The organism is Dyadobacter pollutisoli, assembly GCF_026625565.1.
Classification (GTDB): Bacteria; Bacteroidota; Bacteroidia; order Cytophagales; family Spirosomataceae; genus Dyadobacter; species Dyadobacter pollutisoli.
This window is the reverse complement of the sequence record NZ_CP112998.1, coordinates 5,077,590-5,135,260: the sequence shown is the minus strand read 5'-3', so window position 1 is coordinate 5,135,260 and position 57,671 is coordinate 5,077,590. Positions and strand designations below refer to the sequence as shown.

At 45.7% G+C, this 57,671-nt stretch carries 53 protein-coding genes (2 of these 53 cut by a window edge); 38 read left to right on the top strand and 15 right to left on the bottom strand.

Annotation, left to right across the window (positions count from 1 at the left end):
* Together ON006_RS20910 and ON006_RS20905 are read left to right on the top strand one after the other, a co-directional pair.
* On the top strand, positions 1–87 hold the end of the coding sequence (locus ON006_RS20910) for a hypothetical protein (protein ID WP_244823802.1). 789 nt of this gene lie to the left of the window's left edge; only the last 87 of its 876 coding nucleotides appear in the window; the start codon falls outside the window, past its left edge; it ends in the stop codon at positions 85–87.
* Between the two features lie 162 nt (positions 88–249).
* Positions 250–1,869 (top strand): sodium:solute symporter family transporter, encoded by a 1,620-nt coding sequence (locus tag ON006_RS20905; RefSeq protein WP_244823801.1) that lies wholly within the window; start codon positions 250–252, stop codon positions 1,867–1,869.
* A 75-nt stretch (positions 1,870–1,944) separates the two neighbouring features.
* On the opposite strand, the gene ON006_RS20900 is transcribed toward ON006_RS20905, so the two are convergent.
* Entirely contained in the window at positions 1,945–2,388 is a 444-nt protein-coding gene (locus ON006_RS20900) for a peptidylprolyl isomerase (RefSeq protein ID WP_244823800.1), read from the bottom strand.
* 130 nt (positions 2,389–2,518) lie between these two features.
* Entirely contained in the window at positions 2,519–3,301 is a 783-nt protein-coding gene (locus tag ON006_RS20895; protein ID WP_244823799.1) for a lytic transglycosylase domain-containing protein, read from the bottom strand.
* 441 nt (positions 3,302–3,742) lie between these two features.
* Between ON006_RS20895 and ON006_RS20890 the strand changes: the two genes are divergently transcribed.
* From ON006_RS20890 to moaA, 5 genes are all read left to right on the top strand, one after another.
* Positions 3,743–4,957: a molybdopterin molybdotransferase MoeA gene (locus ON006_RS20890; RefSeq protein WP_244823798.1), complete on the top strand. Its 1,215-nt coding sequence runs from the start codon at positions 3,743–3,745 to the stop codon at positions 4,955–4,957.
* Positions 4,958–5,012: 55 nt separating this feature from the next.
* A complete protein-coding gene (locus ON006_RS20885; protein ID WP_244823797.1) occupies positions 5,013–5,252 on the top strand; it encodes a MoaD/ThiS family protein in 240 nt (79 codons plus the stop codon).
* 36 nt (positions 5,253–5,288) lie between these two features.
* On the top strand, positions 5,289–5,738 hold the full coding sequence (locus ON006_RS20880; RefSeq protein WP_244823796.1) for a molybdenum cofactor biosynthesis protein MoaE: 450 nt from the start codon (positions 5,289–5,291) through the stop codon (positions 5,736–5,738).
* Between the two features lie 123 nt (positions 5,739–5,861).
* A complete protein-coding gene (moaCB, locus tag ON006_RS20875) occupies positions 5,862–6,770 on the top strand; it encodes a bifunctional molybdenum cofactor biosynthesis protein MoaC/MoaB (RefSeq protein WP_244823795.1) in 909 nt (302 codons plus the stop codon).
* A 28-nt stretch (positions 6,771–6,798) separates the two neighbouring features.
* Complete coding sequence (moaA, locus tag ON006_RS20870) at positions 6,799–7,791, top strand: GTP 3',8-cyclase MoaA (RefSeq protein WP_244823794.1); 993 nt, start codon at positions 6,799–6,801, stop codon at positions 7,789–7,791.
* A 63-nt stretch (positions 7,792–7,854) separates the two neighbouring features.
* Here the strand turns inward: moaA and ON006_RS20865 are convergent, their stop codons facing one another.
* On the bottom strand, positions 7,855–8,100 hold the full coding sequence (locus ON006_RS20865) for an immunoglobulin domain-containing protein (protein WP_244823793.1): 246 nt from the start codon (positions 8,098–8,100) through the stop codon (positions 7,855–7,857).
* A 223-nt stretch (positions 8,101–8,323) separates the two neighbouring features.
* On the opposite strand from ON006_RS20865, the gene ON006_RS20860 reads away from it, so the two are divergent.
* Positions 8,324–8,740: a hypothetical protein gene (locus ON006_RS20860; protein WP_244823792.1), complete on the top strand. Its 417-nt coding sequence runs from the start codon at positions 8,324–8,326 to the stop codon at positions 8,738–8,740.
* 56 nt (positions 8,741–8,796) lie between these two features.
* Here the strand turns inward: ON006_RS20860 and ON006_RS20855 are convergent, their stop codons facing one another.
* The 5 genes from ON006_RS20855 to ON006_RS20835 all read right to left on the bottom strand — a co-directional run bounded on the left by ON006_RS20855 (position 8,797) and on the right by ON006_RS20835 (position 15,635).
* The gene (locus ON006_RS20855; RefSeq protein WP_244823791.1) at positions 8,797–9,987 is read right to left on the bottom strand and encodes a glycosyltransferase family 87 protein; all 1,191 of its coding nucleotides are present in this window, start codon (positions 9,985–9,987) and stop codon (positions 8,797–8,799) included.
* 66 nt (positions 9,988–10,053) lie between these two features.
* Complete coding sequence (locus ON006_RS20850) at positions 10,054–10,983, bottom strand: alpha/beta hydrolase (RefSeq protein WP_244823790.1); 930 nt, start codon at positions 10,981–10,983, stop codon at positions 10,054–10,056.
* Positions 10,984–11,029: 46 nt separating this feature from the next.
* The gene (gene xrtN, locus ON006_RS20845) at positions 11,030–12,334 is read right to left on the bottom strand and encodes an exosortase N (protein ID WP_244823789.1); all 1,305 of its coding nucleotides are present in this window, start codon (positions 12,332–12,334) and stop codon (positions 11,030–11,032) included.
* A complete protein-coding gene (locus tag ON006_RS20840) occupies positions 12,321–14,915 on the bottom strand; it encodes an XrtN-dependent VIT domain-containing protein (RefSeq protein WP_244823788.1) in 2,595 nt (864 codons plus the stop codon). The genes xrtN and ON006_RS20840 overlap by 14 nt, the downstream gene beginning before the upstream one ends.
* 141 nt (positions 14,916–15,056) lie before the next feature.
* Positions 15,057–15,635, bottom strand: a complete 579-nt coding sequence (locus ON006_RS20835) for a hypothetical protein (protein ID WP_244823787.1) — start codon at positions 15,633–15,635, stop codon at positions 15,057–15,059.
* Between the two features lie 122 nt (positions 15,636–15,757).
* Between ON006_RS20835 and ON006_RS20830 the strand changes: the two genes are divergently transcribed.
* The 3 genes from ON006_RS20830 (at position 15,758) to ON006_RS20820 (ending at position 19,510) form a co-directional block, all read left to right on the top strand.
* Positions 15,758–18,841: a PVC-type heme-binding CxxCH protein gene (locus tag ON006_RS20830; RefSeq protein ID WP_244823786.1), complete on the top strand. Its 3,084-nt coding sequence runs from the start codon at positions 15,758–15,760 to the stop codon at positions 18,839–18,841.
* A gap of 125 nt (positions 18,842–18,966) precedes the next feature.
* A complete protein-coding gene (locus tag ON006_RS20825) occupies positions 18,967–19,221 on the top strand; it encodes a hypothetical protein (RefSeq protein ID WP_244823785.1) in 255 nt (84 codons plus the stop codon).
* On the top strand, positions 19,208–19,510 hold the full coding sequence (locus ON006_RS20820) for a type II toxin-antitoxin system RelE/ParE family toxin (RefSeq protein WP_244823784.1): 303 nt from the start codon (positions 19,208–19,210) through the stop codon (positions 19,508–19,510). Before ON006_RS20825 ends, ON006_RS20820 begins: the two co-directional genes overlap by 14 nt.
* 3 nt (positions 19,511–19,513) lie before the next feature.
* Here the strand turns inward: ON006_RS20820 and ON006_RS20815 are convergent, their stop codons facing one another.
* Both ON006_RS20815 and ON006_RS20810 read right to left on the bottom strand, forming a co-directional pair.
* Positions 19,514–19,930, bottom strand: a complete 417-nt coding sequence (locus tag ON006_RS20815; RefSeq protein ID WP_244823783.1) for a hypothetical protein — start codon at positions 19,928–19,930, stop codon at positions 19,514–19,516.
* Positions 19,931–19,953: 23 nt separating this feature from the next.
* Positions 19,954–20,121, bottom strand: a complete 168-nt coding sequence (locus ON006_RS20810) for a hypothetical protein (protein ID WP_244823782.1) — start codon at positions 20,119–20,121, stop codon at positions 19,954–19,956.
* Positions 20,122–20,316: 195 nt separating this feature from the next.
* Here ON006_RS20810 and ON006_RS20805 point away from each other — a divergent pair, with 195 nt between their 5' ends.
* Complete coding sequence (locus tag ON006_RS20805; RefSeq protein WP_244823781.1) at positions 20,317–23,016, top strand: PVC-type heme-binding CxxCH protein; 2,700 nt, start codon at positions 20,317–20,319, stop codon at positions 23,014–23,016.
* An 81-nt stretch (positions 23,017–23,097) separates the two neighbouring features.
* A complete protein-coding gene (locus tag ON006_RS20800; RefSeq protein ID WP_244823780.1) occupies positions 23,098–24,018 on the top strand; it encodes a hydroxypyruvate isomerase family protein in 921 nt (306 codons plus the stop codon).
* A gap of 145 nt (positions 24,019–24,163) precedes the next feature.
* Here the strand turns inward: ON006_RS20800 and ON006_RS20795 are convergent, their stop codons facing one another.
* Both ON006_RS20795 and ON006_RS20790 read right to left on the bottom strand, forming a co-directional pair.
* Positions 24,164–24,472 carry an isoamylase early set domain-containing protein gene (locus ON006_RS20795; RefSeq protein ID WP_244823779.1) on the bottom strand — a complete coding sequence of 103 codons (309 nt, stop codon included), beginning with the start codon at positions 24,470–24,472 and terminating at the stop codon, positions 24,164–24,166.
* 149 nt (positions 24,473–24,621) lie between these two features.
* A complete protein-coding gene (locus tag ON006_RS20790) occupies positions 24,622–26,883 on the bottom strand; it encodes a TonB-dependent receptor (protein WP_244823778.1) in 2,262 nt (753 codons plus the stop codon).
* Between the two features lie 212 nt (positions 26,884–27,095).
* On the opposite strand from ON006_RS20790, the gene ON006_RS20785 reads away from it, so the two are divergent.
* The 5 genes from ON006_RS20785 (at position 27,096) to ON006_RS32440 (ending at position 28,880) form a co-directional block, all read left to right on the top strand.
* On the top strand, positions 27,096–27,506 hold the full coding sequence (locus tag ON006_RS20785; RefSeq protein WP_244823777.1) for a DoxX family protein: 411 nt from the start codon (positions 27,096–27,098) through the stop codon (positions 27,504–27,506).
* A 111-nt stretch (positions 27,507–27,617) separates the two neighbouring features.
* On the top strand, positions 27,618–28,034 hold the full coding sequence (locus ON006_RS20780) for an XRE family transcriptional regulator (RefSeq protein ID WP_244823776.1): 417 nt from the start codon (positions 27,618–27,620) through the stop codon (positions 28,032–28,034).
* A 10-nt stretch (positions 28,035–28,044) separates the two neighbouring features.
* The gene (locus ON006_RS20775) at positions 28,045–28,212 is read left to right on the top strand and encodes a hypothetical protein (protein WP_244823775.1); all 168 of its coding nucleotides are present in this window, start codon (positions 28,045–28,047) and stop codon (positions 28,210–28,212) included.
* Positions 28,213–28,227: 15 nt separating this feature from the next.
* Entirely contained in the window at positions 28,228–28,533 is a 306-nt protein-coding gene (locus ON006_RS20770; RefSeq protein WP_244823774.1) for a nucleotidyltransferase family protein, read from the top strand.
* Between the two features lie 17 nt (positions 28,534–28,550).
* The gene (locus ON006_RS32440; RefSeq protein WP_267609895.1) at positions 28,551–28,880 is read left to right on the top strand and encodes a hypothetical protein; all 330 of its coding nucleotides are present in this window, start codon (positions 28,551–28,553) and stop codon (positions 28,878–28,880) included.
* A gap of 153 nt (positions 28,881–29,033) precedes the next feature.
* Here ON006_RS32440 and ON006_RS20760 read toward each other — a convergent pair whose 3' ends face one another.
* Entirely contained in the window at positions 29,034–30,005 is a 972-nt protein-coding gene (locus ON006_RS20760; RefSeq protein WP_244823773.1) for an aldo/keto reductase, read from the bottom strand.
* Between the two features lie 121 nt (positions 30,006–30,126).
* On the opposite strand from ON006_RS20760, the gene ON006_RS20755 reads away from it, so the two are divergent.
* From ON006_RS20755 to ON006_RS20730, 6 genes are all read left to right on the top strand, one after another.
* On the top strand, positions 30,127–30,927 hold the full coding sequence (locus ON006_RS20755; protein WP_310590218.1) for a M23 family metallopeptidase: 801 nt from the start codon (positions 30,127–30,129) through the stop codon (positions 30,925–30,927).
* A gap of 67 nt (positions 30,928–30,994) precedes the next feature.
* A complete protein-coding gene (locus ON006_RS20750) occupies positions 30,995–32,281 on the top strand; it encodes an aminotransferase class V-fold PLP-dependent enzyme (protein ID WP_244823772.1) in 1,287 nt (428 codons plus the stop codon).
* A 209-nt stretch (positions 32,282–32,490) separates the two neighbouring features.
* Entirely contained in the window at positions 32,491–33,105 is a 615-nt protein-coding gene (locus tag ON006_RS20745) for a Cj0371 family chemotaxis-regulating polar lipoprotein (RefSeq protein ID WP_244823771.1), read from the top strand.
* Positions 33,106–33,119: 14 nt separating this feature from the next.
* Positions 33,120–34,292: a glutathionylspermidine synthase family protein gene (locus ON006_RS20740; RefSeq protein WP_244823770.1), complete on the top strand. Its 1,173-nt coding sequence runs from the start codon at positions 33,120–33,122 to the stop codon at positions 34,290–34,292.
* 244 nt (positions 34,293–34,536) lie between these two features.
* Entirely contained in the window at positions 34,537–34,869 is a 333-nt protein-coding gene (locus tag ON006_RS20735) for a hypothetical protein (protein ID WP_244823769.1), read from the top strand.
* Positions 34,870–35,073: 204 nt separating this feature from the next.
* The gene (locus ON006_RS20730) at positions 35,074–36,759 is read left to right on the top strand and encodes a glycoside hydrolase family 26 protein (RefSeq protein WP_244823768.1); all 1,686 of its coding nucleotides are present in this window, start codon (positions 35,074–35,076) and stop codon (positions 36,757–36,759) included.
* A gap of 14 nt (positions 36,760–36,773) precedes the next feature.
* On the opposite strand, the gene ON006_RS20725 is transcribed toward ON006_RS20730, so the two are convergent.
* Positions 36,774–39,713 carry a glycosyltransferase family 2 protein gene (locus tag ON006_RS20725; protein ID WP_244823767.1) on the bottom strand — a complete coding sequence of 980 codons (2,940 nt, stop codon included), beginning with the start codon at positions 39,711–39,713 and terminating at the stop codon, positions 36,774–36,776.
* Positions 39,710–41,032 carry a glycoside hydrolase family 2 TIM barrel-domain containing protein gene (locus ON006_RS20720; RefSeq protein WP_244823766.1) on the bottom strand — a complete coding sequence of 441 codons (1,323 nt, stop codon included), beginning with the start codon at positions 41,030–41,032 and terminating at the stop codon, positions 39,710–39,712. Before ON006_RS20720 ends, ON006_RS20725 begins: the two co-directional genes overlap by 4 nt.
* Before the next feature lie 150 nt (positions 41,033–41,182).
* Here ON006_RS20720 and ON006_RS20715 point away from each other — a divergent pair, with 150 nt between their 5' ends.
* The 14 genes from ON006_RS20715 to ON006_RS20650 all read left to right on the top strand — a co-directional run.
* Positions 41,183–41,821, top strand: coding sequence for a GntR family transcriptional regulator (locus ON006_RS20715; RefSeq protein WP_244823765.1), 639 nt, complete (start codon positions 41,183–41,185; stop codon positions 41,819–41,821).
* A gap of 392 nt (positions 41,822–42,213) precedes the next feature.
* Positions 42,214–45,402 (top strand): SusC/RagA family TonB-linked outer membrane protein, encoded by a 3,189-nt coding sequence (locus ON006_RS20710; protein WP_244823764.1) that lies wholly within the window; start codon positions 42,214–42,216, stop codon positions 45,400–45,402.
* Positions 45,403–45,419: 17 nt separating this feature from the next.
* Entirely contained in the window at positions 45,420–47,006 is a 1,587-nt protein-coding gene (locus tag ON006_RS20705) for a SusD/RagB family nutrient-binding outer membrane lipoprotein (RefSeq protein WP_244823763.1), read from the top strand.
* Positions 47,007–47,201: 195 nt separating this feature from the next.
* Entirely contained in the window at positions 47,202–48,425 is a 1,224-nt protein-coding gene (locus tag ON006_RS20700) for a glycoside hydrolase family 20 zincin-like fold domain-containing protein (RefSeq protein ID WP_267609894.1), read from the top strand.
* Positions 48,426–48,465: 40 nt separating this feature from the next.
* On the top strand, positions 48,466–49,275 hold the full coding sequence (locus ON006_RS20695; RefSeq protein WP_267609893.1) for a hypothetical protein: 810 nt from the start codon (positions 48,466–48,468) through the stop codon (positions 49,273–49,275).
* A gap of 136 nt (positions 49,276–49,411) precedes the next feature.
* Complete coding sequence (locus ON006_RS20690) at positions 49,412–50,224, top strand: creatininase family protein (protein ID WP_244823761.1); 813 nt, start codon at positions 49,412–49,414, stop codon at positions 50,222–50,224.
* 242 nt (positions 50,225–50,466) lie between these two features.
* The gene (locus ON006_RS20685) at positions 50,467–50,844 is read left to right on the top strand and encodes a RidA family protein (RefSeq protein WP_244823760.1); all 378 of its coding nucleotides are present in this window, start codon (positions 50,467–50,469) and stop codon (positions 50,842–50,844) included.
* Positions 50,845–50,877: 33 nt separating this feature from the next.
* Positions 50,878–51,831, top strand: coding sequence for a 3-hydroxyacyl-CoA dehydrogenase family protein (locus ON006_RS20680; RefSeq protein WP_244823759.1), 954 nt, complete (start codon positions 50,878–50,880; stop codon positions 51,829–51,831).
* Position 51,832: 1 nt separating this feature from the next.
* Positions 51,833–52,966, top strand: coding sequence for a mandelate racemase/muconate lactonizing enzyme family protein (locus tag ON006_RS20675; RefSeq protein WP_244823758.1), 1,134 nt, complete (start codon positions 51,833–51,835; stop codon positions 52,964–52,966).
* On the top strand, positions 52,963–53,889 hold the full coding sequence (locus tag ON006_RS20670; protein ID WP_244823757.1) for a DMT family transporter: 927 nt from the start codon (positions 52,963–52,965) through the stop codon (positions 53,887–53,889). The genes ON006_RS20675 and ON006_RS20670 overlap by 4 nt, the downstream gene beginning before the upstream one ends.
* Positions 53,890–53,898: 9 nt before the next feature.
* Complete coding sequence (locus tag ON006_RS20665) at positions 53,899–54,864, top strand: dihydrodipicolinate synthase family protein (protein ID WP_244823756.1); 966 nt, start codon at positions 53,899–53,901, stop codon at positions 54,862–54,864.
* Positions 54,865–54,932: 68 nt separating this feature from the next.
* Complete coding sequence (locus ON006_RS20660; protein ID WP_244823876.1) at positions 54,933–55,676, top strand: SDR family NAD(P)-dependent oxidoreductase; 744 nt, start codon at positions 54,933–54,935, stop codon at positions 55,674–55,676.
* 28 nt (positions 55,677–55,704) lie between these two features.
* Positions 55,705–56,808 (top strand): hypothetical protein, encoded by a 1,104-nt coding sequence (locus tag ON006_RS20655; protein WP_244823755.1) that lies wholly within the window; start codon positions 55,705–55,707, stop codon positions 56,806–56,808.
* Position 56,809: 1 nt separating this feature from the next.
* Positions 56,810–57,671, top strand: partial view of a Gfo/Idh/MocA family protein gene (locus tag ON006_RS20650; RefSeq protein ID WP_244823754.1) — the 5' portion only. Its footprint extends 539 nt past the window's final position; only the first 862 of its 1,401 coding nucleotides appear in the window; the start codon lies at positions 56,810–56,812; its stop codon lies off the right edge, out of view.

The window sequence follows — 57,671 nt, the reverse complement described above, 5'->3', positions numbered from 1 at the left end:
ACTGAAAAACAGAGGCTAAAAGCTTACTTCGAAAGACTTCCGGCCAATCCGCTCCGGTTGAGGGATTCAAAGAAAATATCAGAATAAAGCTTTACGAATATATCCTTGTAGCTATATTTATGAGCTTCTTTAAAAAATAATGGATAAACGTCTCTGTGACATTTATAATTTTGCACTATTTTCGGAAAATAATGTACCTTTCGGGCTCAACCAATCAACCTCATTCATTCATCTATTTTATTATTTGAAATGCAACAATTACAAACCCTGGATTATGTCGTTTTCTTCTTCTATTTCATTGTAGTCTCCGGTTACGGTTATTGGATTTATCAGCGGAAAAAGTCAAAAACGGAATCTACCAAGGATTTCTTTTTGGCGGAAGGTTCTCTTACCTGGTGGGCGATCGGCGCATCCCTGATTGCTTCCAACATTTCGGCGGAGCAGTTTATCGGGATGTCTGGAAATGGTTTTTCGATGGGTTTGGGTATCTCAACCTACGAATGGATGGCGGCAGCGACTTTGGTGATCGTGGCCGTTTTTTTTATGCCCATTTATCTGAAGAACAAAATTTACACCATGCCTCAGTTTCTGAGCCAGCGATATAATCCGACGGTAAGTTTGATTATGGCTGTTTTCTGGCTGGCACTGTATATTCTGGTTAACCTTACTTCCATTCTTTATCTGGGAGCGTTGGCGGTTTCAGGTATTTCAGGGCTTGATTTTCAGTTTTGTATGATCGCGCTGGCGGTTTTTGCCATCATCATTACCATTGGTGGTATGAAAGTGATCGGTTTTACCGACGTAATTCAGGTGTTCTTCCTGGTAATCGGTGGTTTGGCTACAACCTATCTGGCGATCAACCTGGTGTCAGGTGACGCTGGTATCGATGGAGTAATGAGCGGTATTAAAATGATGCGTGACAATCATGACGATCACTTTCACATGATTTTCCCCAAAACCAGTCCTTTTTATATGCAGTTGCCAGGGTTAGCTGTATTGCTAGGTGGTATGTGGATCGTGAACCTGAACTACTGGGGATGTAATCAGTATATTACCCAGCGTGCGTTGGGCGCGGACTTGAAAACAGCCAGAAACGGTATTCTGTTCGCAGCGTTTTTGAAATTGTTAATGCCTGTGATCGTGGTTTTGCCGGGTATCGCCGCATATGCATTGTATAGCAAAGGAATGTTCCAGGCTGAAATGCTGGACGCCGATGGAGCACTCAATGCAGATAAGGCTTATCCTGTGTTGTTGAATTTATTGCCAGCTGGTTTGAAAGGGCTTTCTTTTGCAGCATTGACCGCAGCAGTAGTTGCTTCGCTGGCAGGTAAAGCAAACAGTATCTCTACCATTTTTACCCTGGATATTTTCAAAAATTACATTGGTAAAAATTCAGACGAAAAGACACTCGTAAGAATCGGTCGGATCGTAGTGGTAGTTTCAATGATCCTAGCGATCATCGTTTCTCCATACATGGGTATCGATAAAAAAGGAGGTTTTCAGTTCATTCAGGAAATGACCGGGCTTTTATCTCCGGGTATTTTCGCTTCCTTCATTATGGGTTTCTTCTGGAAGCGTACCAATTCAGCCGGAGCATTGTTTGCGATCGTAGGTGGGTTTTTGATCGCATTAGCAATGCACAACAATTATTTCCCCTTCGCAGACTGGACGCAGGTTCCGTTCCTGGACCGTATGGGGCTGGTATTCCTGATATGTGTAGTGGTGATGGTGGTTCTGGGGCTGGTTATGCCGGACGAGAAGAAAGGGCTGGCTATCGACTCTTCGATGTTTGTACCGCACCGCACTTTTATCATAGGAGCAGTTGTTGTACTGGCGATTATCACCTTCTTGTACTCACATTTCTGGTAAGAATTATTATTACAAAAATAAAAAGCGAAAGGCCCGGAATTTTCCGGGCCTTTCGCTTTTTGGGAGAATGCAGGATTAAGCTTCTTCCTCAATAATTGTAATCTTCTGGATTTTATCACCCTGGCGGATCAGATCAACTGTGTCCACACCTTCCACTACTTTTCCAAAGCAAGTATGGTTTCCGTCCAAATGTGCCGTGTTTTTACGGCTATGGCAGATAAAGAACTGAGAACCACCGGTATCACGTCCTGCATGTGCCATCGACAGCACGCCACGGTCGTGGTATTGGTTTCCTCCGCTCAGTTCACATTTAATTTTATAACCAGGACCTCCACGACCAGTTCCCGTAGGATCGCCACCCTGAACCATAAAGTCAGGAATGACACGGTGAAAAATCAATCCGTCATAAAATCCTTTTTTCGAAAGGTCAACAAAGTTTTTCACTGCTATTGGCGCATCCTCATCGTAAAATTCGATCAGCATGGTCCCTTTGTCGGTGATCATTTCCGCTTTTGTCATATTAATAATAGAGTATTTGAATAAAATTGAAAGCTGTTACAGGAGGCTTTTTACTGCCTTCTATAACAACACAAAGAAAAGGATAATGTATCCTTTTCTTCTACTTTGCTAGCAAATAAAATGATTTTACTCAGGAATCGGTTGTTGCTTTTACCAGCTGCTTTGCCAGTTGCGTAGCGGCCTTTTTTTGCTCGATCTTGAAATCTGCAAGACGCTCAACCACGTCGCCGCTTCCCCATTCTTTGCTTCTTTCGGGATTGGAGAACCATTCTTTAACGGCAAGTAATTTGTAGATATACCTGGTGGTTTCTGAATTTAAACGAAGTTTGAAATAATCATCCTTGTTCTGCGAATCCATTCTGCTTTGAATGTGCGTGGGGCCTGCATTGTATGCAGCTGCTACCAATGTCCACGAACCCAGCTGGCGGTGCAGCTCTCTGAGGTATTTGCCTGCGGCGTGCGTTGATTTGACTAGATGTTTGCGGTCGTCCCTGGTTTCATTTACAACCAGCCCGAGAGATTTTGCTGTTGACGGCATTAGCTGCCAGTAGCCCCCTGCGCCGCGCCGTGACATTGCGTCATCGTTCATTGCACTCTCAATTAGGGGAAGATATTTAAAATCGGCTGGTACTCCGTACTTCTTAAGAATGGGTTCAATGATCCGCATTCTTTTTTGGGTCTTTGTCATCAGCTTACGAAAATTGGGATTGTCGTAATTTCTGATCATGTTTTGATATCGCTCGGCGATTCGAAGCTCTGATAATGGGATAGCTTCGCCACAGAAGTCAATAGCAAGAAGATCTGAATTAATAATGTTTGCTTCTTTCAGGTCCTTCTTTTCCACCTCCACCTCGCTTGTCGGCGTCTTGCCCCAGATAGCGATTGAGAAGGCCATAAAGATAAGTCTAATCATGCATTTTGTATTTCGTGAAACATAATTTTTGGCGTCAGCCAGGGTGCAAAGATAACGATATTGAATAAATAATATTTCATTTCTCGGTAAAAAACTGATTTATAGGCTTTTATGTAATATGATTGTAGTACTAATTCAAGATCGTAGAATTTGGCATCTTTTCAATGTTTCACGACAAAAACTTCCTTTACTTTTCTTAAACTGGAATTTTAATTGGTAAAACTGCCTAATTGCCAAATGCACTTTTTTTTAATTAATATGAATATACCGTTGTTGAATTATTTTTGACTCTTATTATATACTGATAGTCAAGTGGTTACAAAATGTCATAGTATTAGTTCGATGTATTATGGGCGTATTTTTGGGCTATTTTCTGATTTTGGTAAAAAAAACTGATTCGATTTTCAACTGTATTTTTAAGTGGCGGAAGTGCTAAATTGCATGTCCGCATCCCTTTTAACCAATATGGTCACTGTCAACGAGGCGAAACAAAAAATTATTGCAAACACGCTGTTTTTACCTACTGAAAGGCGTCAGCTACGTGATGCTTTAGGGCAAGTTTTAGCAGAAGACATCCTTTCACCAATCTCCTTACCATCGTTTCGCCAGTCGTCCATGGACGGATACGCTATTGTGCATTCGGACATCACTTTTGGCGGGATTGCTTTGCCGATCGCAGGAGAATCCAAAGCAGGACAGACCGGGATTCAGACATTGGCACCAGGTACTGCCTTCAGGATATTTACAGGAGCGCCGGTTCCCGATGGCGCTACTGCGGTTGTGATGCAGGAGCATACGATATTGGAAAACGGACATGTGACCATTCAGGAGTTTCCGGTGAATGAGGGTAAAAACGTCCGGAACATCGGTCAGCAAATACAAGCCGGCGTGGTTGCTTTGCCCAAAGGCACCTATATCACACCGGGGAGCATTGGGTTTTTGCAAGGTATGGGCGTCGAAAACGTGAGTGTTTACCGAAAGCCAAAGATTGGCTTGCTGGTAACCGGCGACGAACTGTTGAAAACCGGCGAACCCCTTGTACACGGCAAAATTTATGAGTCCAATTCTGCGATGCTCATTGCAGCATTGAAACAGGAGCATATTACAGACATTGAAGTCAGGTATGCAGCTGATGATCTGGATTCGACCATTGCGGCTTTAACAGAACTTTCAGTTGATAATGACGTTATCCTTGCGACAGGCGGTGTTTCGGTGGGGGATTACGACTTTGTAGGGGTAGCTTTGCAATCAATTCAGGCTGAGACGGTCTTTTATAAGGTAAGGCAGAAGCCGGGCAAACCGTTATTATTTGCAAAAAAGAGGGGGAAGCTATTTTTCGCGTTGCCGGGTAATCCGGCCTCGTCACTGGTATGTTACTACGAGTATGTACTTCCGGCGCTGCGTTTGATTACGGGGAGGCGGGATGCTTTTTTGAAAACATTGAAATTGCCAGCGAAGTATGCGTATTCATTCAATGGCGAAAGGGATGAATTTTTGAAGGCGCTGGTCGAAGGGGGGGCTGTGATCCCGCTGGACGGGCAGGAATCATTTGCTTTGCGTTCTTTTGCGTTGGCCAATGCGATCATTTACCTTCCCATGACGCAGAATGTGGTAGCCGAGGGAGATTTGGTAGAGGTTCATTTGTTACCTTTCTGAATCAGAATTTGAGATTCATTGTTATGAGAATGATCATTAAATAAATTGCAGATAAATGAGCCTTCATGTGATGTACTACGGAATGCTGGCCGAAATCACAGGTCTGGCCGAGGAAGTTTGGGTAGCAGATGCCCAGCTTACCGTTGGCGGATTCCGTAACCAGATATTGGAAAAGTATCCTGCTATGCGTGAAAAGAAATTCAAAATAGCTGTAAATCAAAAGATTTCGGAGGATTTTGCGCCCATTGATACCCAGTCAGAAATCGCATTGTTGCCGCCTTTTGCTGGTGGTTAATGAATTTCAATCAATAATCATGTAAATGTCAGTTTGATGGAGAAGATACATAAGCCCAAAAAAGTGTTTGTTCAGGGACCGATCAGCCCGGATTTTGTTTCAAAATCCATCGCCAGTCATCAATCCAAAACGAACATTGGCGCACATGCTATTTTTTTGGGGCAAATCAGGGCGGATAAAAAGGAAACTGGTGTTGTAAGCGGCATTGAATATACTGCTTACGAGGAAATGGCGGAACAGGCGTTCCATGAGATTCGTGAGGCTGCATTTGCAAAGTTTGAACTGAGCTGCATGCACATTTACCACAGCCTGGGCATAGTTCCCACGGGCGAAATCAGCCTGTTTGTGTTCGTGTCTTCACCGCACCGCCGTGCCGCTTTTGAGGCATCTGAATATATTGTGGAAGAAATAAAGGCAAATGTCCCGATCTTCGGCAAAGAGCTGGTTGGGGAAGGCGGGGAGTTTGTCTGGAAGGAGAATACTTAGGAACTTCGGCTTTCGGCCGTCGGCAATCAAGGACATTCACTCCCGTTCCACGGGGGCCGTCCCACGGGGGCCGTCCCACGGCGGATTCACTCATTCAAAACTCACTCATTCACTCATTATTTAATGGTTGACATTACCCATAAGACTAATACATTAAGAGTTGCAACCGCGCAGGCTACTGTTCAGGTGAGTAAGCCGGAGACTATTGAGGCCATTGAAAACAGAATGGTTCCGAAAGGTGATGTGTTTGAAATGGCCAAGGCGGCTGGTTTTCTGGCCGTTAAAAAAACACCGGATTTGCTACCAGACTGTCACCCGATTCCTGTCGAATATACCGGCGTGCAATATCGTATTGATGGATTAAGTATTTTTATTGAATTGACTGTCAAGACGATTTACAAAACGGGCGTCGAGGTTGAAGCCATGCATGGTGCTTCGGTAGTTGCGCTTACGATGTATGACATGCTGAAACCCATTGATAAAGGTGTGGAGATCAGAAATATCAGGTTATTGGAGAAAAAAGGAGGGAAAAGCGACAGGAAAGCAATTCCTGAAAATCTGAAAACAGCGGTAGTCGTTTGTTCCGATAGTATTTCAAAAGGACTTGGAGAGGATAAATCCGGTAAAAAAATCATTGAAAAACTGGAAGCTATGAAGCTCAGCATTCAGGATTATAGCATCATTCCGGACGATAAATCAGTAATTCAGGATAAAATCAAAAGCCTCTGCGCCGCTCAGTATCAATTGATTTTGATAACCGGCGGAACCGGTTTGTCGCGCCGGGATGTTACACCGGAAGCGGTATCTGAGCTTTTGGACCGTGAAATTCCGGGAATTGCTGAAACGGCGAGGCAATACGGACAGGAGCGCATCCCTACTTCAATGCTTTCCCGCTCAGTCGGCGGTCTGGTAGGTGATACTTTGGTGGTGACGATGCCCGGCAGTACTGGCGGTGTTACCGAATATATAGACGCTCTATTTCCACATGTTTTGCACGTTTTCAGCGTTTTGGAAGGCAGTAAGCATGAATAAAAGCATTAAGTCAATTACTTATAAATAAATGTCACTACCCATTACAGATACATTCGGTCGCAAGCATACCTATCTGCGCATTTCGCTGACGGATAAGTGTAATCTGCGTTGTACCTATTGTATGCCGCAGGAGGATATGCAGTTTATGCCTTCCAAATGGTTGATGCAGGCTGATGAAATTCAGGCGCTTGCGGAGATTTTTGTCGAAATGGGTGTGGAAAAGATACGTTTAACCGGCGGCGAGCCGCTGGTTAGGAAGGATGTAGGGCAAATTGTTTCCGGCTTGGGGAAATTGTCTGCGTCTCTCACATTGACGACCAATGCAGTTTTTATTGATCAGTTTATCGGTGATCTGAAAGAAGCTGGTGTTGGCTCTTTGAATGTCAGTCTGGATACCTTAAAAGAAGAGCGTTTCAAAAACATTACCAAACGCGATCATTTTACCAAAACACTGGACAACATTCAGCTGCTTCTGGCTGAGAATTTTGTAGTGAAACTGAATATGGTGGTGATGCGCGGTGTGAATGATGATGAGGTAAATGACTTTGTTAGGTTAACAGTCGATCAGCCTAATTTGCATGTCCGCTTTATTGAATTTATGCCTTTCAATGGCAATCAATGGGATATGTCCAAAATCGTATCCTACGCAGACCTGATCTCAGATATTAATACTGAATTCGATTTTCAAAAGCTATCGGGAGAGTTGCAGGATACTGCCCAGCGGTTTCAGGTAACGGGCGGCGCGGGGACATTCGGGATCATAGGAACGGTGACGCATCCTTTCTGCGCGGGCTGCAACCGGATAAGGCTCACCGCGGACGGCAAACTTAAAAACTGCCTTTTTGATACTTCGGAAATGGATTTGCTTACTCCATTACGTCAGGGACAAGATGTACGGGATCTTATTTACTCCCACTTTCACAAAAAGCACTTCGCACACGGCGGCCACGTCGATTTTTCTGAAAAACAAGCGAAGTCAGAATATGAGACAAATCGCAAAATGATCGCTATTGGGGGTTAATGCCTGCTATTCCTTCTCTTACCAGAATTTCCTCTGGTGTAAACTTTAGTGTGTAAAAAGTCATTATTCAGCGTCTAGCATTTTAAAGACCGGGTCTTCATCAATGAGTAAGTCAGGCTGGTCTTTATATTTCTTGATCCTCTGATTTACTTCCTCTTTTTGCCACGCGGGTACATTTTCATCATCCAACTCCTTGACGAGTTCAATTGCGTCCATTTTTTGCAAATCTTCTATTAATGAAGCAGCATAGTCCTTCTTAATCCTGATATGATAAGTTAGCGCCATATTAGTGCCTGATTGATGTTGCATTCATCTTTACCCGTTTATCAAAGTTAAATAAACAAGAGCATATTTCAGTTTTGTTGACCCTGATAACTATCATAGTAAGGTAACCTATTTTGCCTAATTTTATACTTATCGCCATTCAACCTCAATTTCTGCCGTTCAAATAATGCGTGCAACATGGCCGTCGAAGGTGCCATCATTGGTAAAAATCATTAACAATTTTTACTCAAAGTAACCTTCATAAGCCATGAAAAACGTGATGAAAACAGTCGCCGCAGCTGCATTCGGACTCTTCTTAGTTGGCAGTAATGTCATCGCAGACCCTATCGTTGAACCCAAAGCGGAATGTAAAAATAACACTTGCGAGAAGTTCCGTGTCGGCATGTACCGTGTCAGAGATACCATGTCGATGAATGTGTTAATGGAAAAGCAAAAAGGGGAACGCGTTGAAATCAGGTTGCTCGATAGTAATAAAAAAGTGCTGCACGAAGAGATCGTACCTAAGTACCTGACCAAATTCGGTCGCAAACTGAATTTTGATGAGATCAAAGACGGCGATTACACGCTGGAAATTTCCGACGCTTCCGAAAAAATCGTTAAGCACATTCACTTGGAAACCAACAGTGTAAGAGAAACAAGCCGAACACTGGTAGGCATGAATTGAGGTTCAAAAGTGTGCGTTGCAGGTTTGAAGCCGCAACATTCCTGTAACGCCACTTTTTATTGGTCAGCCAGTTTTTCCGGAGCGGGACGAGGACGTAGCTTCACAGCCAGCAAGTCATAAGTAATTTTCCCCCAGATCAAAATGCAGGGTACTGCTTTAACTACATAAGGCTTCATCCATTCATTTCTTACAAAGGGAGGAAAAACATCGGTCGGGGACAATGCGGTGAAAACAAATGCGAGAACCAGCAAAATGTAGTTCTCCTTCTCAGGATATTGCGAATAATACCAAAGCGCCACGCCGCTGATTGCAATGATAAATGTCGGCGATTCGGCCCTGTGATTGAAAATAACAACCCAGATCAGAATGGATGCGAGCATGAGTATCCGGAAATGGAAATTGCCATACTCCCTTATCCTCAGCAATGGAATGCAAAAAAGGATAGCGCCTGCCACACTCACATAAGTTTTATTGACCTGCCACCCAAACCAGGTTTTCAGCCAGCCGATCACAGACAGCCCGTCGGAAATAGAATGATCATTGGCCAGCAAATTAGCCCAGCTTTTATACAAAAACACAAATTGGTCTGTATCGACGACCAGCAATGGAAATATGGTGAAAACAATCACCCAAAACGCAGTTGTGTAAGTCAGCTTGAACTTGTCCGGATACAAGAGGTAAAGTGCAAGGCCTACGATGCCGAATAATTTGATGTAAATCGTGGAAACCAGGCAGAGTGACGCCATCCAGTACTTTCCTCTCTCCAAAAAGCCGAAGGTAAAAAGGAGTAATCCCGCGATCAATGCATTGCTTTGCTCGTTCTGAACCGAGGTAAGAAGCTCTACCAGCATGAAAACGAGTATCAATCCTTTGGTACGGGTATCAATTTTGGGCAGATAATAAACCGAGAAAAATAGTACTGCCGCATTCAGTATATTCCACAAAGAGAGGCCGAGTACATCGGGAAGTACGGCCAGTAAGCCGAACAGCAACGCGAAAGTAGGGCTGTATTTGAACAGATCACCCTGCTCTTCGACAAACTGTGCATACAAATCCTGCCCATGGATCAAATGGAAGAAGGATTGCTTGAAAATGATATAGTTATTGTAGGTAGTATAAAGCCTTCCGCCCTCGACAAAAGTTTTCAGTCCGCCGAAATAGGATTGGAGGCTGGCAAAGAGGGCAACACCAATAAATACAATTAATATGGATCTCTGATTAACTAAAAAGCGGTTTATTGCAGTCATGAGGCGTTATTATCTCCTTCGAATTGAAATTTTGTCCAAATTTAGAGATAAAAATCACACCTCATTTCAATTCTTCATGTAGCCAAGAGATTTAAGCCACCCTTCCATTGCGGCCGGCCAGTTTGCCAATGATCCTTTTCCCTCCGTACGCATGCCGTAGCCGTGCCCGCCTTTTGGGTACAAATGCATTTCAGCAGGTATTTTTTTGTTTTTTAAAGCGAGATAATATTGGATACTGTTCTCCACAGGAACGCCGGTGTCGTCCATCGCGTGCACCAGAAATGCCGGCGGTGTCTGGTCGCTTACCTGCAATTCATTGGAGTAATATTTGATCAGCTCCTCGGATTTGTCAGGGCCGAGCAAATTGTCGCGTGACCCTCCATGAGCGATACTTGGTTGGAGAGAAATGACAGGATATAGCAAAATGGAAAAGTCCGGCTTGGCATCCTTAGAGGCTTTTTCGCCCATATTGTAATGTGTCGACAATGTAGCTGCCAGGTGTCCGCCTGCGGAGAAGCCCATTACGCCGATTTTATTGAGGTCAATGTTCCATTTGGCGGCATTCTGGCGAATCAGCTTCATGCCTTGCATGGCATCCATCAACGGAACTTCGTGCTGATGTGTCATTGCTTTTTCATTCGGCAACCGGTACTTCAATACAAATGCAGAAATTCCACGATCATTGAACCATTTGGCAAAGTCGCTGCCTTCGTGCGAAGCGGCCAGAATTCCGTAGCCGCCACCCGGGCAGATCATCACGGCTGCGCCTGTCGCGGTTTCTTTTGGTGCAATGTATGCAGCGATCGTTGGTACGGTAACCCCGCTGATCCGCAATATTCCGCTCGCATCGGTAACCGATTTCTCCTCGACGGAACTGCTTTTGAAATTAGGGATTTTGCCGTCCGGCCAGAGATTTATGACTTCGGTTTGTGCCATGGATTGATAGGATAAAGCGGAAAGGCTCAAAGCGATAAGGAGTCCTGATATTTTGCTCATGGAATGTCTTTTTCATCAATAAGACGTTTCAAGGCACAATTTACCCTCAAATCCGGGGCATCCATTCGGAAATGGCCTGTTTTAAATCTTTTTGATCACCGGCGGTGACATTAACTAGTTGAAAGCCAGGTTCTCCGCGAATCACTTTCCACCGCCAATCTATTTGACTGATAGTGATGTGGTTGTTATTGGAAAACCACCACGCAGTGTGTAAAACATCATTTCCCTTCTTTAAAGTCCCAAAGTAGATGCGCCGTCCCGCGAAATTTTCCTCCCGGATATTTGCGAATTCATAACCTGAGCCCTTCCAGCAGGTATACGGGCTGTGATCAGTGGAATAGAAAGCTGGAATTGGTTTGAGATATACGAGCGATTTTTCACTTTTAAATCTGCTGGCCCCATTTGAAAGCTGGCTGGAATCGTATTTTTCGCTGTGCCCAAAAGCATTGATTTTGGTCTCTCCAATGTTAATTTTTTTGTTTTGAAAAATTACAAAACAGCAGCCGGCAAGAATGATAAAATTGAACGCCAGCGTAGTGGGTTTACCTGGCTGTTTTACAAAAATTTGTTCCATAACCGGTTGCGCGAAAAACCGAAAAAAATATTTCACGAAAAACGAAGCCGGTAGCCACACATAAAGCACTAGACAAAGTATTCCCACGACGTCGTGCAATATGTTTTCGGGACCAATGCTGAAAACGACCAGGACAACGATACGCAGCAAATTACTCACGATATTGAAGCCAAACAGGATAGCAATCACTAGTGTGCTAAGATACCAGGGTAGTTCTTTGCCCGTCGATTTTTGAAAATGGACAAGCAAGAATATTCCTGCGAGCAGGGAGAACCCGGTCATTTGCAAACCCATACATGCCGGGTCCACACTGAAATCCGAACCATTGACCTGAATGATATTACCTGTGACCGTGGCGGGAAAATGGGCGGTCTGCAGTAACAAACCAGCCCATTTGCTAAGCTGTAACCGGATTGGAAAGGTAAATATCTCAGACAAATATTTGAACAAAGGCGATATGATCAGCAATAGCCAGAAGACCAGCGGGCTTACTTTCCCGCTCAGACTTTCCATCGCAAACAGCGTTGCAAATAACAGCGTCAGGTACCGGAATGAAACTTCACGGACATAAAATGAGCCAGCAAAAAACACCAGGACTATCGGTAAGAAACGCATGCTTTTTTCATGCCGGGGCAATGCATACATGATAAAGGGCAGCAGGCATATGCCAATCATGAATGTAGCGTCCGGGATTAAATAACTGTTTGCTATCAGGCTGGCAAACAGCGCGATGTATCCCAAAATGCAGACTATATGTTCCTTTCTATAACCGTACATAGTTGCGGAAAGTGTAGTAGGAGACCAGCAATGCAAAAATGATGATCAATGCCCATTCGTGAGGCTCAGGTACTGCTCCGGAATTTTTCAGAGTAGCATTGTCAAGGCTGTTTTTGCTTTTTTGAATGTCAAAGCGTTGGTAATCCTGGGCCGTTTCTAACACAATCAGGCTTGAAATGGGCGTAACAATGTTGGCTTGCTCAGCTTCTTTTAGCAGGCCGGAAGTGGCCGCGGAATCTTTCAGATATTCTTTACTGAGATACTTTGTGCCAATCTGCTGCATCATGTGATTGTAGGCATACAACCTCGCTATATGATCGGGCGCGCCCGTAGGTAAGGAATCCGTGCTTTCAGAAATCGTCATTTTCGCATTGTCAATGCGTACCAGATGATGGGAAGCGTCCCTTTCCTGATCCGCCGGGAACTGGTTTCTTGTAAGCATTTCTCCAACTTGTCTGATATCGGCCTTTTCACAACGGACAATCCTTAGTTCATGAAGCGTTTTGAAATAGGGCGACAATTCATTTCCAATGTTGAATGTCTTCAATGGGGTCGTCAGCGAGTCTTTTCTGAGTGCGTCGCCGAACGGGCTCTGCTGCAGATCCTTCACATTCGGGGATATGGAGGTTTCTTTGGTGATCAGCAATGCATTGTTGTCGCGGCGCACGGCGTGAACCGGGAACAGGGAGTAATTCCAGGACGAAAGTCTATCGAAAATTGCGTTTTTGTTTTCGGTTGATAGTTGTATCATTCCATTGTCGTATACAAATACAGCTCTATCTTTTACCATATTGAAGACCGAATCAAATTCAGTTTTTGTCCAGGCATTGTTAATGTCCAGGTAAATTTTCCTGGCAGAAAATGGCTCTGAAATTTCGCGGAATGGTTTGATCTGATACGTTTTTGAATTGAAAATAAAACCTTTGTCGGAAAGTGGAATGGCGTCAAAACTCAGGTCCCAGGAGGGAATGTAAGTTCTATTCAGGGTCATTTGATTTGCGCCCGATTCTTCCATTTCAAAAGGAATTTTTAACCCGCTGACATTTTTGGCAAAATCCAGCCGGATACCTTCTGAGGCGCCATCACTTGCTGGTCCTTTGAAATAAATGTTCTCGTAGGTCAGGCGGTTACCATTCAATTGCAGCGGCGAAGTAATGCCAATCTTGAATTTTCTTCTTTCGCTACTTGTGCAGGGAAATACTCTCACTTTTACCGCATTGCCTTCCTGCCAGTGAATAACTGACGGATCGCGGCTTTCTACTCCCACAATGGTTTTGTAAGCTGAATCCGCCTTGGTTTGAGTAGTCAGATATCCTTTTTCCTCCCTACCATTGATCCAAAGTGAAAGGGAGCTGACGACCGATCCTTCTGGTAAGTAGAAAGTGTACAACGCTTCTTCCTGCCGCCATCTTGATCGGCTATGGTTGCCGATACTGAGCGTTTTTTCGGTGTAAGCAGTTCGGAAATCGGGATAGATGCGTATTTGGGTAACTACGTTCTCAGTCCTTAGATTATCTCCTGACCACAATCTTTCCTGTGTGTAATGTCGGGCATCGTACAAAACTTCGAGCAACTTCACTCTTTCTGATTGGCTCAGGTCAGTTTTTTTGGCAAATAATGCAGCGATCAGTACCAACGGATCGTGTCTTACACTTGAACCCAAATTGAGTGTTTCAGGAACAAAGCTCGGGTCCTTTCGAGGCATTTGATAAGCCAGGTAATTGGCAATTACCTGCCTGGTAATCCAGTTATCGTCGATTTTTTGGCCTATCTGCACCCATGCAGGAAAGTCGTCACGGTCCTGGGTGGCAACTGAATTGGTAATGGTCTGGATCTTTTTACTAATGAGCCTCCATTGAACCACGTAGCCAGCCGCAAACAACATAGGAAGTAAAATACCTGCCAATATCGGCGCTTTGTACATTTCCCATCTTTGAAATAAGATCCGGAAATGTGTAATGCAAAGGAAGAGCGGAATAAAACTGTGAATTGAAAACCCGAGAATGATGAGACCAAAAATGCTTGCGGGATATATCCAAGACAGGTAAACGGCATAATACGTCCACAAAACGGCCGAGATCCCAAAAAAAAGAAATAGTATCTTCTTGAAAACTCTGGGAAGCGATTCTTCCCAGTTGAAAAGAATGCAAACGCCCGCGGAAACGACGATAGCCACAGACAACCAGGGAGCTGATTCATTAAAAATAGGCATAGGGATATTGAATGAAAAGCAGCTTACCAGCCAGATAAGCCAAAGTAGCAGCCGATGTGGCTGATACGTTTTGTTCTTTGCTTTCCAGAAAGACAGCCACGTTTCGCCTCTGGTTGACATCCTTAGCGTGTAGAAAATCGCTATCATGTAACAAAACAGGAAGGAAGTTTCGGAGAGAGGGCCGGAAGTGTTGCTGGTTTTGGTGCTCACTATGAATAGTCCGAAACTCAGGGCGAGGCAGATCAGGCCTATGAGGTAATCCGTGTCCATGGCGAACGGTTTCCGCGCTTCCGCGGGACTGCCCGGGTAATTACTTGAATGATGATCGGCGGCAGGATCCGCTTCGGTAGATTGGAGCAATGTTTTCATAAGAGTCTTTCTGGTTTTAAAAAGTACTTTGAATTACAAAGTAAAATTTCAAACGTCAATAATCCTATGATTTTGCGATTATTTATTTTGCCAGGAAGAGGTTAATGATCAGCCGTCTGGAAATGGTTATCGAATGGTTGGTTACGGTTTGGCAGGGTTGATCATAATATGTGCGCGGTGTGTTCCCGGGTCCATGATCCAGGGCATGTCTGGTTTGAGCGGTAATCCGGTACTTTCGGCGGTGGCAAAAGGAATGTAGATCACGTAGCGCAGATAGCTGTTTTTCAATGCCCCCGTAGCGACGTCATAATTGTCTTTTGATCCCGATAGCACATATAAAGTAGATGGCTGTTTGGGCATTAGTAGCGAACCGTCTTTCACTTCTTTCTCACGCGTGTCGAAAATGGCTTTTGCATTTTTCCCCTCCTTACTCAGCACACGGCCTCGTTCCATGAAGGCATCCAGGTCTTTTTGATAACAGGAAACACTGATATCCTCTTTTTTGGGGTCGTCGGCTAGGCAGACAAAATCATTTGTACCGTTTCTGATGATTGTAAAAGCGCCGTCAGCGGCGTACCCGTAAACTTGGGCACCGGCTTGTTTATCAGACGGAGCAGCAAGAACCGCTGTCTTGATTTGCACGTCTGCCGAAGGAATATTTTGTGCCGACACTTCCAGCGTCAGGCTCAGGGCGATCAGGGAAAAAAAAGTCTTCTTCATAATAGTAAATGTTTATCTGTAAGCCCTTATACCGTAAGTTAAAATTTTTATTGTAAAATTGACACGTTTAAGCCAGAGAGGAAATATTTACTTAATTTCTGGAAAAATTTCAATAATTCACTATGAACCTAAAAAAATCGTTACTCCTCTTTCCGGCAGGGTGCTTATTGGCAGGCTTGATGGTCGCTGCCTACCAGCGTTCCAACCCAAGTACATTCCATAGTTCAACCCTGGACAGCCTTTACAAAGATCTTACTGATGCCCAAAAAAGATCGCCAAAGTATGCGGTCGCAGGCTTGTCGGTTACCGATGGTCTGGAAGCAACATTGTTTGCTTCTGAGCCTACGCTTACCAATCCTACTAACATTGATGTGGACCATTTGGGAAGGGTTTGGGTGTGCGAAGCATATAATTATCGCCCGGCGATCACTGGCAACCCTATCAAAAATGAAGGCGACAGGATACTGGTTCTGGAAGATACGAATGGTGATGGTAAGTCAGACAAGACAACCGTTTTTTATCAGGGTAAAGAAATCAATGCGCCGCTAGGAATTTGGGTAATGGGTAACAAAGTGATCGTTTCCCAGAGTCCTTATGTGTGGCTTTTCACGGATGAGGATGGTGATTTGAAAGCAGATAAGAAAGAGGTTCTTTTTGAAGGAGTAGGAGGCGAGCAGCACGATCACGGCATGCATGCATTCACATTCGGGCCGGACGGCAAGCTGTATTTCAATTTTGGAAACGAGGGCGGACATTTATTGGATGGAAAAGGAAATCCGGTGATAGGAAAAGACGGTCAGGCGATTGATTTTAAAAAACTGAGACAGGGAATGGTTTTTCGCTGCGATCCTGATTTCAAGAACATTGAGGTACTGGGCAACAATTTCAGAAATAATTACGAAGTGGCCGTTGACAGCTACGGAACCATGTGGCAGTCGGATAATGATGATGATGGTAACAAAGGTGTGCGCATCAATTATGTAATGCAATATGGTAACTACGGCTACACCGACGAACTGACCGGCGCTGGCTGGCGTGCAAACCGTACCAATATAGAAGACTCCATTCCGTATCGTCACTGGCACTTGAATGACCCGGGCGTGGTACCGAACTTGCTACAAACTGGTTCAGGCTCACCTACTGGTATGGTGGTGTATGAGGGAAGACTTTTACCCAAAGAATTCTGGGATCAAATGATCCACTGCGAGCCAGGACACAATGTGGTAAGGTCGTATCCGGTACAAAAGGCTGGGGCAGGATATTCAGCCAAGATTGTAAATGTAGTTGATGGTAAAAGGGACCAATGGTTCAGGCCGTCGGACGTGTGCGTGGCACCGGATGGCTCACTCATCGTATCCGACTGGTATGATCCGGGCGTGGGAGGTCACCAGGCCGGCGATCAGAACCGTGGCCGTTTGTATCGCATTGCTCCATCGAATGCTGCTTATCGCAGTCCAAAAGTAGATTTTACGACTGCTGCTGGTGCTGTTGAAGCATTGCAAAGTCCCAACGTTTCGGTTCGTTACCTGGCGTGGACTGCATTGAGTAAGATGGGGACACAAGCGGTACCTGCCCTTGAAAAACTGTTTAATGATAAAAAAGCAAATTACAGAATGCGTGCCCGCGCCATGTGGCTGTTGAGCAAATGGCCTTCGACCAGTAAAAAGACTATTGACCTAGCGATTAAAGATACCAACCCGGACATGCGCATTGCTGCGTTGCGTGCCGCTGGTGAACTGAAAGACGTTGATATTACGAGTTATATCAAATTGTTGGTAAAGGACGCAGAGCCACAGGTTCGCAGGGAATGTGCATTGATATTGCATCACAATAAATCGGCCGAGGCACCCGCACTTTGGGCAGAGCTGGCAAAACAATATGACGGCAAAGACCGCTGGTACCTGGAAGCATTGGGGATAGGCGCTGACGGACAATGGGATACATTCTTCAAAGCGTGGTTAGCAAAAGCAGGAGCGAATCCGCTGGGTACTCAGGCAGGCAAAGACATTGTTTGGCGTTCGCGTGGCAAAGAGTCGGTTACATTGCTTGCGTCATTGGCTGGCGATCCTAATGTTGACTTGAAAAGCCGCCTGCGCTATTTCCGTGCATTTGACTTCAATACCGCTGCGAATGAAAAGTCATTGGCGCTTTTGAAACTCATGAAAGGAACTGCTGCAGATCAGGATAAGGTGAATGAGCTGGCATTGCGTCATTTGGATCCGGGGTTTGTTAAACAAAATCAGGAAGCATTGGCCGCTCTTAAAAAGCTGCTTGATTCCTCATTCGGCACGCCGGTTTATCTTGAACTGGTTTCCAAATACGAATTGACGTCTGAAAATGAGCGGTTACTAGATATGTCCATCAATCAATCATCCAACAGAAATGGGTCTGCGGCGGCTTCGCAATTGATGAAGCAAGGCGGCGGCGAGCTGGTGAAAGCGGTTATCAGGAGTAGAGATCCGGAGAAAAGCGAAGGCATACTAACTGCATTGAGAGGAGTGGGTAGCAAAGAATCACTTGAAATCCTGAAAACAGTTGTATTGGATGCTGATTATCCAATTGGCCTGCGAACTGTGGCTGCCAAGTCGCTGGGCGGAACAATGAGCGGTGAAGATCAGGTACTGGTTTTATTAAAAGAGGATAAACTTACCGGTGACCTCAAAACCGCTGCGGTAAAAGGGCTGGCAGGGGCTTGGAGAAAGTCAGTGAAAATGGAAGCCGCCAAATACCTGGATGGAGCAACCGCGACGACCAGCAAACATCCCGAGGTGAAAGTTTTGATTGGAATGAAAGGTGATGCTGCGAAAGGAAAACAAATTTTTACGTCCTATTGCTCGGTTTGTCACCAGGTGAATGGTGAGGGAATGGATTTCGGGCCGAAACTTTCGGAAATCGGAAGTAAACTGCCGAAGGAAGCGCAGTATGCTGCTATTTTTGAACCAAGCGCAGGAATTGGTTTCGGGTATGAAGGTTTTGAAGTGACATTGAAAGATGGCTCGACTGTTTCGGGAATAGTATCAAGCAAAACAGAAACAGATCTGATCCTGAAATTCCCGGGCGGCTCTACTCAGGAGTACAAAATGTCACAAGTGAAATCGATCAAACAAATGAAAGATTCCATGATGCCGGCTGGCTTGCAGGATGCGATGAGTACCGAGGAGTTGGTTAGTTTGGTTGAGTATTTGAGTAATTTGAAGAAGAAATAACAGGTAGCGTCAGCAAAAAAATAATTTAACAATACAGTTACTTATTCAGATTTCTGGCGTCTAAGATTTAAACAATCAGCCTGAGATTTGAATAGGTAACTGTATTTTTTTATTAAATTTAAGCTATGGTCACACTTAGAGTAGAAGTTGAAGAAGAAAAAGACTTGTCCATCCTAAGGAAGGTTTTGACAGAACTGGGGTTAAAATTCAGTTTTGACGAGAAAGAGCATGTTTTTGAAAGCCTTTCAGATGCTGCAATTTATGGAATTCAGGAAGGTTTGAATGATCTGGAAAATGGCCGGGTTCATAGCCATGAAAACGCAAAATTACGTTTGAATGACAAAATTTCGGAAATGCGCGTGAAGTATGCCGGACAGTAAGGCGCTTCAATGGACTGAACGTGCAATTCTTGACTACGAAATCCTGACAGAATATTTGTTCGTCAAATGGGGTGAAAAAATCGCCCTACGTGTTCTTAGCGAGATTGATTTTCAAATCACCCGCGTAAAAAATCATCCTCTCCAGTTCCCGGTTTTCATCAAACAAAACGAAATACGGCGATGTGTAGCTTCTGCGCAAACATCGATATTTTTCATGATCGATTCCGACAAGATCACATTATTATCAATTTTTGACAATAGGCTGGACCCGTCGAAATATCCTGAATAGAGATTATCCTTTGTAAGGTACCGCCTTAATCAGCCTCAAATTATTCAGCTGGGTGATATTCAGAATGTTTTCTTTAGGTATTATTTCACGGGTGATCCAGTTGTTAATGATCATTGTGTTTTTTAACCCGAAGCGGCGGCAATATTCTTTCATAGTAACCCACTCGCTCAGGGGGTACTTTTTACCGTCAATTTCAATGTTAATGTCTTTGTTTTCGTATTCCGCGATTAATTCTGCGGCTTTCTGCCGTGTTTCCATTGCCTGAGACATCATTTCATCAGCTTTTTGAATCATTATTTTTCTCAGAAGCTGTTGTTCCTCATCGCTGGCTTTGGGGAAATATGCAATGCAAGCCTGGCTGGCCGCTCCGTATAGTTCAACGCTGTTCGCTTCCAGTAATTTTTTGATCAGATTTTCCATTTGAAGTTTTTCATTTCACTTATTTAATCTCCCATTACTTTCAATATTTCACTCAGCTTCTCAACTGACCTGTCCAGCTCGGCTAACTCATCCAGAATCCGGTCTTGCAAATCGGACGTCAGTGCGCCTATTGCTTCCAGATTGTAAAGTGTTATTTTCAATTGTCCCTTTCTAATTAGATGCTCTGACATCAGCTGCTTCAATTTTTCTCTCACAAAAAATATAGTATGTGTAAAATCAGTGACATAAAGGTAGTTCGTTTTGTTATATAACAAAACAACGAATTCAAAATTTATTCCAAAACCTGCTCAGCTTCATTTCGTTATTCAGGAAACAAAAGGTATTTTTATACGTTTTTTGAAAAGTCTGCATCATCAAAGTTTGTTTTGAAACAATTCAATTTTAAGAGATCTGCGTTACTGGTTGCCGTAAATACTGTCTTTCTCCATCTTTACGGTTTTTGTCAACTTGCTGATACATTAATAGTTACTAATCCTGATAGTGTTTATGCTGCGCTTTCGGAACCTGAAAAACGGTTTTCCAGAAATGCTGTTGCTGGTCTGAAAGTAGCGGACGGTCTGGAAGCAACTTTGTTCGCCTCGGAGCCGAATGTGATCAATCCGATCAACATTGATGTCGACCATCGTGGGAGGGTGTGGGTATGCGAGGCTTACAATTACCGACCTGCCGTGAATGGAAAATCGGAGCTGGGTATGGGTGACCGAATCCTGATCCTGGAAGACAAAGACGGTGATGGAAAGGCTGATGTTACCAAGGTGTTTTACCAGGGACCGGAAATTAATGCACCGCTGGGGATCTGGGTAATGGGAAACAAAGCTGTGGTATCTCAAAGCCCGTTCGTCTGGCTATTTACGGATACCGATGGTGACGATAAGGCTGATACCAAAGAGATTTTGTTCAAAGGTATTGGCGGGTCACAGCATGACGCCGGTATCCATGCTTTTGTTTTTGGCCCCGACGGTAAATTTTATTTCAACTTCGGCAATGCAGGCAGGCAGCTTGTCGATGGGCAGGACAGGCCGTTGCTGGATAAATATGAGCGGCCGATTGATTTCAGGCAGTTTAAGCAAGGTGTCGTTTTTAGATGCGAGCAGGATTTCACGAAGGTTGAAATCATGGCTGAAAACTTCCGCAATGGGTTTGAAGTAGCCGTGGATAGCTATGGCACGATGTGGCAGTCCGACCAGGAGGAGCCGGGGAATGGAGGCGACAGGGTTTCCTATGTGATGGAAAACGGTAATTTTGGATACATTGATGAAATGACCGGAGCCAGCTGGCGACTAAACCGCACAAACCTGGAAGACGAAATTCCGCGCAGGCACTGGCACCAGAATGACCCTGGCGTGGTACCTGATCTGATTGAAACAGGCTCTGGCTTTCCGATGGGAATGACTATATATGAAGGTGAGCTGCTTCCACGCAGGTATTGGGACCAGATATTGCTGGCCGATGCGGGGCAAAATTATGTTAGCGCAATTAGTGTACAGAATGATGGCGCCGGATACAAATCAACCGGGATTCTCCCCATCGTGGAGGGCAGCCGTGACAAATGGTTTCGTCCGACGGACGTGTGTGTAGCGCCGGACGGTTCGCTGATCGTGTCGGACTGGTACGATCCCGTCATTGGATCTAACAAAATGAAGGATAAAAGCCGTGGCAGGATATTCCGCATCGCGCCGCTGGGAGCACCGTACAAAAATCCTGTTTTTGACCTTAGTATTCCCGAGCAAGCTGTGAAGGCGCTCCAAAGCCCCAACCTGTCTCAGCGATACCTCGCCTGGAATGCGTGCGTGAAACATGGCTGGGCGGCTGAGCCGTTCCTGGAAGACCTTTTCAGGCAATACAATGCAAATCCTAAATTGCGGGCAAGGGCCCTATGGGTACTGAACCGTATCGAGGGCTTTAATTACCGGAACCTTGACATTGCATTTAGAGAACTGAACCCGAATTTAAGGATCACCGCATTGCGGGCCGTGCGCCAGAGAAATAGTGACCCTACCGAATACATTAAGCGCTTAACCGCCGATCCCGACCCTCAGGTGCGGCGGGAATGTGCGCTGGCGATCAACCATAATCATACTTATGAGGCGCTGGATGTGTGGCTGCAGCTTGCGAAACAATACAAAGGAAATGATCGGTGGTCTGTCGAAGCATTGAGCATTGGTGCGTATGACCAATGGGAACGGATATTCCCGGCCTGGCTTGAAAGGGCCGGGGCGCGACCCGGAGCGACGCCTGCGGGGAAAGACATTATATGGCTGGCGCGTACCAGAAAAGCCATTCCATACCTGACGGGCCTTGCTGCTGATACTTCAGTGAGCTTCAAAAGCAGGCTTCGTTACTTCCGCGCATTTGACTTTTTTCATGCTGGTTACGAAAAATCCCAGGCATTGCTGAATGTACTGACTGTAAATTCGTCCGACCGGATCGAAGTCAGCAAACTGGCTTTGCTGCATTTGGATAAGTCATTTGTAACCAATTCGCAACAGGGCCGTACTGCATTGAACAAGCTGCTGGACGAAACATATGGTACCGAGCATTACATTGACCTGATGACCAGGTACGAACTCGAAACCGAGAACGACCGTTTGCTCAAACTGGCGCTGGACAAGTCGGACGAGGTCGTGGGGCGGGATGCAGGTGCATTGCTGCTCGAACAGGCTGGAATATCCTATGTTACCCAAAAACTTGCCGGAATGAATGATGCGAAGAAATCGGCTTTGCTGGCTTCTATTCAAACAGTTGGTAGTTCGGAATCGGTTTATTTGCTACGTTCGACAGCTTTGAATGTAGACGAGTCGGTGAACGTCAGAAAGAATGCTGCCAAGTATCTCGGCGCTAGCTGGCCAGGTGAAGAGGCTGTTGTTAAATTGCTGCGCGATGATCGTCTGGACGGTGAAGTAAAGGAAGCGGCACTGGAAGGAGTAAAGAATGCTTTCAGAGAAGAGATCAAGGCTCAACTTGCTCCTTATTTTCCAAAACCTAAGGAAGAGATCAAGGTTGTTGAAACACCCGAAGAGCCGAAAAGTAAAAAAGAAAAGCGGAAAAGGCGGCGGGGAAATTAGGTATTTTAAGTTTCCTGAGGGATTTTGGGGTATATTTAATAAACGAGCATCTTTACAATTTGAAACAAAACGTAAAGAAATATGCTCCGCAGAAATTTTGTAAAATCTTCACTTGGTTTGGCCGGCGCGGCGATCGCATCAGGGGAAGCTTTCGCAACAGCACCATTCGCTAAAAACAATTTCAAGCTCAAATATGCGTCACATTTCGGCATGTTCCAGAACAGTGCCGGAAAGGATGTGATTGATCAGCTCAAATTCATGGCTGATAATGGTTTTATGGCCATTGAAGATAACGGGATGATGGGCCGCCCGGTGGAGCAGCAGGAAGCGATTGCAAAGGAAATGACCCGTTTGGGCATGCAAATGGGCGTTTTTGTGGTAGATAAAGGAGGTAACGGCGCCAATACACTAGCAGCAGGAAAACAGGAGTATATCGATATCTTCCTTAATGGATGTAAAAAAGCGGTAGAAGTCGCCAAACGCGTGAATGCGAAATGGATGACCGTGGTACCAGGTGATTTTGAAAGAAACCTGCCGATAGGTGTGCAGACTGGCCACGTTATCGATGCATTGCGCCGCGGAGCAGAAATTTTGGAGCCACATGGACTGGTAATGGTGCTAGAACCGCTGAGCGATTCCCCAAACCTGTTCCTGCGTACGTCCGATCAGACCTATGAGATATGCAGAGGAGTAAACAGCAAGTCTTGCAAAATCCTGTACGACATTTACCACATGCAGAAAAACGAAGGCCGTCTGATCTACAACATTGATAAAACATGGAGTGAAATTGATTACTTCCAGATCGGCGACGAACCTGGCCGGAAAGAGCCTACAACGGGCGAGATCAACTACAAGAATATTTTCAAATACATTTACGACCGTAGCAAAAAGGAGAACAAATCCTTTATCATGGGAATGGAGCACGGGAACTCACAGCAAGGAAAAGAAGGGGAGCAAGCGCTGATTAAGGCATACGTAGAAAGCGATAACTTCGCAATTTAAGGTCGGCTATCGGCTGTCAGACATCGGCCGTCGGCTTTTGGCTATTGATTTGAATGTAACGCTATAAAAACAAAAAACCGGAAGTAGGTGACTACATCCGGTTTTTTTGTTTTTTTGAAAGCCGACAGCCGATCGCAGACAGCCCTTAAAGTACTACTACTGAATTCTCAGTCGCGTCTACACCCGCTGGAACATACTTGTCAGCTTCCCAGTCGTTCTCCCATTTCTCGTCATTCAGGATGTAACGGAATTGGTATTCGCCAGCTCCTAGTTCAAGAATTGCTTTGAAAGAACCGTCTTTTTGTTTTTTTAATGCGATCGCTTCTTCCGGATTCCAGCCATTGAATTCGCCAACGAGGGCCACTTTTTTAGCTTCCGCCGCTGCTTCCGCAGGTACTGTAAATGTTACTTTGTAGATAGATTTACTCTTTACAAATTGTTTCGTTAATGCCATGATCAAGTAGTGTTAAAAAGTTGATGGCACAAATATACAATCAAAAATTATTCAAATCAATGAATATCAATATTATATACGTTTTTGATCTTTGAATAATCATATAGTAACATTTCAGACCACATTTTTTAACGCAAACCTTTGGAATTTTATCTCAACGTATAGCGCATTCCGAGAAAGCCCCTGATGCCCTGGTTCGGTGCGAAAACGTATGATGGATCGAAGGTAAGGCGGTATGGATTGTCAGGTGTAGCGATCACTTGTCCCTGGTCGTCGAACTTTACATTCTTATCAAACGGATCATTCGCGCGGGCAATGGAATTGGCCGGAGGAGTGAAGTTGAGCAGGTTTTTGACGCCGCCATATATTTCTAAGCCATTTTCAAATTTCTTGGTGATCTGAATATTTTGCAGCGACCATACGGGCGAAGTACGCGCCCGCGGATCATCCTCGCTCAGGATCGGTAGCCGCATCGGGCCATAAATATTGCCCGTGTAGTCAAAGGAAATGCCAGCTTTTTGAATTTCGTAGGATAGGGACCATACGCCGGTGAACTTTTCGGTCAGTACCGGCCTGAAACGCACACCATTTTCTTTCTGGAAATTTTCCATGTAAGTACCACCGGCAAGAATCTTTAAAGGAAATGGAAAGTTGAAATCCAGATTGAGACTTATGCCCTTCGATACTGCGTATCCGTCCAGGTTGTCGTATATGATCTGGTTAGGATTGGTATCGTAGTCAGGCAGGATGCGATTGGTGAAATATGTGTAAAAAACGGAAGCATCGAAGCCGATGAACGAGTTGCCTGTCACGATCTTTTTGACAAAATTGAGATTGGCATTCCAGCTCTGCTCAGGATTAAGTGCCTCTTTCAAAATCACTTGGCGCGATCCGGTCAATGCAGCGTGATCTTCGGTAAAGAGGTTCACGATCCTGAACCCACGACCAATGTTCAGCCTTACAACATCCGTCTGGTTGAACTTGTACTTGTATGCGACCCTGGGGGTGAAAATGCTGCCGTGGCGGCTGTTGTAATCGTACCGGGCACCCAGTAACACGGAATGTGCGCCAGCTTTGATCTCGTCCTGAACAAAAATACCCGGCAGGTATATCTTATCGGGGTGGTCTTGTCCATCCAGATACCTCGTGGCCGTGGTGTTATCATTGTAAAAAGTGTAGCGGAATGGAGATCCAAACAACAGATTATGCTTTCCGATTTCTTTGTCCCAAAGCAATTGCGCAAAAGCAATCTTTTGATCCGCAATAAACGGTACGTGGCCGTAAACGGAGTTCTGATCATGCGAACTGAACGAGTATTGCAATGTGATCTTTTCCGAAACCGGCAGCTGGTAATTCCCCAAAACCTCAAAGCGTTTGGTGTAAATACTTTCACCATAAATCTGGTCCCCACCGCGGTACGACCTGTTCCATCGCATATCACCGCCCCAGCGATCTTCGTAGTAGTACCGGGCAGCTACATTGGCAATGCGATTATTTTTCAGGTTGAACGACCATTTGTTAAAAATGGAAATACGGTTTTGCAAAGTCATATCCGTAAATCCGTCGTGGTTATTATCGATCGGGTTCTGGTAGTTGAAATAGTTGACACCAAGTAGCGAACTGGTCCGCTCGCCGGGTGTAAATTTCACGCCGAGATCAATGTTATAGTCGCGCCAGGCGGTACTGAATGCGTCGGCTGAAAAAATGGGTGCTTTGGACGGGTTTTTAGTGATGATATTGATCAGTCCGCCAACCGCCTCCGATCCATATAGTGTCGATGCCGGCCCTTTGACGATCTCTACCCTTTCAATGAGGCTGTTGGGAATACCGGAAAGTCCGTAGACCGTGGAAAGCCCGCTCACCATCGGCATTCCGTCGATCAGTACCATTGTATAAGGCCCTTCCAACCCGTTAATGTGAATATCGCCGGTGTTGCAGACGTTGCAATTCAGCTGCGGCCTAACGCCATTCACATAACTCAGGCCTTCAAAAATACTCGGTACAGGGTTTTTGTAAATGAACTTGGCAGTAATGATATCGACAGGCACCGGGCTGTCCAGCTTGGAAACCTCCTTCATTGTACCGGTCACAACGACTTCATCCAGCGAATTAGCACCTGATTTCATTACAAAATCCTTCGTCACATTCTGTTCAATGCGTACGTTCTTCTCAGTAACTGTCGGCATTGATATGTAGCTCACCTTTAATGTGTAGCTGCCCTTTGGAATACCGGTGATGCGATAATTTCCGATGGTGTCCGCCGTAGTTCCGATTTTCAATTCATTAATATAAATGGCAGCGCCAAATGCAGATTCAGTCTGTCCTTCCAGTGTGATTTTACCGGAAAGCGTAAACTGGGCAACAGCATCAAAACATAATATGCTAAAAAAGAAGAGTATGAGTAGTTTCATATAGCGTCCAAACTATTATTTTATTTTTATCTCAATATTAATTTAGACAAACCTAAAAATAAAACTTGACAAATAAAAGTCTATAATTTTGCTGCAACTAAAAAATTGATGAAACTATATGCCTATCCTGGATAGTTACTTATTATAATTATGAGATAACGGAGGCTTCTGGATTAGGATAAGTGGTGATTATTAACGCTAACCCATTGATTATGTTAAAGAAATTTTTAAGACCCACAAAACTCCCGGCAGCTGCGGATTGGGCCATACTGATTTTAAGAGTAGGAATGTCGGTACTAATGCTCAGGCACGGCTATGCGAAACTTTCAGGATTTTTAGGAGGAGATCACTCTTTTGCGGATCCGATTGGTCTGGGAGAGGAGCTTTCACTGATCCTCACCGTGTTTGCAGAATTTGGCTGTTCGATATTGCTTATTCTCGGACTGGTAAGCCGGGCGGCGCTACTGCCGCTGATATTTACGATGCTGGTGGTGTTGCTAGTTATTCATGCCAATGATCCATTTGATGATAAGGAGCATGCGCTGACGTTTTTGATTGTGTATGTGACCTTGCTATTGACCGGGCCGGGACGGTTTTCGGTTGATAGTAGTTTGTATAGGTAACTGAATGTACCTGTGCCCGGCCATTGGTACATTACAACGGAATGTGTGTAAATTACCAAACAACTTACCGACGGATTTATATAAATTGCCTTTTCTAAAAAACCTTTCTGAATGACACATACTACCTCCAACTCCAAGGTCCACGAAGGTCGAAATTTAAAACGATTTCGAGAAATGTTGGGAATAAAACAAGATTTTCTTGCATTCGAGCTCGGCGAAGATTGGAACCAGCAGAAAATATCTTTACTAGAACAGAAAGAAAAGATCGATTCTGGCCTATTGGAACAAGTATCGGCCATTCTAAAAATTCCTGCTGAGGCGATTCGGAGTTTTGATGAAGAACAGGCGATTACAGTTATTTCAAGCACATTCAATGATAATGCAGCTGTTGTAAATAATAATCCGGTTTTTCATCCAATTGAGAAACTCATTCAACTTCATGAGGAGAAAATTGCGCTTTATGAAAGGATGTTGAAAGAGAAGGATGAGATGATGGGGCGGTTGGAGAGGTTGATTGGGAGTAGGTAATACATCAGTTATGACAAAAGATGAAAAGTACCTTGAGTTAAAGAAGAAAATCATTTTCGGCCTTGAAAAGACTTTGGAAAACGTACTCGAATTCAAAAGGCAAAAGAATTCTGAGCTTGTGATTATGAGGGGTGACGAGATCGTAAAAATCAAGCCTGAGGATTTTCACAAATTGTAAAAGCGACATCATAAGATGGACAGACTAGAAAAATATAAAGCTGCAATCACCAAACTTTGTGAAACTCACAAAGTCAAGAGTCTGTACGTTTTCGGTTCTGTTTTGAGCGACAACTTTGATAGCGAAAGTGATATTGATCTCATCGTTGACTTCACTAATATGGAGGTTGAGGACTATGCGGACAACTACTTTGACTTTAAGTTTTCACTGCAAGCGATTTTCAAAAGACCGGTCGATCTTTTGGAAGAAAAGGCCATTAAAAACCCATATTTCCGACAGAATGTGAACCAGCAAAGACAGCTTGTGTATGGAACTAATTGAATAATCGATTACAAGCAATGAATAAAAGTGAGAAAGATATTCGTAAGCAAATTAAAAACGAACTTCGTAAAAAAGCCAGCGACGCATTTGAAGCTAGCCTCCCAACAAGCCGGATCAAATTTGAAGAATTATTCAATTATCTGGACGAAGAACTACAAGAACAAGAATGTGACAACAAGCCCACATTGGCTAGAACCTTTCTGGAAAATCAAATATTACGAATGTTGAGGCTGTCTTGCAATGGCTATCAGATAAAGGGGGGTATTGCGACTGCGAGATACTTGCGAATGTGGAGGAACAATTTGAGTAGCTTCACACTAAGTAACAAATTCAACCAAGGTAATTGAAATTTCTGTGACTGGTACGGCCCAGTGTACGGGAATTGGTCGGAGACCGGACGTCGCTCGGACGTAGTCGGAGACTACGCCCAACTTAGGGATAACAGGTTGTATAAATAGCAAAAACCCCCTTCACTGCTAAATGAAGAGGGTTTCGTATTCCTACTGCGACCACTTAGTCGGAAAACGATCCCAACGATGTTTCTTCAATGTTTCCGCCAAATCAGCAGACAACCGCTGCCCATCACTTGCAGTCACATTGGATTTCACGTGCGGTAATTTCCTCATACCCGGAATGGTGGTATGCACGTCCGGGTTATTCAGGATAAACCGCAGTGCCAGATCCGGCATTGTCATTCCTTCCGGCAGGTCAGCTCTTAATGCTTCGGCGTGGTCTACACTTGCATTCAGGTTTTCGGGCACGAAATAAGTGGAGCGCCAGTCGTCGGCGGGGAAAGTGGTTTGCTTCGTCAATGTGCCGGTGAGTGTGCCTTCGTCGAAAGGTACGCGGGCGATTACGCCAATGTCCATCTGACGGCAAAGAGGAAATAAGTGATCCTCAGGCGCTTGGTCAAATACATTGTAGATAACCTGTACTGCGTCAATAAAACCTGTTTTCAATGTTTCCAATGCATTATTAGGCTCCCAGCGGTTGATACTGATTCCCCAGCGTTCGACTTTTCCTTCTTTGGTCAACTTTTGAATGGCTTCTTTCCATTCATCTTCGTGTGCCCATGCATCTTCCCAAACGTGGAATTGCAGCAGGTCAATGCTATCCGTTCCGAGGTTTTTAAGGCTTTTCTCGGTATATTCAACAATATATTCAGCCGGGAAAACCTCTTTTAATGGAGAGTCCGATCTGGAAGGCCATTGACGATTTTTTGGCGGGATTTTGGTGGCCGCGTAGAGCTTGCGATCCGGGTAGCGTCTGATGAGGTCGCCCAATATCTGCTCACTCAATCCTTCGCCGTATCCCCAGGCCGTATCAAAAAAATTCACACCGGATTCAACTGCCAGGTTTAGTGAGTCATCTGTCTCTTTGCGGTCGGAGCCAGTCCATCCTGCAAGTCCCCACATGCCGTAACCTATTTCGCTGATTTGCCAGCCAGTACGTCCAAAACGACGATTTTGCATTGTATAATGATTTAGTGTTCCTCGATTAAAGAACAATATGGCGTCTTTTTAATGTTTAAGAAATACATTTGTAGGATTTATTTCATAAACCTCAGGAAGCGTTCTTCAAAAAATAAGATTGGTGAAAGAAAAAGGGTGGAAGACAAAAGCATTGTTGATGACAGTGAAACGAATGGCCGGAATTGTATTGATCATCAGTATTTCCGCATGGACTAATAAAAGTGAATCTTCCGATAAAATAGCAGAGTACTGTGCTACTTTTCATCAGATCCAGATGGATATAAGGGATTGCGTGATCACGCCCGATTCCGGAAGAAGGGCTTTTGCTGCCGTGATGAAGGACTTTCGCGTTGCATTCAAGCAGGATACCTGCCATGCCATCGACTCTTCCTATTTTGTATATCCGGTCAAATGTTACCTTCCGCAGGAATCTATTGGAGGAAAAGGGAAAGGCTACCGGGACGAAGGTTTCGACCTTTTTGATATGAACGCAAAAGGAAGCCACCCTGCACATGACCTGTTTGTAAGGGACAAAGACCAGGATAATATAGATGACCGTACCTGGAAACCGGTTGACATTCTGGCGTTTACATCGGGTGTGGTGGTCGCCACCGAGACAAGCTGGAAATACGATAGCGACTTTCGCGGTGGAAACTGGATATGGATTTACGACCCCTGCCTCAATGGATTATTTTACTACGCCCACAACAATATTGTGGAAGTGCAGCCAGGGCAATGGGTCAATGCGGGCGACAAGATCTCGGAAATGGGACGGTCAGGCTACAATGCTTACCAGAAACGCTCACCTACGCATCTGCACCTCATGTACCTGCAACTGGACGCTGACGGGCTGCCAATGCCTTACAATACGTACCAATGGCTTAAAAATGCTACAGTGAAAGGTACTTTGGAGACTGAATGATTGGGATTGATGCATATAATTAATAAATTGTAGCTCACTCATTTACTATTCCTATAACAAACCTTCTATGAGCAACCGCCGGTCCTTTTTCAGAAAAAGCGCCGCCCTCGGTATGGGCGCCTTTGGCATTGACAGCCTTTTCAACCAACTCCACGCAGAGGATTTCCGGGAGGCTGAAAAGCTTTGGAACAACAATAGCGACGATAATGAGGCATATTGGTCGGTGATCCAGGACGCTTATACGGCAAGCAAAAGTGAGATCATTATTTTAAATAACGGAGGTGTTTCCCCGTCGCCGCTAGTGGTGCAGGAAGCATTGGAAAAATATAACAAAGCAGCCGCGCAGGGTCCTTCTTACTATATGTGGAGGATCATTGACAAAGGCCGGGAGCCATTGCGCCAGCGGTTGGCGAAGCTGGCTGGCTGTGACGCGGAGGAAATCGCTATCAACCGTAATGCTACCGAAGCGTTGAACACAATTATTTTCGGGTTGCCGCTGCAAAAAGGCGACGAGATCATTGGTACCATTCAGGACTACCCGAACATGATCCAGGCGTGGAAACAGCGCCAGATGCGCGACGGACTGGTTTACAAACAACTATCGTTTGACTTTCCGATAGAAAACGACGAGCAGATTGTGAAAGCCTACGCCGATGCCATTACGCCTAGAACCAAAATTATCCATGTTACCCACATTATCAACTGGGTAGGGCAGATCATGCCGGTCAAAAAGATTTGCCAGATGGCACACAGCAAAGGTATTGAGGTCGTTGTCGACGGCGCGCATACTTTTGGGCTGCTGGATTACAAAATCTCTGATCTGGAATGTGACTACTTCGGAACAAGCCTTCATAAATTCCTGAGTGCGCCGGTGGGGAGCGGAATGATGTGGGTAAAGAAAGATAAAATCGAGAAAATATGGCCATTGCTTTGCAATAGTGAACCGAAAAGCGCCAATATCAGGAAGTTTGAAACACTGGGTACGCGTAGTTTCTGTATCGAGCAGGCGATCGGAGAGGCCATAAACTTTCAGGAAGGAATTGGCTCCAAAAGAAAGCAGGAGCGGGTGCATTATTTGAAAAAATACTGGGCTGAAAAAGCGGCACAAATACCTGGCGTCAAGATCCATACTTCGCTGAAACCTGAATATTCCTGCGCCATTGCCGGGGTAAGCATCGAAGGGATGAAGCCCGAGGAACTGGACAGCAAGCTCATGAAAGACCATATGATCCATACGGTGGGCATCAACTGGGAAAATATTCATTGCGTGCGTGTAACCCCACACGTTTATACCAAACTGAGTGATCTCGATAAACTGGTGTCGGCTTTGGATAAGATCGCCAAGAAGGCGTAAGCTAAGCCCGGACACTCCGGAAGTATAGAAAGCATAACTTGCACTTTGGGAGGTGTGGTTATGCTTTCTTTTTTAAGTATTTGAATGAAAACCGCTTGTAACAGGAAAGGATTTTAAATCCCATATTTTAACCACTCAAGCGAATAACATTTCACTGCCAACGTTGTTGAAATTATTTTTAGATATTCGTCAGCAGAAAACCCAAAGCTATGACACAATTACGAAAAGGTTCTTTTATTAAAAAGGCCAAAGACATCAGTATCGGCGGGGCATTGGCCCTCGCGATTTTATCCGCAGGTGGCATGATCAGCTCCTGCTCCTCCGAAGAGGACGAGTCAGCTTACAGTTATGAAGAAACGAGTTATTCCAAAGGCATTCGCTCGCACATTAAAGAAGTGAAGCCCGGGGAGTTCAAAATAACCGACGAAGAAAGTGTCGACGCCAAGCAATCCGTCGCCATTGTAACCTACCTCGACGGACACACCGATTCGCTCAATACATCGGCCGCCAAGGCATTGATAGACGAGGAAATTCGGACAAATCATACCTATGTAGGACATCATAGCGGACTATCCAGCATGCTTCTTTATGGCGGAATGGGTTATTTTCTGGGAAGAAGTCCCGGTAATGTTTATATGAACAACTACCGCGCCAACGACAACGGAAGGTCCCGGGGCTTTTACAGCAGCCCTGCTACTTACGATCGGTCGCGAAGCGTGGTACGGCAAGTCGATGCTTCACGTGCGACCCGTACCGTTACTACCCGTCCGGCGGGAGGCAGAAAAGGATTTTTTGGACGGCTATCCGGTCGAAGCGGAGGATAAACAACACAACTATTATGGTAAAATTGAAATCTCTTGCGGAGCATCCTGGACACGTACTTAAAAACACAGGCTGGGAATGGATGCTGGGCACCGACACGACCGACTATGTGGTTAGTGACATGGTGGTGATCAGCGAAACACAGGCCAGCCTGTATTACGAGGCGGCTAATACATTGTACGATATGCTCGTGGAAGCCGGGCAGTACGCCATTGACCACGATCTGTTCAAAGAAATGGGTATACCCGAAAACCTGATCGAGCTCATTAAACTTTCCTGGGAGGACGACAGGCAGGCGCATCTTTACGGGCGGTTTGACCTGGCAGGCGGAATCGACGACGAACCTGTTAAGCTGATCGAATTCAATGCAGATACTGCGACTTGCATTCCCGAAACTGCGGTGGTACAGTGGGCGCACCTGCGCATGAACGACCTGGACGATTCGAGTCAGTTCAACACCGTTTATGAGACATTGGTCAGTCAGTTTCAGTATATCAAAGAGATCAATGCTGATCTCAACCCATCTATCCTCTTTTCAACAATGCGTGGTTCTGCGGAGGACGATACCAACGTAGCAGTACTGACAGAAGCTGCAAAGGATGCTGGATTTGATACAGATTTTGCCTTTGTGGACGATGTGGAGTTTTCTAATAATGAGGGGATTTTCATGCAGGATCCGGTAACAGGCAATTTTACCCGCTTTGATTTTTGGTTTAAACTGGTTCCCTGGGAATACATTGGCGACGATGAGCCGGAGCTGGGCGCCGTGCTGACCGACATTGTAAAAAGCAGAAAGGCGGTGATCCTCAATCCGGCCTATACCCTGTTGTTTCAGTCTAAATATATTCTCAAAATTCTGTGGGACCTGTACCCCTATCATCCATTGCTTTTGCAGACTGAAAGGTATGCGATACCCCATAAAAAATCGGTCAGCAAGGTGCTGTTTGGCAGAGAAGGCGCCAATGTTTCCATTCTCGAAAAAGGAGGGGAGGTTTCTGAAAGTGTAGAAGGCGAGTATGAAAACCAACGGAGAATTTACCAGGAGTACCAGACATTTCCAACCGATACTGCGGGCAATTCCTACCAGGCTGGGGTGTTTTTCGTCGGTGAAGCTTGCGGCTTGGGCTTCCGCCGCGGCGGCAAAATTTTAGACAATACGGCCCAGTTTGTAGGACACGTTGTGGAGTGATTTTTTTGTTTATTGTCTCTGAATCAGTGGAATTAGCGTTGCTGCGCTCGCGAAAATCAGCGAAAATGACCGCATGCTAACAAAATCGACCGTTTGCTAATCTTTTTGAGAAAAAATCGTTTTGTAAAGCAAAGTTTGTGAATACCAACACCCGCACACACGGGCTGGCACAAAAGTTTTGCAACATTGCCCAATTCAAATTCGACAGCAAGACAACGATCTGAAATTCTTAAACAAAACCGTTATGATTCACGAGAAAATTTTTCAACTAAAAAGTGGACGCGAAGTCAAAGTCGTCGTCAAAGGGTATTTCCTACATGATAACCCTCAGCTCAGTACCGAATACGAAATCTTGATAAAGGAACCGAAGGAAAAATATTTTCGCACAGCCATCGGGACCAACCATCCACAATATTGGAAAATGAGAAGGTCCAGCGTTCAACAAGCCAAATTGATCATGCTCGAATACAGCGGCATCTCGCAGCGGCAGGTTAACCAGGCAATCACCGAATTTAATCGCGTTCTCAGTTTTCCGGCAGCCGCAATAGGCCTGCAATATGAGAGAGAGTTAATGTAACACTTAAAATCGCCTCATGATTTGGGAAAAAAATAAAGCCAGGCATTCAATTTCCAAACCGGGCAGATCAGAAAAAATGTAAACGCTACATTTCTTCTGATCTGCCCGGTTTTTCGTTTACAGGCTCTGTTGGCCGTTCACTATTATTATTTTGAAAAGTGTTTTTGTTAATTTGGGCTTTCAAGCGAACCAGGGAGCCCATTTATGAAAAACAAAAAGAACTTTTATATCGCAAGCTTCCTGTTAATCGCCGTTGGTTTGTGGTTAGTCTTCAAGTATCGTCACTATTTCAATACATACCATACACCTGTCATGATTACCGACAGGACGCTCGCGGAACCCGTGTTGGGGATTTATGACAGAAGTGGAAAGCTTTCCGGTAAGTCACCAGAAAATATCCGGCATTTCGTGTTGCAGCTAGGGTCAGACATCGACCAGCAGGAGATCCGGGACAAATTTTTTAAGGAAGCAGGGACACATGTATTGATCACCGTTGAATCGGGTGGGGACAATGTGCTCGCCAGAGTTGCGGACGGAGACCTTGATGAAATGATCGAATCGCTCTGTGAAGCATTCCCCAAAGAAAATAAGAACATTTATCTGCGCTGGAATCCCGAGATGGAGGTTCCTGTACAGCATTATTCGTGGCAATATCACGCTCCTCACGATTATGTCGAAGCATTCAGGCATTTTTCAAAAATTTGCAAAAAAGTCTCGCCGGCTGTAAACATTGTCTGGGGACCAGCCGGCTACCCGGGTACAGAAGAATACTGGCCTGGCGCGGATGCTGTCGATATAGTGAGTATTACCGTCGGGAGTAAGTCCGAACTTCTGGCGACAGCCTTCCCGCCCGAAAAAAATCGAATAACCGATATTCGAAGGAAAATTCACAGAGTGCGGTTTATGGACAAGCCGTTGTTTATACTCGGCTCCGAAAGTGTCAGGGATGCTTCTGGGGTTAAGAAACAGCTGGCGAAAGCGATCAGTGAGACCGAAAGGGAAGCTGCTACCATTTACGGAACGATTGGGAAATTGTCGCCCTTAAAAGGGCCCGCTGATACAGATAGGAAGCTGCTTGTTGGTGTGTATGATCCGAAACAGTTACTTCTGAAATCGCCGCAAGTGCATGTAGAACACATTTTCATAGATCTGGGAAACATTCAGGACGGTAAGTTCGATGAAGAGTTTACTGCCATTATGCAAAGAGGCCACGATGCGATTGTGACTGTGGAACCGTGGAGGGATAAGAAGATCCGGAAAGATACCAATGTTATGCTCAACACGATCAATGGTGTTTACGACCCGGAATTTAATGAGGTGTTCCGGATCATTGCCGAAGCAAAACATACAGTTTACGTTCGGTTTGCACACGAAATGGAGATCCCTATTCACCGGTACGCGTGGCAGAGCCAGGACCCTGTGCTATACATTAAGGCGTTCCGGCATTTTATGTCATTACAAAAAGTTGGTACCCCTAACATCAAAAAAGTGTGGGGGCCTGCGGGTGACCGGGGCTCGATGGAATGGTGGCCTGGCCAGGATGTTGTGGATTATGTCAGCATCGCCATTTACGGCCTGCCCGACAAAAATATTACAGACCCTACGAAACAGGAGTCATTTGAAACCATTTATGACCGAAAGATCCACCGGGTGCTGTTAACTCGCAAGCCGATGTTTGTGACTGAGTTTGGCGTGAAAGGTCCGGAGGATTTTCAGCAGAAATGGATGGAAAACGCAGCCAAAACGATTGGCAAACACCAAGAGATTGTGGGTGCTTGCTACTTCAATCTGGCCGATAATCCTGAGGTGTGGGGTAACATCCCTGCGCCCGATTGGGGGATCAGCAAAGAAACGTTTGATCATTTTGTTAAAACGCTTTCGGACCGTTAAGCAGATTGTCAGTTTTATAGTTTCGCCTGGCGCAGTGGCGTGTTTAATGATGATCCGACAATATCCACCACAACCGATTGCCTGATCACGAAAAGATACAGCTGATATATAGAGGGATGCGATGGAACATTGAGTACTACCTTGGCCCCGCTTCCAATATGCCGCATTTCGACCGGGTTGTTGAAACCGTCTGTACGGATCAGTTTCCATTCGAATTGCAGATCCCTGGAAAGTGAATCCACTAGATTCCACTGTCCGTTTTTCTGAATAAGGGCGTGATACGCAAGGTTATGCCCCGGAAACATTCCGGCAGCGGGTTTGAGTATTTTAACCTTTGGTACCGACGCAGGAGCCGGGCTGTTTTTCCAAAGATGTGCCAGTTCCTGAACCGAGTACTTCTTTCGCCCCGCAAAATCGATAAGCCCGTCAAAGTTGACTAGTCCTTCTGTCTGCTCGTCCTGCCAGTTTGAAATGAAGACACCGGTATGGGAGTTGAATACCTGCTGATAGTGAGAAACATCGGCGTAGCTCAGAAAATAGCGGGCTGGTAAATGCTGAGGAATATGGCTCCCTTGTTTTTCATCCGTCAGCGCAAGCCCGAACGCGTCTATTGTCGGCAGGTACCGATGCAAAAGGCCGATTGTTTCCGGTAAATTTTTCTCCATGCCAATATCCAGTGTCACAGGTCTGCTCGGATCCTTCTTCTTAATGTCTGCCACTAACTGTTTGACCCATATCAAATATGCCTTCTGTTGCTGAATGTTGTCAGCGGTTGCTGAATCAGCATGTATCTTTTGTAAAACTTCATTGCCAATGTTCCAGGAAATGATTTTCGTCTTTTCTTTCAGGTTATCCACAGCATGGATGATTTCATTGTGGAGATCGGACAGCTTTTCCTGTTCCTTTACAAAATCAATATCATCCGGAATCCAGAAGCCATAATGTACATTCATGTCCATTTCTCTGGCGGCCTTCAATATATTATAGTCGTAAATACCAGGGCCATAATGCTTAATGGTATTGATATCGAGCTGTTTCATCTGCACAAAATCACGCACGAGCTCTCGCCGCGTAAATGCAGGATACCGGTTCGCCCATTCATGTCCTTTCGTGTAATTGACACCTCTTGTTTCTGGGAAAACGGCATGGGGGTAGGGCTTGGCCGCCATCGTATCCAGAGGCAAATAAGGTAGTCCCAGTGCAGCAGTGAGTTTTATAACGTCGGTTTCAGTGATTCTGGCTTTTGCTTTTTTCGCATGGACCTCATTTTTTATGGCCTGATAAATACTATCAGCTTCCCTGGCCCTGAACTGTGTGATAAAAATGAGTATACTAATCAGAATCAGTACCAACGACAGTGCGGAAGTTCTCAACCCAGAATAAATCCGGCGACGTGCAATCCAAAAATAGCCTTTCAGGTTCTTGATCCAGTTCATTGTCATATTAAGTGAACTATGGCGGGTCCTTAGTATGCGAAACTGTTGCTGCCTGCTTGCCGCTATATTGAAACACATAAAAAGACAGTTCATGCCTGCAAAACCAGCCATTATGATGTTATACGGGTTCCAGTCGGCATAGAGGCCGTAGATAATAGCAACTACTGAAAATGCCAGTACGGCGATATTGGGGACGTTTAGAGGCCAATTGTTGGCTTCATTGCCGTCTTTGGGCGTAGGTACGTAAGGTACTTTTTTGCCAAAAATAGTATATACAAATCCTAAAATGAATATCCACCAGGTACCGATCATGAGTAATCCTCCGACAACATGGAATCCCCGTTCCTCGTCCTCCATTACCCACCATTGAACGAAATGACGGATCAAGACAATTGCAGCGACCAGTGGCAATACTACCAATCCAAAATCTTCGATATTAATCTGCATGGGGCTCACGCCCATCAGCAATGAGAAAATAGGGATCAGGAAATTGATCAGAAAAATAAATCCGGACATATAATGTAGCGGAATGACGGCATAATGTAATTTCTGCTGCCATGTAAACTGACTGAAAAGCTTTGGATAAATATGTACAAGCAAATCAAACACACCCCGTGCCCATTTTAACTGTTGTTTGTAATAGGCCGAAAGGGTAGAAGGCACCAAGCCCCGCGCCAAAATAACAGGCACGTATATTGATCGCCAACCCTTCGCGTGCAGCTGCATGGAGGTGTGCATATCCTCCGCGAGCCCGGCCGCGTGCCCGCCGATGGATTCCAGTGCGGTGCGACGAAATGTGCAGTTGGCACCAATGGCAAGAACTGTCCCGTACTTGTTCATGGTCATCATCATCGGCCCGTAAAACTGATAGGTCTGCTGTGCGGCGCCCTTGGCAATTAATCCATCATCATTGTTTTTATAAGCTTGTACGATCTGAACATAACCGATTTTGGGATCATTGAAATGTGAAACAATAGGATCCAGGAAATCCGGAAAAGGGACGTGATCAGGGTCAAGTACAACACACAGTTCACCGGTCGACTGACGCAGGGCGTTGTTGATATTACCAGCTTTCGCGTCGCGTTTGTCCGTTCGTGTGACATGATGTACGCCCAGATCGAGGCATACCTGGCGCAGGTAAGGGTCGTCAGCTTCGTCGCAAAGATACGTTTGATGCGGATAAGTGATTGCTTGTATCGCTGTGAGCGTTTCCAAGATCATTTCATAAGGTTCGCCAGCGCAAAATGTGGTAAAAATGTCAACCGTATAGGACTTGGTTAATGGCGGTGTCTTCGGTACTGTGATGTAAAAGTAATGGATCCATTCATGCAGTATTTTCAGGCAGGTGAAGACAAAAGCGATGATCAGCATCCAGTATAGCGGCGCATAACCTCTCACAGCCGGGGATAGTATCGCATTCAAAAAATAGCCCATCGCGATCACACCCAGAAATATCATGAGCCGCAAGACCAGCAACTGTCTGCGGGAAGGTGGTTTGACGTAGATTGTGTGGTTCATTTGTTGCTGACGACGTAAAAAGGTGTGTTACAGGATGCAAAATGACCATTATGATCATAAACAGTCGCAAAGAGCCGGTAGGGGCCTTCTTCCGACGGCGAGACAAATTTTGTATGTAAACCATTTCCTGCCTCAATTAAATGGTTGAGAGGACGGAGTTTCTTAATGCTGTTCATTTGATTTTCCTTATACCAATCCTCTTTAAATAGCTCCCATTTAACGCTTTTGACATCGTCATGACCGGTGAACATGAGTACTTCGGCGGAAGCAGCAGTAGCGGGGTTGAGAATGATATTGTCCCTCGCGCCTTTCTGGTTCAGCAGCATGTACTGGATGTCGGGATAATGTACGGTCGAAGGTTTGCCAGTCCACAGGTGTTGCATACTCCCGACGGCTTCGGAGCTTTCGCCCGTTTGGTCAAATATGCTAAACCAGGTATGGGTGGTTTCTTGCTTGTGTCCCCAGAAAAACACGCACGCGCCCAGAAAGCGCGGGTCTTCCACCGGCATTTCCTGTTGATACCGTTTCAAATATACTTCCGCTTTTTTCTTACTCGTATTTTCGATAAATGCACCCCAGGCAGTTTCTTCGGAGCCCGTCCACGGACCGTCGATCCCCCATTCCAGCAAAAGATAGGGGCCTCTCCAGAACCATGAAAGGCCTGCAAGATCATCTCGGAGGATTTTGAGGTTGCTGAAAATATTGAAGGAAATTACATCAATATCGCAGAGCATCTGGATGTTGGCAATGTATTTGGGATTAAAATTCAATACCGTCGTTGTGATGGGGTGGCCGGGATCTTCCCGGTGGATCATGCTGGTCAGATTATTGAAGTCTTCGTAAAAATGCCTGTAAATCAATTTGTAAGGAAAGTCAAGCTCATTGCCCAGGCACCACATGAGGATAGCCGGGCTGTCCTTATACTTTCTCACCAGTGATTGTAATGCCTGGTAACGGGCGCGGACTATGGAAGTGTCCTGGTACTGCTTAATGTCATTATTGTTGGGAATCGGCAAACCGACGATCACGGCGATACCATTGGCCCGTGCGCTGTCCAGGATCTGTTGCAAATGAGTGGTATCCCAGGTCCGGAGTGTATTGCCACCGGCTTGTTTCAATTCATTGAAATGCGAAAATCCTGCCGCTCCTTTGATTGTAAACGGTTTTCCGGCACGATAGATCGCGTATTTCCCATTTTCCTGACGAATGCTAACGGCATTACTTTCCCCTGTAATTTGCCCGGGATTGGAGCAATTAACAAATACAATGAGCAGGAGGAATGGGTAGAGTTTTCGTATTGGCGTGAGTAATTTTTGCAACAGTATTTAGTTTAATAACGCTGATAAGGGTGGAAGGTGCTTTCTACTACGAATTAAGTCAAAAATGAGGTGATAGTAAAATTGAATTATTTCTTACCTTTATATTCATGTTTTTGGTTTACTAAATTATGAATTATTGTTTACATAAAAATGAAGGAAGATTCACTTTCGAATAAAGCATACACAGAACTTAGAAAAAAAATACTTTCCAATCAGCTTACGTCGGGTACCAGGCTCAAAGAGGATGAATGGTCTAAGAAGCTGGATGCTAATCGTATGGCTATTCGCGAGGCGTTGACCAGGCTGCTTGGTGAACAGCTGATCGTGCAGGGAGAAAAAGGTGGTTTTTTTGTAAAAACACTTACCATTGAAGATAGTCACAAGATCAGGGAGCTACGTGAAATACTGGAAATAGGCGCATTGCGACTGTTGATCCAAAAGATAGAAGCTCCGCAAATAGAGGAACTGGACCGGATATGTGACGACTTTACGTCTATGGTAGAGCGGGGGTATTTTGGAGGAGCATGTGAGGCTGACGTTAAATTTCATGAGACTTTGATAGAATGTGCTGGAAATGAAAAGCTTGTAGATTTATATAAAGCAAGCAACATTCCCTTGTTTCATCAGAAGCTGGGCAAGACGCAAACACATATGGATGATTATGAGCTCACAGATCAGGAACATCGCGAAATAGTAGCGGGTATCAAAGCAAGGGATGTGAAGCGGGCGGAAGATGCCTTGTTGAAACACCTGATCCGCGGCGAGGTAGCATCTATGGACCTGGCCTGAGACTGAATTGTAGCGACCATTTTTACAGAAGATTATATGAGGAGCCGGTACCAGCGTAGGTACCGGCTTTTTTATTGGTTTACATGCCAAATAATTTTTGGTAACCCACAAACCAACAGTACAGACTTTCGCGGAAACCCTGATCGGGCGTTTATAGTTTCGCGTAAATCATATTGAATAATTTTTTCTAAATTTTTTTGTTGACAAAAAAATAATATATTTGTTAACATAATAACCTGATAATTATTTACTCAATGTTTATAACTCCACGTCGGGGAGTTGAATGTCGCCTGGCCCTTACTAAAATCGTCCGCCTATGAGAAAACACTTGCGTCGTTTCTTGCCTTTTGAGTTTCCCATTAGTCCCATTTATCGTTCAGAAAACTTTGGATATGAAAAAATCTTTAGACCCATTGAGGTTTCACGCTCTGAATCCCTCGATTATAAAAAACTTTTTCCTTAGCCGCTCACTCGTTCTTCCGTTACTACTTTTGCTTATTATCGTAGGTCTTGAACCGGCCAGTGCGCAACAGGTGAGGAAAGTATCGGGCCGCGTGCTCGACCAGAAAGGGGCGCCGATCCCCGGAGCATCGGTCATCATTAAGCGGTCAACGCAGGGAGGGATAGCCGACAAAGATGGAAAATTCAGCCTGTCCGTGCCGGATAACGCAAATGTGCTGGTGATTTCTTACATCGGTATGAAAACACTGGAAGTTGAAATAGGTAGCCGTACCGACCTCAGCGACATTACCCTTTCGGAAGAAAGTGTAGGTTTGCAGGAGGTGGTTGTAACGGCCCTGGGAATTGAGCGGGCGGCCAAAACACTGACCTATTCGACGCAAAAAATTGGAAGTGAGCAAATTAATGAAGTACGGGATGCAAACTTCACGAATACATTGTCCGGTAAAGTAGCCGGTTTGACAATTACTCCTTCTTCGAGCGGTCCCGGCAGCGCTACCCGCATTATCCTGCGTGGAAACCGGTCTATCCAGGGAACAAACAATGCATTGATCGTAGTCGACGGTGTACCTATAGATAACTCGACGATTTCCGGACAGGTAAGAAATGACTCCGGTGACGACAACCGCGGAAACAGCGGAAGCGATGGGGTTGCAAACCTTAACCCCGATGATATTGAGTCTATTAACATTCTGAAAGGAGCGGCGGGAGCTGCATTATATGGAAGCCGTGCTGCGAACGGGGTTATGATGATCACGACCAAAAAAGGCAAAAGCGGCGCATTGAGTGTCAATGTCAATTCAGGCGTATCATTCGATAAGGCATTTACTTCGCCAAATCTGCAAAATCAGTACAGCCAGGGAGCTGGCGGGATTTATTCCGCATTGGGAACAGGCAGCTGGGGGGCGGCGATCACCGGCCAGAGCGTAACCGACTGGGCTGGTAACACAGTACCACTGCAAGCCTATCCTGACAATATCACGGATTTTTACAGAACTGGCATTTCGACCAACAACGCGATTGGTGTAAGCGGCGGAACAGAGAAAATGACGACCTATTTTTCTTATGCCAATAACAATGCAAATGGCATCGTGCCGACTAACAGTCTGACACGTAACACATTCAATGGCCGATTGGGCATTAACATCACCAGCAAGTTATCGGTGGATGCTAAGATCACTTACACGCTGCAGAAGATCAAAAACAAGCCTGGCGTTGGTGGGGACGGTTTTGTAGTAGCCAACCTTTCGCATATCCCACGCTCGGTGAACCTGGAAGACTTGAAAGATTACAAAACGATCAGTTCCACAGGTATTGAAACCCAGAGATACTGGACAAATCCTGACCCGGTTTATATGAACCCGTACTGGACGATTTATAATACCAAACACCTGGAAAACAGAAGCCGGGTAACTTCGCTGATCGCGATCAAATACAAATTTACCGACTGGCTTAACATTCAGGGACGGATTAGTTCCGATAGCTATAACGACTTCAATACACACAGTTATTCCAATAATACAGCCAACTATGCCCGCCTGCCGGGAGGATATTATGCAGAAGAAAACGCGCTGGTGAGTGAACGCAACATTGATATCCTGCTGAACGGAACGAACAACATTACGAAGGATATCAAGATCAATTACAACCTGGGAGGTTCGATGTTGATGAGAAACCTGAGACGGAGAGTAAACTACGCCGACGGCCTTGGTATCCCGAATAAGTTTGATTTGGGCTTTGCGACAAACCTGGGCGTAACGTCCAGCACAAGCAAAAGAGACCTGCATTCAGTTTATGGAACGGCGCAGTTTGCGTTTAAAGATTATCTGTTCCTCGACCTCACGGCACGTAACGACTGGTCGAGCACATTGCCTGAGCCGTACTCGTACTTTTATCCATCGATCGGTCTTTCAGGTGTTTTGTCGGAAATGGTACACTTGCCAAACTGGGTGAGCCTTGCCAAAGTACGTGCGTCGCTGACCAAGGTAGGTAATGATGCAGATCCTTATCTGATCAACCAAACCTATACGTATAGTAGGGGATCGTTCGGAGGATTTGTTTCGAGTAGCCCTACCAAATCCATTGGTAACCTGAAACCGGAACTAACCCAATCATTGGAATTTGGCACGGACTGGCGATTTATGGAAAACCGTTTTGGGATTGACGTAACTTACTACAAAACCAATTCGAAAAACCAGCTGCTGACGGTGAGCGCCCCGGCCTCTTCGGGCTATGCTTCGCGTTATTTCAATGCAGGGAATATTCAGAACACGGGTGTCGAAGTGGTACTTTCCGCCAGGATCCTGCGAAGCGACAAGTTTACCTGGAATATGGGACTGAACTACGCGCTGAACCGCAATAAAGTGATTGAACTGGACCCGAGAGTGCCTCGCGTGTACCTGGGCTCAGGTACCAATGTGCGCACTGCGACTCCGCTGGTAGTGGAAGGCCAGAGCTACGGAGATATGTACGGATACAAATGGAAGCAGCTGAACGGACAATATCTGGTGGATGCGAATGGTGTGCCCATTAAAACAGACGCCATTGAAAAAGTGGGCAACTACAACCCGAAATTCACCGCAGGTTTCAGCAATAATTTCTCCTACAAGAACTGGACATTGGGTCTTTTGATCGATGGTAAATTTGGGGGAATAGTAACTTCCGGCTCGGCAGCGCAGAATGCTTACTTCGGAAATGCCGACTACACTACCCAGTACAGAGAAGCTGGATCGTGGGTTTTGCCAGGTGTGACAGCGGAAGGTACTGCCAACAACAAGGCGATCAATGCAGAGAAATTCTGGACGACGGTTTCGCAAAACAACTACTCCTGGGCTGAGTTTTTCACATACGACGCCACAGCTGTGCGTGTACGGGAGCTGACATTCGGTTATGAATTCAAAGGACTTCCTACATTCATCAAGACCGCCAAGATCTCGTTTGTAGCGCGTAACCTGTTCTTCATTTACCGCGGCGATGCCATTCTGGACATTCCGGGCATAGGCAAAAGGAAAATTGATTTTGATCCCGAGGTCAGCATTGGTAACAGTAACTACCAGGGTATCGAGTACAATAACCTGCCTGCTACCAGGAGCATGGGATTGAACCTTAAACTTTCATTTTAATTAAAACAATGACGGTCATGCATTACAAGATAAATAAATATTATTGCCTGTCCCTGGCTTCATTGCTGTTGCTAATTGTGGGCATAGGCGGCTGTACGGATGATTTTGATTCGATCAATACGGATAATACCAAGCTGGGTTCGGTGAGTGCGACGGAGTATCCATATATGTTTGCCAATGCGCTGATGACGACTACATTGGCTCCCAACGATTTTGAAATTGGCGAGGGAACAGTAGCAGGAGTTTACTCTCAGTTTTACTCACAGGCGGCGATGTCTTTTCCGACAGACCGCTATGTGATCAAGCAGGAATGGATGCCTGCGGCCTGGAACCCGGTGTATATTTCCGCCGCGCCTCAGCTGAAAACCATTATTGAAAAAACTGACGAAAAACTGGCCGAGAATGCGATCGCGAAAGTATGGTGGGTATGGATGTTCCATCGCGTGACCGATTACTTTGGGCCTGTACCTTATTTTGATGCGGCCAATGGTAAGGATGCAGTTGCATTTACGCGTCAGGATTCTATTTACTACGATTTTTTCAAAAAGCTGGACGTCGCTTCGACAGTTCTGAAAAGTGCGGGTACTGCTACTCCTTACGATAAATTTGACCTGGTTTACAATACAAAAGGAAACCAATCTCCTGCTGCCTGGGCTAAATTTGCCAATACTTTACGCCTGAGACTGGCATTGCGTATTTCCAAAGTAAATCCGGCGCTCGCTAAGCAGGAAGCCGAAGCAGCAGTAGCGGCAGGTGTGATGACAGCTATCACGGATGATGCTTATATGCCCAAATCCAGCACGGTTTATAACGAACGGAATGGTCTGTCGCAGATCGTGGCCTGGGATGAGCTTCGGATGAGCTCTTCTATGGAATCCATTATGAAGGGATACGACGATCCTCGTATGCCGATTTATTTTCAGCCAGCTACATTCACCGGCAAATTCGACGGTGTAAGAAACGGATTACTGGTTGTTGAAAAACAAATGGACATCAATTCCCGAAAATTCAATTCCAATCTGGGTTCGCGCTGGGCTACCAATGTCGGCAATGGCAACTTTACGGCCAATTTTGCAACACCTCAAAACATCATGCACGCCGCAGAGGCTTACTTTTTGAGAGCAGAAGGCGCATTGAACGGCTGGAATATGGGTGACAATGCGCAAAACCTGTACGAAACCGGTATCAAAATGTCGATGGCGCAATGGGGTATTACGGATCAGGCCGTGATCGCCAAGTACATCAGCAATCCCGCTATCCCGATTGCACCTCAAGACGGCCAGAATTCTCCGCCGGTGAACGACTACCCGGCCAAATGGGCAGCTTCCGCGGATATGAACCGCAAGCAGGTAGCGCAGCAAAAATGGCTGGCGCTTTTCCCAGACAGCATGGAAGGGTGGGCAGAAGTACGCAGATCGGGCCTGCCGGAACTCTATACCATTGTTCACAGCGAAAATCCGGACCTGCCGGAAGGAAAGCGAATCCGTCGCATCCCGTTCCTGGATACCGAAAAGCAAACCAACGCTGACGCCGTCGCCAAAGCCGTGAAGCTACTGAACGGGCCGGACAATGCGGCTACGCCGCTGTGGTGGGACAAAAACTAGTTTTTGATTAAATAAAGGATTGGTGGTAGTTGTAATTGTTTAATTAGCCGTGATAAAAAAAGTCCCGTAGGGACGAAATCTTGGTATTTCATCCCTACGGGACTTTTTTTAGAGCTCTGGTGATAAAGATCGAGCCGTTATTCCGAGTTCATGTTAACTATTTAAAAGCTTATATTGATTAAAAATTCATTGAATATGCGAGGGTATCTTCATCAGCTGTGTTTTTTTTGTGTTTTTACAATTCCTGTCTTTGCTCAAAAGCAACCTGTTTTATTCCCCGAACCTGAATCCATTCAGTACCAGTCGGGGACTTTGCCACTCTCCAAAATCTCAGTCGCCATTCCTGCCAATGCTTCGACAGACATAGCATTCGCGCTCAATGAATTGAAATCCATTATTCTCGAACGTTCCGGGCAAAAAGCAATGATGGCTTCGTCGCAGGCCGCTGCTACATTTCAGTTTTTGGTAAAAGAAAAAGGTCACGAATTGCCGGGAGTATCCGAAACCAGTCCGGGCAGTAAGCGCGAGCATTATAAACTGAACATTACCTCTCAAAAAATACAGATTGAAGCTACCACGTCGGCCGGGCTTTACTATGCGGTTCAGACGATCCGGCAAATGATCACCGGAACTGGAAAAGCGGCTTACATTCCCTGTGTTACCGTTACGGATCAGCCCAAACTGGCTTTTCGTGGAGTAATGATGGACTTCGCGCACGGCGGTTTGCCGACTGTGGAGGAGATCAAAAAGCAGATTGATTTTCTGGCGCTTTGGAAAACCAACCAATACTACTTCTATAATGAAGTAAGCATTGAATTAAAAGGGTTTCCCACCGTTGCCTACCAGTCGGGCTACACGCAGGAGCAGATCAAAAGTATCATTGCTTACGGAAAAGAGCGGCATATGGACGTGGTCCCGTTCCTGAATTTGTACGGGCATTTGCATGAATTATTAAGAAATGAAAAGTACGCCGACCTCGCGATAGGGCAGTACGGGCATGAGCTCGACCCACGCAAACCCGGCGCTAATGTGCTCTTGAAAGACTGGATCAAGCAATATACCGACCTGTTTCCAAGCCCATTCATTCACGTAGGATTTGATGAAACCTGGGAAACCAAAAGGATTGCGGACGATAAGGACGGCAAAATCAATTCGGAAGAATTGTGGCTGCAGCAGCTCACATTTGTTCAGAATGAATTGAAAAAGTATGGTAAAACAGTTATGGCGTGGACGGATATGAATAACTACTATCCTGATATCATGAAAAAACTGCCGAAAGGCGTGATACCGGTGATTTGGGAGTACAAGCCTGATACTGTTGAGATTAACCGGTATCTGAATCCGGTACTCAAAGAGAAAAAAAAATTTTTTTATACAGCCGGCGGTTTCCGGCTGGGGCCACATTTACCCCGATGCTGATTATACCTACACCAACATTGACCTGTGTTTGAAAGCAGGCATGAAAAATCATACATTAGGCTTCATTCATTCCGTTTGGACGGATGCAGTGGAACCGTTTGTGCGCTCCTCGTGGCTATTTATGGCTTATGGCTGCATAGGCGCGTGGCAGGGGCAGGTACCCGACAAGACGAAATTCACGGTGGCATATAGTTCCATTCTGTACCCGGAAGCAGCCGCGGAAATGCACAAAGCGTTTGATTATCTGGCTCAATCCAATGTGTATCTGGATAAATGTCTCGGTAAAAATACCAATGGAATGCCACGTGGGACCATCATTGAAAGCTGGTCGAATCCGTTCCTGCCCTATTATCTTAAAAATACGAATGAGCATTCGGACGATTTTCGTAACGCCCGCAAGCTCAGCGAAGAAGCACAAGGCCAACTGATCCTGGCGCTGGCCAAATGCAATAAAAAGGATAATGCTTTTATCAATTCCCTGCTCGTGGCGGCGCGGCTGATGACTTACTCCGCTACCCGCTATCTCTGGGCCAAAACGATGTGTGACCGCTGGGACGAATCGATGCTGCGGCGGAAGAAAAATGACTTCGTGGTATACGATATCACACACATTTGCCACGGGTTACTGATCGACGTGATGGACGAAAATGGTGAATTAAAAACGGCCTACCAGCAAGCCTGGCTCTCGGAAAACATGCCTTACCGCATGAATACCATTTTGGGGAGGTTTGATGTAGAGTACGCCTTGTGGCAGAAACTGTTTCTGAAAGTGATCGACTACCGCATTCAGAACAAGCCGGAACATGTTGCGGATCAATCATTTCAAGCACTATTCAGGCCTGATTTTTAGTAAGGAATTTTCACTCGCATGCCCACGAAATAACTCATGGAGGTTTGACTTGGTTATTTTGTAAACTATTTTGTATATTTTTTGTTTACAAAAATTTAATTGATACATTTGAACCAGCGACCTTTCCCAGTGTGCTATGTTATTTTCGAATCTGAGTTACCCGTCAGTTAATCTGCAAAAAGACGCTGTTATTTTGCTTCCACTGGGAGCGATTGAGCAGCACGGCCCGCACATGGCGGTTTCTACGGACACGGATATTGTAACATACATCGCCCGTCAGGCAGAAACAGCATTGCCGGACCAGGTACTGCTTTGCCCGACATTACCTTTCGGGTCGAGTCATCATCACTTGTCATTCGGTGGTACGATCAGCATTCGCCCAGAGCTTTATACAAAGGTTATTGTCGATCTGATTGGGTCGTTATTACAAAATGGATTCAGGAAAATAGTGCTTTTGAATGGTCATGGGGGCAACATTACCCCGGTGAAACAAGCACTGGCAGTGCTAAGCAAGGATTTTGACGCGGCATTGCAGCCCAACATTGCGCTGGTCACCTATTGGGAGCTGGGCGGAAAGCCATTTGCCGGAGAAGCTCCGATGGAAAGCCCCGCGCTAAGTCATGCCTGTGAGTACGAAACCAGTATGATGCTGCATTTATTTCCCGAAAAAGTAAAAATGGACAAAGCGCAGCGCGCCTTGCGACCAGAAAGTAACGGATACATTCCCTGGGAAGATGATGAGCCATATCGTGGCGTAACGCTTTTCAAACAAACAGCCTTCATTTCCAGCAACGGTAGCAGCGGAGAGCCGCAACTGGCGACGGCGGAAAAAGGGGAGCATTTGCTTGGGAAGGCAGTGGAGGAGTTGGTGAAGTTTCTGGGGGAGTTTGGGGGGTGGGGGGTGATGGGGGAAATTACTTCGGCAGTCGGCGGTCGGCCGTCGGAGTGAGAAGTGAACTGTTTTTTAGCACGTAATATAATGAAGTTGCTTTTGTCAGCCACCGCTGTGGTCGAAGGTCGTTATTTGTTTGGCGCTATGCCTTTTTGCAGTGTGCATGTGCGCTTCGACCGCCGGGCGGCCCCGTGCGCTCAGATTGACAAGTAAGTGGTTGATTTTTAATTTAATATCTCAATGATCAAACAATCAAACAATAAGCCGACTGCTGAAAGCCGACGGCCGATAGCTTTAAAATGAAACAAGAAATAAAACACCCCGATAAAAATGTGAGCACCGGCGCTTATTCAGCCGGTGTTTTGAAAAACGGTATGTTATTCATCAGTGGTCAGGGGCCGCTTGATTTGAAAACCGGTACAGTCATTCACGGAACGATCGAGGAAGAGACATTGCTGACGCTGGAACATGTAAAAAAGGTAGTGGAAGCGGCTGGCGGTACCATCGACGACATTGTGAAATGTACCGTTCATTTGGAAGATATCAATGATTTTGACCGGTATGACGTGGCCTATGGCACATTCTTCACCGGTATCCGTCCGGCGAGGACTACCGTGCAATCGGTACTGTCCGACGGGATCAAGATTGAGATCGACGCCATCGCGGTGATCGGTTAATGGGCGGAAATAAACGAGTTAGTTTTTGATAAAATGAGTGCGAAACAACGAATCGGTACGGTAGGTCTGGGGTTAATGGGCAGCAGCATTGCTACCTGTATTCTGGCTGCAGGGCACGAGGTCACTTCTCTGGTCAAAAGCATGGAAGAGGCTAAACTTGCCCTTAAACGCATTCTGGGGTTTTTGACTGAACTGTATGAGGAGGGTTTGTTGACCGAAAATCCTGAAAATGTAATTACCCGGATCACCATTACCGATGATGTGGCGGGGCTTGCGGGCCATGAGATCGTGATTGAATCCATTACCGAAGATGTGGAGGAAAAGAAGCGGGTTTATCATTTATTGGAAACCGTTCTGTCGCCGACAGCCATTATCGGCAGCAATACATCGGCCATTCCGGTATCGGTTTTACAAAATGGCTTAAAGCATCGGGAACGGATGTTAGGTATTCACTGGGCTGAGCCTGCGCACATTACGCGGTTTATGGAAGTGATCTGCGGCAAAGATTCCAATGTGGATTATGCATGGCAAATCGTAAAACTGGCCGAGAGCTGGGGCAAGGAACCATCGCTTTTGAGAAAAGATATCAGGGGTTTTATCACCAACAGGATCATGTACGCCATGCTTCGGGAGGCATTCAATCTCGTGGAAAATGGGTATGCGACGGTAGAAGATGTCGATCGGTCTTTGCGTAATGACCTGGGTTACTGGATCACATTTGCCGGCCCGTTCCGGTTCATGGACCTCACAGGCATTCCGGCGTACCTGACTGTGATGAAGGATTTGTTTCCCGACCTGGACAATACTCAAAACGCACCTGCGCTCATGGAAGACCTGGTAGCGTCGGGAGCGAAAGGGGTAAGTAATGCAAAAGGATTTTACCCATATACCCACGAAAGCGCGGCTGCCTGGGAGAAATTATTCATAGAATTCAGCTACGACATTCGCAAGCTGGCCGAAAAATACCCTCAGAATATTGGAGAATAGAATGACAACCATCGCATCTATCAAAGCTACCGAGGTGATCGTGCCTGCCAAGCCAGGCAGTCTCAATTCGGAAATGGTACTGGACAAGGATACAGCTTTTGCCAAAAAATTCATGACTGGTGAAAGCTGGACGGAATTTGCCAATCAGCCCAAATGGATCATTGAAATGACACTTCAAAATGGTCTGACAGGAGTAGGAGAAACTTACCGCAGCGCGTCACCCGACCTGATCGAAGCAAGTATGGAGGTGCTTGTTGGTCAGGATATTTTGAAACTTAACTGGCGCAGGCTGCCGGTAAACGATCAGCGGATTTACGAAGCCTTTGAATGCGCGGTGCTGGATCTCGTGGGTAAACTCTTGCAGGTACCTGTGTACCAGCTGCTGGGCGGAGGCTACCGCGAGCGTGTAGATTGCATGGGCTGGACGGGCAGGCGCACACCCGAAGATGCCGCTCAAAAGGCGTTTGAGGCAATGCAAAGAGGACATAAGGTTTTCAAATTCAAATGTTCCGATGAAGACCCGGTTCGGTTGTGGACAGAGGAGATCAGGAGGAAATGCGGTGAGGGGATAAAGGTTTTACTGGACCCGAACCAGCGCTGGAATGATGTGGAAACGACATTGAAACTCATGGAGGGTGTGGAGCCAAGTATGATGCTCGGTCTGGAAGATCCTGTTTTACATGAGGACATTGAAGGGTTTCAGTATCTCAAAAAGCATTTGGGCGTGCCGATGTACCGGCACATTTCGCTGCCCTACACCCAGGATATCCGTGATATGATCGCTTTTGTTAGAGCTGACGCGGTGGACGGCTATAATTTCAATGGTTCGGCATTCAATTCGGTGCTATTGGCCGAGGTGGCGCATCTGGAAGGAAAGCCTTGCTGGCGCGGATCGGAGGTGGATCTTGGGATTTCGGAAACGATGGGTTTACACATTGCCGCGGCGAGTATCAATTGCACTATTCCGTCGGATATTTTTGGTGAATTGGTTAGAGAAGACGACCTCATTGTGGATCCTATCGATTTTCAGAATGGTGCTGCATTGGTGCCGCAGGGTGACGGCCTGGGCATTACATTGGATTTAGCAGCGGTTGAAAAATATAAAACAGGCCAATATTTATTTGTAACGCAATGAAAAAAGCATTTCTGTCCTGGACGATATTATTCCTTTGCAACCTCATATGGTCGTTTCATTTTACCTGTATCAAGCTCGTGCAGGATCAGGTAGGGCCGTATTTTACCGTTTGGTTACCGATGTTGCTAGCGACTATTTTTCTCGCCCCATTCGTCATCAAGGATTTTAGAAAAGGCAAAAAGAAGATCAAAGACGTTTTGATTTTTGTGCAGCTCGGTGCTTTGGGCGCTTTTCCTTCGCAGGTTTTGATGACGTACGGTACCCAATATTCGCTGGCCAGTAATGCCGCAATACTGGTTTTGGCACTCCCGGTGATCACAGCAGTATTTGCATTTTTCCTGCTAAAAGAAAAAATGAACACGATCCGCTGGATCAGCTTTGGGATAGCGATCATCGGCGTGTTACTATGCTCGACGGACGATATCAAAAAGATGGATTTGAGCTCGCGCTATGCATTGGGTAATCTGCTCATTTTCCTGGCGATCATCGGGAATGCTTATTACAATGTGGGCTGCAAGCAGGTAGCCGAAAAGTACACCGAAATGGAGATGGTTTTTTACACCTACCTCGTTCTGGTGATCATGCTGGCGCCGCTGGTGTGGTATTATGAGCCCGAAATGTTTTCGCGCATCCCGGATTACACGACGCAAACCTGGACGGGAATGATCGCACTAACATTGTTTCATAACTTCCTGTCTATGATCATGTTTTTCAGCGTGCTCAAATACCTGGATGCCACGCAGGTCGCGCTGTCCAACTACCTGATCACATTCATGGGGCTGCCGATCGCCGCTTTTGTTTTAGGAGAAACATTGAAGACCCAGGCCATTATCGGAGGTGTCCTGGTACTGGCCAGTACATTGATCCTGACCATTGTAGACAGCAGGTCTCAACAAAAGAAACTGGTTGAAATCAGTCAATAAACAATAATAATGATGATGATGAATTCAGAAAACGAACTGCTTGGAGTGGTACCCATTATCCCGACTCCATTCACTGAAAACGAGGAGATTGACGAAGATGCCCTCCGCAGCCTGATTGATTTTGCTATAACCAGCGGAATTGAAGCGGTATGCCTTCCTGCCTACGCCAGTGAATTTTACAAACTAACCGACGATGAGAAATTGCAGGTCGTGCGGGTAGCGGTAGAACATGCGGCGGGGCGGATCAAAATCGTGGCACAGTCCAACCATCCCTCTTTGAAAATCGCGATCAAACTGGCGAAAGCCAATGTTGAGGCAGGAGCGGACGTGGTTTCTCTCGCAGTTCCGAGGATTTTCAGTTTGCCGGAAGATTCTCTCAAAGTATACCTTTCTGAATTTCTGCAGTCAATTCCGAGTACACCTGTTTTGATCCAGGATTTCAATCCCGGCGGGTCGTCGATCAGTGTCGAATTTATCAAAAACCTGATGGAGGAGAACCCGAATTTCAAATATCTGAAACTGGAAGAACCCCTCTGTGCACCCAAGTTTGATAACATTATCCAAAGTACAAAAGGTAAAATCGGCCTTTTTGAGGGCTGGGGAGGCTTGTACATGCTGGAACTGATCCCCATCGGAATTCGCGGAGTAATGCCCGGGCTGGCGGTCGCGGATATTCTGCAAAGGGTATTTAACCTGCGCAGCAATGGTGAGCACGCGAAAGCCTTCGATTTGTTTGAAAAGGTCATGCCGCAGATTTTCTTTTCACTACAAAACATGGAGCTTTTCCACTACGCTGAAAAGGAACTCCTGATGGCAAGAGGGATTTTGAAAAACAGCATTGCACGCAAAGCAGCCTACATTCCCGATCCGTCTTCGATAGCTTACATTAAAGAACTGAACCAAAGGGTGATAGATGTGCTCAACGATGAAAGCTGGGAAATTAAGCCTTTGGAAACAACATTGTCAAAAGAGTGATAAGAATTAGTAAAAAACGTACTTTTAAAACCGGCAAGTTAATGAAGACTAAACACCCAGCTGGTAAAATGAGCAGTTTCAGTACACAGGTAGCAATTATTACAGGAGCTGCATCGGGGCTTGGCCTGGTGATAGCACATAAACTGTTGAATGAAGGTGCCAGTGTAGGTCTGTTCGACCTGAATGAAAAGGCTTTGAATGAGGAGTTTGTGGGTAATCTGGACAAGGAGGAACTGATAGGCCTGGACGTGACAGATGAACAGCAGGTGGAGAAGGGAGTCGCCCGGGTTGTGGAACGATTTGGCAAAGTAGACATTCTGATCAACTGCGCGGGAATTACCGGAACTACGGGTATCAAAAGCCACGAGGTCGATACAATGAACCTGAAAAAGGTGTTTGATGTCAATTTTATGGCTAGCTACTATACTTCCAAAGCCGTGCTGCCTTATATGCTGGCCAACCATTACGGCCGTATTTTACACATTGCATCCATTGCCGGTAAAGAAGGCAATGCAGGAATGCTCGCTTATTCCGCTTCCAAAGCGGCGGTGATTGGAATGACCAAAGTGCAGGGAAAAGAATACGCCGAAACCGGAATTACCGTAAATGCCCTTGCCCCGGCCGTGATCCGTACGCCCCTGGTGGACGCGATGCCCGAGAGCCAGGTGAAATATATGACTGACAAAATCCCGATGAAACGCTGTGGAACACTGGAGGAAGCCGCAAACATGGCTGCATTCATTGTGTCGCACGAAAACAGTTTCACCACCGGCTTTACATTCGACCTTTCCGGCGGACGCGCTACCTATTGATTTTCCGCCTGCTACCCTTACCAAAACCATGGAAGAGAACCGCATTCATTTTATAAGCCCCATCGAGGGAGACATGCTCCATGCCCGTGACGGCGTCATGACGGACGAGTACCTGGAAGTAAAAGTTAAGATTTCGGCTCCGGATGCTACGACACTGATAGTGAACGGAACGGCAGCGACATTGATCGACGGAGTTTTTGAAGCCACAATTCGTCTGACCGACTACGAAAACAACATTGAGGTAGAAGATCAGGATAACGGTGATAAAAGTAGTATCACGGTTTTTTGGCTCAAAAATTTTGCAGGCGGATATCGTCTGTCCATTGATGACAACATTTGGTTTTTAAGGGATATTCAGCAAAATAAAGACAATTGCCAATCGCTTTTTGATAACCCTTACCTGGGTTTTCTCAAAGATGTGAATGCAAGATTTGGTACCAAGATCCATTTAAACCTTTTTTACCAGACCGATGGATTCAATCTGTCGGACTTCACAGACCAGTATAAGGAAGAATGGAAACAAAGCTCCGAATGGCTCCGGCTGAGCTTTCATGCCCTGGGAGAATTTCCGGATATGCCTTATTTAGCAGCAGATTATGATCAGGTGAAAAAGGATTGTGACCTGATTATGGGCGAAATCAAGCGTTTTGCCGGGGAGGAAGTAATGGGCTCGGTAACCACCATTCACTGGGGTGAGGCAACTGTGGAAGGTTCACGGGCAATGCGGGATGCAGGTTATACGGGTCAATTAGGCTATTTCAATGTAGATGATGACCAATATTCAGCTTCGTACTACCTCACCGTGCCGCAGCGGCGACATATCAAAAAGCGGTTTGTCTGGCGGGATACGGCTGAAAACATCACTTTTGTCAGGGCCAGTATTGTGATCGATACCAAGAAGCTGCCAGAGATCAAGCCGCATCTGGATCAGCACGAAAAGAATGGTTATAAACCGCCATTTCTGGATCTGCTGGTGCACGAGCAATATTTTTATCCGTTTTACGAAGCCTACCAACCAGACTACCGCGACCGGATTTTGGCGGCAGTTCAATGGGCAGCCGACAATGGTTACACGCCGTCGTTTTTAAGCGAAGCCATTTCCAGTAAGATTGTAAATCAGCAATTGAGTTGATATGAAGCAGGATAGGAGGGATTTTTTAAAATTGACGGGCCTCGGCCTGGCGTCAGGCGGCGCATTATCAGCCTATGCAGGAACATCCGATCCCGGCCAGCTGCCGGATAAGCGAGGCCCGCAGGTATTTAATATGTGTAACTATGCGGCTCCGAAGCTCAGCACTGTACGTATAGGGTTTATCGGTTTGGGCAACCGGGGGATGGCGGCAGTAGAGCGAATGAACAAAATTGAAGGCGTAGAGATCAAAGCGCTTTGCGACCTGCGACCTGAAAAAGTAGCAGAAGCCACCAAAATGACAGCGGCTACCGGCCACAAGCCGCAGGGATTTCATACCAGTCCTGATGCCTGGCAAAAGTTGTGCGAAATGCCGGATCTGGATCTGGTTTACATTGTCACACCGTGGGCATTGCATACGCCGATGGCAGTTTTCTCGATGAACCATGGCAAGCATGTGTGTGTGGAAGTGCCTGCTGCCAAGACCATTGACGAATGCTGGGAGCTGGTGGAGACTTCGGAAAAGACGAAAAAGCATTGCATGATGACCGAAAACTGCTGCTACGACTTTTCAGAGCTGCTTACATTGAATATGGCCCGACAGGGATTCTTCGGTGAAATAACGCATTGCGAAGGTGCATACATTCATAATTTGCAAGAATACGTTTTTGATAAAGAGCGCTTTTACCAAATGTGGGAGCTGAAAGAGCTTTCGCAAAGGACTGGTAACCTGTACCCAACACACGGCCTCGGCCCGATATGCCAGGTGATGAACATTAACCGCGGCGATGTGATGGATTACCTTGTTTCCATGTCGAACAATGACTTTGTGATGGCGGACACTGCCGTGAAGCTGGCTGAGAAAG

Coding starts and splice junctions, on each gene's coding strand:
- ON006_RS20820 (WP_244823784.1), top strand. CDS start 19,208: ATGCCGGACAGTAAGGCGCTTCAATGGACTGAACGTGCAATTCTTGAC.
- ON006_RS20660 (WP_244823876.1), top strand. CDS start 54,933: ATGAGCAGTTTCAGTACACAGGTAGCAATTATTACAGGAGCTGCATCG.
- ON006_RS20880 (WP_244823796.1), top strand. CDS start 5,289: ATGGAGAAGATACATAAGCCCAAAAAAGTGTTTGTTCAGGGACCGATC.
- ON006_RS20690 (WP_244823761.1), top strand. CDS start 49,412: ATGTTATTTTCGAATCTGAGTTACCCGTCAGTTAATCTGCAAAAAGAC.
- ON006_RS20665 (WP_244823756.1), top strand. CDS start 53,899: ATGATGATGATGAATTCAGAAAACGAACTGCTTGGAGTGGTACCCATT.
- ON006_RS20825 (WP_244823785.1), top strand. CDS start 18,967: ATGGTCACACTTAGAGTAGAAGTTGAAGAAGAAAAAGACTTGTCCATC.
- ON006_RS20725 (WP_244823767.1), bottom strand. CDS start 39,713: ATGAACCACACAATCTACGTCAAACCACCTTCCCGCAGACAGTTGCTG.
- ON006_RS20790 (WP_244823778.1), bottom strand. CDS start 26,883: ATGAAACTACTCATACTCTTCTTTTTTAGCATATTATGTTTTGATGCT.
- ON006_RS20800 (WP_244823780.1), top strand. CDS start 23,098: ATGCTCCGCAGAAATTTTGTAAAATCTTCACTTGGTTTGGCCGGCGCG.
- ON006_RS20715 (WP_244823765.1), top strand. CDS start 41,183: ATGAAGGAAGATTCACTTTCGAATAAAGCATACACAGAACTTAGAAAA.
- ON006_RS20810 (WP_244823782.1), bottom strand. CDS start 20,121: ATGTCAGAGCATCTAATTAGAAAGGGACAATTGAAAATAACACTTTAC.
- ON006_RS20905 (WP_244823801.1), top strand. CDS start 250: ATGCAACAATTACAAACCCTGGATTATGTCGTTTTCTTCTTCTATTTC.
- ON006_RS20675 (WP_244823758.1), top strand. CDS start 51,833: ATGACAACCATCGCATCTATCAAAGCTACCGAGGTGATCGTGCCTGCC.
- ON006_RS20775 (WP_244823775.1), top strand. CDS start 28,045: ATGACAAAAGATGAAAAGTACCTTGAGTTAAAGAAGAAAATCATTTTC.
- moaCB (WP_244823795.1), top strand. CDS start 5,862: ATGGTTGACATTACCCATAAGACTAATACATTAAGAGTTGCAACCGCG.
- ON006_RS20855 (WP_244823791.1), bottom strand. CDS start 9,987: ATGACTGCAATAAACCGCTTTTTAGTTAATCAGAGATCCATATTAATT.
- ON006_RS20895 (WP_244823799.1), bottom strand. CDS start 3,301: ATGATTAGACTTATCTTTATGGCCTTCTCAATCGCTATCTGGGGCAAG.
- ON006_RS20780 (WP_244823776.1), top strand. CDS start 27,618: ATGACACATACTACCTCCAACTCCAAGGTCCACGAAGGTCGAAATTTA.
- ON006_RS20735 (WP_244823769.1), top strand. CDS start 34,537: ATGATTCACGAGAAAATTTTTCAACTAAAAAGTGGACGCGAAGTCAAA.
- ON006_RS20770 (WP_244823774.1), top strand. CDS start 28,228: ATGGACAGACTAGAAAAATATAAAGCTGCAATCACCAAACTTTGTGAA.
- ON006_RS20760 (WP_244823773.1), bottom strand. CDS start 30,005: ATGCAAAATCGTCGTTTTGGACGTACTGGCTGGCAAATCAGCGAAATA.
- ON006_RS20860 (WP_244823792.1), top strand. CDS start 8,324: ATGAAAAACGTGATGAAAACAGTCGCCGCAGCTGCATTCGGACTCTTC.
- ON006_RS20815 (WP_244823783.1), bottom strand. CDS start 19,930: ATGGAAAATCTGATCAAAAAATTACTGGAAGCGAACAGCGTTGAACTA.
- ON006_RS20740 (WP_244823770.1), top strand. CDS start 33,120: ATGGTAAAATTGAAATCTCTTGCGGAGCATCCTGGACACGTACTTAAA.
- ON006_RS20680 (WP_244823759.1), top strand. CDS start 50,878: ATGAGTGCGAAACAACGAATCGGTACGGTAGGTCTGGGGTTAATGGGC.
- ON006_RS32440 (WP_267609895.1), top strand. CDS start 28,551: ATGAATAAAAGTGAGAAAGATATTCGTAAGCAAATTAAAAACGAACTT.
- ON006_RS20900 (WP_244823800.1), bottom strand. CDS start 2,388: ATGACAAAAGCGGAAATGATCACCGACAAAGGGACCATGCTGATCGAA.
- ON006_RS20700 (WP_267609894.1), top strand. CDS start 47,202: ATGCGAGGGTATCTTCATCAGCTGTGTTTTTTTTGTGTTTTTACAATT.
- moaA (WP_244823794.1), top strand. CDS start 6,799: ATGTCACTACCCATTACAGATACATTCGGTCGCAAGCATACCTATCTG.
- ON006_RS20830 (WP_244823786.1), top strand. CDS start 15,758: ATGAACCTAAAAAAATCGTTACTCCTCTTTCCGGCAGGGTGCTTATTG.
- ON006_RS20890 (WP_244823798.1), top strand. CDS start 3,743: ATGTCCGCATCCCTTTTAACCAATATGGTCACTGTCAACGAGGCGAAA.
- ON006_RS20670 (WP_244823757.1), top strand. CDS start 52,963: ATGAAAAAAGCATTTCTGTCCTGGACGATATTATTCCTTTGCAACCTC.
- ON006_RS20850 (WP_244823790.1), bottom strand. CDS start 10,983: ATGAGCAAAATATCAGGACTCCTTATCGCTTTGAGCCTTTCCGCTTTA.
- ON006_RS20785 (WP_244823777.1), top strand. CDS start 27,096: ATGTTAAAGAAATTTTTAAGACCCACAAAACTCCCGGCAGCTGCGGAT.
- ON006_RS20695 (WP_267609893.1), top strand. CDS start 48,466: ATGAAAAATCATACATTAGGCTTCATTCATTCCGTTTGGACGGATGCA.
- ON006_RS20885 (WP_244823797.1), top strand. CDS start 5,013: ATGAGCCTTCATGTGATGTACTACGGAATGCTGGCCGAAATCACAGGT.
- ON006_RS20705 (WP_244823763.1), top strand. CDS start 45,420: ATGCATTACAAGATAAATAAATATTATTGCCTGTCCCTGGCTTCATTG.
- ON006_RS20730 (WP_244823768.1), top strand. CDS start 35,074: ATGAAAAACAAAAAGAACTTTTATATCGCAAGCTTCCTGTTAATCGCC.
- ON006_RS20840 (WP_244823788.1), bottom strand. CDS start 14,915: ATGAAAACATTGCTCCAATCTACCGAAGCGGATCCTGCCGCCGATCAT.
- ON006_RS20795 (WP_244823779.1), bottom strand. CDS start 24,472: ATGGCATTAACGAAACAATTTGTAAAGAGTAAATCTATCTACAAAGTA.
- ON006_RS20710 (WP_244823764.1), top strand. CDS start 42,214: ATGAAAAAATCTTTAGACCCATTGAGGTTTCACGCTCTGAATCCCTCG.
- ON006_RS20750 (WP_244823772.1), top strand. CDS start 30,995: ATGAGCAACCGCCGGTCCTTTTTCAGAAAAAGCGCCGCCCTCGGTATG.
- ON006_RS20655 (WP_244823755.1), top strand. CDS start 55,705: ATGGAAGAGAACCGCATTCATTTTATAAGCCCCATCGAGGGAGACATG.
- ON006_RS20685 (WP_244823760.1), top strand. CDS start 50,467: ATGAAACAAGAAATAAAACACCCCGATAAAAATGTGAGCACCGGCGCT.
- ON006_RS20865 (WP_244823793.1), bottom strand. CDS start 8,100: ATGCAACATCAATCAGGCACTAATATGGCGCTAACTTATCATATCAGG.
- xrtN (WP_244823789.1), bottom strand. CDS start 12,334: ATGTACGGTTATAGAAAGGAACATATAGTCTGCATTTTGGGATACATC.
- ON006_RS20745 (WP_244823771.1), top strand. CDS start 32,491: ATGACACAATTACGAAAAGGTTCTTTTATTAAAAAGGCCAAAGACATC.
- ON006_RS20835 (WP_244823787.1), bottom strand. CDS start 15,635: ATGAAGAAGACTTTTTTTTCCCTGATCGCCCTGAGCCTGACGCTGGAA.